This is a genomic window from Pseudomonas sp. AM14(2022), assembly GCF_036346455.1.
In the GTDB taxonomy this organism is placed as follows: Bacteria; Pseudomonadota; Gammaproteobacteria; order Pseudomonadales; family Pseudomonadaceae; genus Aquipseudomonas; species Aquipseudomonas putida_A.
In genome coordinates, this window is the sequence record NZ_JAOTNY010000021.1 from 1 (window position 1) to 57,671 (window position 57,671).

Here is a 57,671-nt window from a genome sequence, read left to right on the forward strand (position 1 = left end):
TTCTAAAATTCGCCGTCAACCCTTATTTCAAACTTTATTCAGCTTTCAGTGTGATTCGTGCAAATGCCTTCTTGCCCGCCTGGCAAACGTGGGTCGCGCCCAGCACATATATAAAGGAGCGATCAACCACCTCACCATCCACACGCACACCACCGGAAGCCAACAGATCACGCGCAGCCGCCGAGTTCTTCACCAGGCCTGCCTTATTAAGGACGGCCGCAATTGGCATATCTTCAGCAGAGGCCAGTTCAATCTCCGGCAGATCATCCGGCAGTTCGCCATCCTTCATACGGTTACCGGCAGCGCGATGAGCATTGGCCGCAGCCTCCTCACCATGGAAGCGCGCGACAATCTCTTCCGCCAACTTGATCTTGATGTCGCGCGGGTTAGCCCCCGCCTCGACATCTGCACGGAAGGCATTGATCTCATCCATCGAACGGAAGCTGAGCAGCTCAAAGTAACGCCACATCAGCGCATCCGGAATCGAAACCAGCTTGCCGTACATCACACCTGGCGCTTCCTGGATACCGACGTAGTTGCCCAACGACTTGGACATCTTCTTCACGCCATCCAGGCCCTCGAGCAACGGCATGGTCAGAATGCACTGAGCTTCCTGACCATAACCACGCTGCAGCTCACGCCCCATCAGCAAGTTGAACTTCTGATCGGTACCACCCAGCTCGACATCCGCGTGCAGAGCAACCGAGTCATAACCCTGAACCAGCGGATAGAGGAACTCATGAATAGCGATCGGCTGATTGGTGGTGTAACGCTTATCGAAGTCATCACGCTCAAGCATACGCGCGACAGTGTATTGCGAAGTCAGACGAATAAAGTCCGCCGGCCCCATCTGATCCATCCAGGTGGAGTTGAACGCAACTTCGGTCTTCGCCGGATCAAGAATCTTGAACACTTGAGTCTTGTACGTCTCGGCGTTTTCCAGAACCTGCTCGCGAGTCAAAGGAGGACGCGTAGCGCTCTTGCCGCTTGGATCACCGATCATCCCGGTGAAGTCACCAATCAGGAAGATCACCTGATGCCCCAATTCCTGGAACTGGCGCAGCTTATTAATAAGCACGGTGTGACCCAAGTGCAGATCCGGGGCGGTTGGATCGAAACCAGCCTTGATACGCAGCGGCTGGCCGCGCTTGAGCTTCTCGATCAGCTCGGACTCGACCAATAGTTCTTCCGCACCACGTTTAATCAGCGCTAGCTGCTCTTCAACCGACTTCATAACAGACCCGCAAGGCTCAGATTCAAAGGGAACCAACCATACAAGATCGTGCACCAATTACAAGTTTTGCCCGGCGCACGGACACCAATCTGCAGACAGGGTGTCTGTAGACTTGCTTCGGGGATGATTTGGTTATATTTTATACAGTTATTTCATCTTCATCATGTCATTCATCTTTTCCAATTCATCTTTTTTCAAAGTCAAAATTACTTATGACCACTGAACCGTCTAAAGCGCCACCGCTTTACCCGAAGACCCACCTGCTCGCCGCAAGTGGAATCGCCGCCCTTCTCAGCCTGGCGCTCCTGGTATTTCCTTCCAGTGATGTTGAAGCCAAAAAGACGACCCTGAGCCTGGAACTGGAAAGTCCTGCTGAACAACTGAGACAAGATCAAGACGCTGCTGACGCGATTCAAGCCACAAATGAGCCAGCAGCCTCACCTTTCGCCCAGATCGAAAACAGCACCGAAGAAACCCCGAAAACCGCTGAAGCCGCACCTGCCCCAGCTCCGGCTGCAGAGAAACCAAAAGCCCCGGGGCACCGCGAAGTCGTCGTCTCCAAGGGCGATACACTCTCTACACTGTTCGAGAAAGTCGGTCTGCCAGCCGCTGCTGTGCACGAAGTGCTGGCCAGCGACAAACAAGCCAAACAATTCAGCCAGCTCAAGCACGGCCAGAAGCTCGAGTTCGAACTGAACCCGGAAGGCCAACTGACCAGCCTGCACAGCAAGGTCAGCGATGTCGAAACCATTACCCTGACAAAGAATGACAAGGGCTACGCATTCAACCGCATTACAGCAAAGCCGACCGTTCGCACGGCTTACGTGCACGGCGTGATCAATAGCTCCCTGTCACAATCCGCGGCCCGCGCAGGCCTGTCTCATAGCCTGACCATGGATATGGCCAGCGTCTTCGGCTACGACGTCGACTTCGCTCAGGACATCCGTCAGGGCGACGAATTCGACGTGATCTACGAGCAGAAAGTGGTCAACGGCAAGGCAGTGGGCACCGGCCCGATCCTGTCTGCGCGCTTCACCAACCGCGGCAAGACCTACACCGCCGTGCGTTACACCAACAAACAAGGCAACAGCAGCTATTACACCGCTGATGGCAACAGCATGCGTAAGGCGTTCATCCGTACTCCGGTGGACTTCGCCCGCATCAGTTCGAAATTCTCCATGGGCCGCAAACACCCGATCCTCAACAAGATCCGCGCCCACAAAGGTGTCGATTACGCAGCGCCACGCGGTACGCCGATCAAGGCTGCCGGCGACGGTAAAGTGCTGCTGGCCGGTCGCCGCGGTGGCTACGGCAACACGGTGATCATCCAGCACGGCAACACCTACCGCACGCTGTATGGCCACATGCAGGGCTTCGCCAAAGGCGTGAAAACCGGCGGCAGCGTCAAGCAGGGCCAAGTGATCGGTTACATTGGTACCACCGGCCTGTCCACTGGACCGCACTTGCACTATGAGTTCCAGGTCAACGGTGTTCACGTCGACCCACTGGGCCAGAAGCTGCCGATGGCGGATCCGATCGCCAAGTCCGAGCGCGCACGCTTCCTAGCGCAGAGCCAGCCGTTGATGGCGCGCATGGATCAAGAGAAGGCCACCATGCTGGCTTCGAGCAAGCGCTAAGCCATGGCTCTTTATATCGGCGTGATGTCCGGCACCAGTCTCGATGGGCTGGACATCGCCCTGATCGAGCAGACCTCGGCGATCAAACTGATCGCCACGCATTACATCCCCATGCCTGAAACACTGCGCGCCGAGCTGCTTGGCTTGTGCGCCAGTGGCCCCGACGAGATCGCCCGCTCGGCGATCGCCCAACAGCACTGGGTCAAACTCGCCGCACACGGTATCCATACCCTCCTCGATCAGCAGCAACTGAAGCCTGAAGCCATTCGTGCAATCGGCAGCCATGGCCAGACTATTCGCCATGAGCCCGCTCGTGGCTTCACAGTGCAGATCGGCAATCCCGCACTACTGACCGAGCTGACCGGCATCACCGTGGTTAGCGACTTCCGCAGCCGCGACGTGGCTGCTGGCGGTCAGGGCGCCCCGCTGGTACCAGCCTTCCATGAGGCTTTGTTCGAAGAGCGTAACGGCAACCGCGCAGTCCTGAATGTCGGCGGTTTCAGCAATCTCAGTCTGATAGAACCGACCAGGCCTGTAGCCGGTTTCGACTGCGGCCCGGGGAATGTGCTGATGGATGCCTGGATTCATCAGCAACGCGGCGAGAACTATGATCGCAACGGCCAGTGGGCAGCCACCGGCACGGTCGAGCCAGTCTTGCTGAAAGCTCTGCTCGGCGACCCGTTCTTCGTGACCAAAGGCCCGAAGAGCACTGGCCGGGAAGTGTTCAACCTGCCGTGGCTGGAGCACCACCTCTCAAGTTTGCCGAGCTTCGCTGCTGAAAACGTTCAGGCAACGCTGCTCGAACTGACGGCGCAGACCATCGTCGAGTCGCTGCAAAGCGCTCAATCCGATACGCGGGAAATGTTGGTCTGCGGCGGCGGCGCTCACAACGCTACGCTGATGAAACGTCTTGCCGACCTGCTGCCTAACGCCACCGTCGCCAGCACCGCCACTCATGGCGTCGATCCGGACTGGGTCGAGGCAATGGCCTTCGCCTGGCTGGCCCATTGCTGCCTCGAAGGCATTGCCGCCAATCGCCCGAGCGTCACCGGCGCCAAAGGCCTGCGGGTACTCGGCGCCATCTACCCGAACTGAACAAAAGACAGGCAACAAAAAACGCCGCAGAACCGTAAGGCTTTGCGGCGTTTTATTGTGTGCAGCAAGGTGCGATCAGATCGAGAACGAAGAGCCGCAACCACAGGTCGTGGTAGCGTTCGGGTTCTTGATCACGAAGCGCGAACCTTCCAGACCTTCCTGGTAATCCACTTCGGCACCCGCCAGATACTGGAAGCTCATCGGATCAACCACCAGGCTCACGCCTTCGCGCTCGACGATGGTGTCGTCCTCGGCCACATCTTCATCGAAGGTGAAGCCGTACTGAAACCCCGAACAACCGCCGCCCGTAACGAATACGCGCAGCTTCAAGCGATCATTCCCCTCTTCATCGACCAGGCTCTTCACCTTGTGCGCAGCACCTTGGGTGAATTGCAAAGCCGTGGGGGTGAAGGATTCGACGCTCATGCTGACTATCTCCCGGCGTTACGCCGCCATAATGCGTGATGACGCGCATTATCCGCTTGTCCTAGAAAATCGGTCAACTATTGTTACGGTATATCAATAAACCCGACCAACTGCCCAGAATGCAAAAAGGCCCGTTTGACGGGCCTTTTTGCTGTGTTGCCGAACGTGTTACGGCAGCATACCGGCGTGGGAGAGGCCGAAGCGCTCATCCAGGCCGAACAGGATGTTCATGTTCTGCACCGCCTGACCCGACGCGCCTTTGACCAGGTTGTCGATCACCGACAGCACCACCACCAGATCACCATCCTGCGGACGATGTACAGCGATGCGGCAGACGTTTGCGCCACGCACGCTACGGGTTTCCGGATGGCTGCCGGCCGGCATCACGTCGACGAACGGCTCGTTGGCATAACGCTTTTCGAACAGTGCCTGCAGATCCACCGAACGATCAACCACGGTCGCGTAGAGCGTGGAATGAATGCCACGAATCATCGGGGTCAGGTGCGGGACGAAGGTCAGACCGACATCCTTACCGGCAGCGCGACGCAGACCCTGGCGAATTTCCGGCAGATGACGGTGACCTTTCACCGCATAAGCCTTCATGCTTTCCGACGTCTCGGAATACAGCGAGCCTACAGAAGCACCGCGACCAGCACCGCTGACGCCGGATTTGCAGTCGGCGATCAGACGCGAAGTATCAGCCAGACCCGCTTCAAGCAGCGGCAGGAAACCCAACTGTGTGGCGGTTGGATAGCAACCCGGTACGGCGATCAGACGCGCCTTCTTGATCTGCTCGCGATTGACTTCCGGCAGGCCGTAGACCGCCTCGTCCAGCAACGCCGGCGCACCGTGTGGCTGTCCGTACCATTTGGCCCATTCTTCAGCGTCCTGCAACCGGAAGTCCGCTGACAGGTCGATGACCTTGGTGCCCGCCGCCAACAGTTCACCGGCCAACGCATGGGCAACGCCGTGCGGGGTGGCGAAGAACACAACGTCGCACGCACCCAGGGTTTTGATGTCCGGCACGCTGAACGCCAGACCGTCGTAGTGGCCGCGCAGGTTCGGGTACATGTCAGCCACGGCCAGACCGGCCTCGGATCGGGAAGTGATCACCACCACTTCTGCCTGCGGATGCTGTGCCAACAGACGCAGCAGTTCGACACCGGTGTAACCCGTGCCGCCGACGATACCGACCTTGACCATAAACCTGCCCTCAACGAACCCACTGGAAAGCCGTCGATAATAGGGGCCGCGCGCCCCTGCGACAACCATCAAGGTGACGTGCGGACGCTCAAGCCTCTACTATCCCGGCTACCGTGAACCTGGGAATAACCAAAAATGCTCTATCTATGGATCAAAGCGTTTCACATCGTCAGCGTCGTCTGCTGGTTTGCCGGGCTGTTCTACTTGCCGCGGCTGTTCGTTTATCACGCGCAAAGTGAAGACGCGATCAGCAAGGAACGCTTCAGCCTCATGGAGCGCAAGCTGTATCGCGGCATCATGGGCCCGGCGATGATCGCCACGCTGATCTTCGGCGGCTGGCTGATCTACCTCAATCCGGGCATCTTCAGCATGGGCGGCTGGATTCACGCCAAGCTGACCCTGGTGGTGCTGCTGATCGGCTACCACCACATGTGCGGCGCGCAGGTAAAACGCTTCGCCCGTGGCGAGAACACCCGCAGCCATGTCTTTTATCGCTGGTTCAATGAAGTGCCGGTTCTGATATTGCTGGCTATCGTAATTCTGGTCGTGGTCAAGCCGTTCTAACTTCATAACAGCATCTCACCTCGGGGGATTTCCAATGTCGCTGCCCGCTTTGCTCGAACAACGTCTGCGCTTGCCGATAGTGGCGGCGCCGATGTTCCTGATCTCCAACCCGGAGCTGGTGCTCGCCTGCTGCCGTAACGGCGTGGTTGGCAGCTTCCCGGCGCTGAACCAGCGTGAAAGCAGCGGCTTCAAGGCCTGGCTGGAGGAGATTGAAGCGGGCCTGGCGACACTGGACAACCCGGCGCCGTATGCAGTGAACCTGATCGTGCACAACAGCAATCCGCGCCTGCAGGCGGATCTGAACATCTGCGTCGAGCACAAGGTGCCGATTGCCATCACCAGCCTCGGCGCAGTGAAGGAACTGGTCGATGCCGTGCACAGCTATGGTGGACTGGTGTTCCACGACGTGACCACGCGCCGGCATGCCGAGAAAGCCGCCGAAGCCGGAGTCGACGGGTTGATCGCGGTTGCGGCAGGCGCCGGCGGCCATGCCGGCACCTGGAGTCCGTTTGCACTGATCGCCGAGATCCGTGAGTTCTTCGATAAAACCCTGCTGCTTGCCGGGTGTCTGAACCACGGCCATGAGATTTTGGCCGCACAGCTGCTTGGCGCGGATTTGGCCTACTTCGGTACGCGATTTATCGGCACCACCGAAAGTCATGCGCCTGACGCCTATAAGGACATGCTGCTGACGGCCAAGGCGGCGGACATCATTCATACTCCTGCAGTCTCCGGGGTACCGGCCAGCTTCATGCGCCAAAGCCTGGAGGCGGCGGGTTTTGACATGGCCGCGCTGCAAGGCAAGGGCGAGGTCAATTTCGGTGACAAACTCAAACCGATCAACGACGAAGCCAAGGCCTGGAAGACCGTGTGGTCGGCCGGCCAGGGCGTAGGCCAGATCGACGACCTGCCGAGCGTCGACCAGTTGATCGCCCGGCTCGACGCGGAATATCGTCAGGCGCTGGAACGCGCGGCGCAGTTGCCCAAACGCTGGCCACGCTGAGAAAAATCAAGCCAGTCATCGACCGACTGGCCTTACACTTGCTGACCTTCAATTCATTCGCGACAAGGATGCCTCGGCCATGAGCGAACCTCGCTACAAGATCGTTTTCGACGGTGCTCTACAGCCCGGTGTCGATCTCACCACCGCCAAGCTCAATCTGGCGGCCCTGTTCAAAAGCGATGTTGCCGCCATCGAGCGCCTGTTCAACGGCAGCACCGTCGCTCTCAAACGCGACCTGACCCACAGCGATGCGCAGACTTATCTGCAAGCACTGAGCAAGACCGGGATCGACGCACGGATCGAAAGCGAAACGGCGATCGAACTGAGTCTGTCGGACGTGCATGAACAACCGGCGACTTTCAACGAACCCGCATCACCCTATGCGCCACCTCGGGCCAACGTCGGCGAAAACCTGCCAGCATTCGCAGTGCTCAAGCCCTTCAGCGTCGAAGGCCGGATCGGTCGTCTGCGGTTTCTGGCCTGGACGATGGTGCTGAGTCTGGTGACTCTGCCGATCGTGGGCATATTCGCCCTGCTCGCTCTCGGACTGGTCAGTGGCGACTCCACCACCGGCCTGATCATTGGCGGGATATTCGCGTTCTTCCTGTTCCTCGGTTTCATCATTGTCAGCATTCTGTTCAGCGTACAGCGCCTGCACGACATCGGCTGGTCCGGCTGGCTCTGGCTGCTGAACCTGGTGCCGTTCGTGGGCAGCTTCTTCCCGCTGGTGATCATGGTCGTGCCGGGTAACACCGGGGCCAACCGCTACGGCCCGCCGCCACCGCCCAACAGCACCGCGGTCAAAGTGCTGTGCTCGTTGTGGATCGTGTTCTTCGCCTTGGTATTTGCCGGTGGCATGCTCGGCGGCATCTCGGCCATTCAGCAGGAATACGAAAGCAACCTTGAGAGCAGCTACGAAAGCGGTTCGGTCACCACCGACGAAGTCGAGGTCGAGACTGAACCGGCGAATTCCGTGGACGATGCAGCCGAAGCGGCTCCGGCCCCTGTAGACTCTGCGAAAGAATGAACAACGCTCCCGCCGTGACACCTGCGTCGCTGGCGCGGAGCTGTTGCGATGGAGAATTGCATGACCCGTTACGCTCTGATCACCGGCGCCTCCAGCGGCATCGGCCTGGCCATGGCCGAAGCGCTGGCCCGGCGCGGTCGCAGCCTGATTCTGGTGGCCCGCCAGCGTGATCAGCTGGAAAGTATCGCGATCGAACTGACCCAGCGCTTTGGCGTGGAGGTGTTGTTCCGCGCCTGCGACCTGGGCGAGCCATTGCGCTTGTCCGGCTTCCTGCTGGAACTGGAAGAAGGCGACCGGCAGATCGATCTGCTGGTCAATTGCGCCGGCATCGGCACCTGCGGCCCATTCCTCGCCCAGGACTGGATGACCGAGCAGGACCTGATCGAAGTCAACATCCTCGCCCTCACCCGCCTGTGTCACGCCATTGGCAACAGCATGGCGCTGCAGGGCGGCGGGCAAATACTCAACGTCGCCTCGGTGGCGGCGTTCAATCCCGGCCCGTGGATGAGCACTTACTACGCCAGCAAGGCTTACGTATTGCACTTCTCCGAAGCGCTGCGGGTTGAACTGAAACAGAGCGCGGTCAAAGTCTCGGTACTTTGCCCCGGCCCGACCCGCACCGCATTCTTCCGCACTGCGCAGCTCAACAGCGACAAACTCAAGGACAGCAAACTGCTGATGAGCCCAGAGGAAGTCGCGCTGTATACAGTGCGTGCGCTGGAGAAAAACCGCGCCATCATCATTCCGGGACGACGCAACCGGTGGCTGGCCTTCCTGCCACGCCTCGGCTCGCGCTGGCTCAATCGCACCCTCGTCGGCATGGTCAACAAGGCTTACTGCCCGCGCTGAACTGTCCTACGGCAAAACACTGGGCGGGGTCATTTCCCATGAGTACACTCAGGCCAGCCCCCACAACGGAGAAAACAGCAGTGGATACTCTGTTCACCAAGATCATCAACCGGGAGATCCCGGCCAAGATCATTTACGAGGACGACCAGGTTCTGGCGTTCCACGACATCGCCCCTCAGGCACCGGTGCATTTTCTGGTGATCCCGAAGAAACCGGTGCGCACCCTCAACGACCTGACCGAAGACGACAAGGCACTGGCCGGGCACATCCTGTTCACTGCCCAGCGTCTGGCGCTGGAGCTGGGCTGCGAGGAAGGCTTCCGGGTGGTGATGAACTGCAATGAAAAAGGTGGCCAGACCGTTTATCACATTCATATGCACGTACTTGGTCAGCGCCAGATGAACTGGCCGCCGGGCTGATTCACTGCATCCGCCCCTGTAGGAGCGGGCTTGCTCGCGAAAGCGGAGTGTCTGACATTGATATTCTGAAGATGCCAACGCCTTCGCGAGCAAGCCCGCTCCCACCAAAAGCATGACCGCGTGGCAAATGACCCAGCGCAAACCTTCCCCGGCCGATTCGGTTAAACTGGCGGTCGAGATTTTTCCCGGAGGTCAGCATGACTACCCAACGTCACTACTCGCCGATTGACCGTCTTCTGCTGCAAGCCGATGCCGCGATGCGTACCCTGCTGCCTTTCAGCGGCCAGCCGTACCGTCCGTCGCCTGCCATCGTGCAGCCGGATGTGCAGATGAGCGATGAAGACACCCGCCACGTCGCCGGCCTGATGCGCATCAACCACACCGGTGAGGTCTGCGCCCAGGCGCTGTATCAGGGCCAGGCGCTGACCGCCAAGTTGCCGCAGGTGCGTGCAGCCATGGAGCACGCCGCCGAAGAGGAAATCGATCATCTGGTGTGGTGCGAACAGCGCATCCATCAACTGGGCAGCCATACCAGCGTGCTCAATCCGCTGTTCTACGGGATGTCGTTCGGTATTGGCGCCGTCGCCGGTCTGATCAGCGACAAGGTCAGCCTTGGTTTCGTCGCGGCCACCGAGCATCAGGTGTGCAAGCACCTGAACGAGCACCTTGAGCAATTGCCGGCCGAGGACGAGAAGTCCCGGGCGATTCTGGAACAGATGCGCATTGATGAAGAGCATCATGCGGAGAGCGCACTGGATGCGGGCGGTTTCCGTTTTCCGGCGCCGGTGAAGTTCGGGATGAGTCTGTTGGCAAAGGTGATGACCAAGAGTACTTATCGGATCTGAGATCGGTATTGCTGCTGAAGGCCCCTTCGCGAGCAGGCTCGCTCCCACAGGGGGCATGCGGCAGGCATTAAAAAAGGCGACCAAAGTCGCCTTTTTTGTGCCCGGGAATCTTACGCCGGCATGTTGCGCGCGTAGAAGATTTCCAGCATTTCGTGTTTCACACGCTCGGTCACCTGAGCACGCTGCTCGGAGGACAGGTTGCTGGTGGCGTCGCCGAACAGGTAGTTATCCAGCTCGAAGTTCTTCAGCAGCATTTTGGTGTGGAACAGGTTTTCCTGGTACACGTTCACGTCGGTCATCTGGTAAGCGTCGCGAGTGTCTTCGGAAAGGTAGTTCTGGATCGAGTTGATCTCGTGGTCGATGAAGTGCTTGTTGCCTTCAACGTCACGGGTGAAGCCGCGCACACGGTAGTCCACAGTCACGATGTCCGAATCGAACTGGTGAATGAGGAAGTTGAGCGCTTTAAGCGGTGAAATGACACCACAGGTCGACACGTCGATGTCCACACGGAACGTCGCAATACCGGCGTCCGGATGGATTTCCGGATAGGTATGCACCGTGATGTGACTCTTGTCGAGGTGGGCAAGGATGATTTCGGGCAATGGACCCGGGGACTCTTCGATCTGGCTGTCAGTCGGGGTCACCGGCTCTTCCGAGATCAGAATCGTGACGCTGGCACCCTGAGGCTCATAGTTCTGACTCGCGATGTTCAGAATGTTGGCACCAATGATTTCGACAACTTCCGTGAGGATCTGCGTCAGGCGTTCGGCGTTGTACTCTTGGTTGATGTACTCGACGTAAGCCTGCTGGTCTTGCGGGGTTTCCGCGTAGCAGATGTCATAGATGTTGAAGCTCAAGGTCTTTGTCAGGTTATTGAACCCGTGGAGCTTGAGTTTGCTTTTCACCGTTAAAAACTCTCTATGTATGCGGCGCAGCCGCGTGATCAAGCATGCCCGTCAAGTGCGAACAACGCACCTGCGTAGGACGGTTAACACCTCTTCGCGATGGCGATTTTGGTTATCTGTTCAGGCGGACGATCCGTCGGTTGACCGATCACTGCCCTGAAAAAAGTGGCGCATTATGCAGACGTCAGCGAGGGATCGCCAGAGTCTGCACTGCTTTTATGATAGTTGAATGTCGATTCAATCGAGCTCGACGATTTCATAATCGTGAGTGATCGCCACGCCGGCCGCGCCGAGCATGATCGAGGCCGAGCAATACTTCTCGGCAGACAGTTCGATGGCGCGCTTGACCTGGGCTTCTTTCAGGCCACGGCCCTTGACCACGAAGTGCATGTGGATCTTGGTGAACACCTTCGGATCTTCGGTCGCGCGCTCGGCTTCGAGGAACGCTTCGCAGCTTTCAACCGCCTGACGCGACTTCTTCAGGATGCTGACCACGTCGAAGTTGCTGCAACCGCCAACGCCCAGCAGGAGCATTTCCATCGGGCGAACACCCAGATTACGACCACCGGCGTCCGGCGGTCCGTCCATGACCACAACATGACCGCTACCGGATTCGCCGAGGAACATGGCTTCGCCAGCCCATTGGATGCGTGCCTTCATCGCCAAGACTCCACTGTAGAAAAAAGGGTCGCCAGCTTAGCACAGGCCTTTGCTCTGGCAGCGCCCGGCGTTCCTAGGAGGGATGCCTCAGCTGCGTAGGTAATTTCTCGAATTTTCGACGAAGTGTCTGGTAAGCTGGCGCCAATTCGCTGGCGCCAATTGTCAGCCTGTGTAGCGACCGCCTTCAGCGCCTCATAAAAAAATCAAACATCACCGTGCAGTCTTTTCGGGATACAACCATGGTTGCTATTACCCCCACACCCAAAATCAAGAACCTCGACAAGCTGTTGATGCATTGCCAGCGCCGTCGCCATGCGGCCAAGAGCAACATCATCTGCGCCGGCGATCGCTCGGACACGCTGTACTTCATCATCAAAGGTTCGGTCACCATCTTGATCGAAGATGACGACGGCCGCGAAATGATCATCGCCTACCTCAACGCCGGGGACTTCTTCGGCGAGCTGGGTCTGTTCGAACAGGCAGGCCAGGAACAGCAACGCAGCGCATGGGTGCGGGCCAAGGTCGAATGCGAAATCGCCGAAATCAGCTACGTGAAGTTCCGCGAACTGTCGCAGCAGGATCCAGACATTCTTTACGTCCTCAGCGGACAAATCGCCCAACGTCTGCGCAATACCACGCGCAAGGTCGGCGACCTGGCGTTCTTCGACGTTACCGGTCGCGTGGCCCGCTGCCTGCTGGAGCTGTGTAAGCAGCCCGACGCGATGACCCACCCGGACGGCATGCAGATCAAGGTGACCCGTCAGGAAATCGGCCGGATTGTCGGTTGTTCGCGGGAGATGGTCGGTCGTGTGCTCAAGGATCTCGAAGAACGCAACCTGGTCGATGTGAAAGGCAAGACCATGGTGGTCTTCGGTACGCGCTAAGCGCGCAAAATCAGGCGCTGTAGACCTGCGCCAGCATCAGACGAAACAGCTCATCCAGACGCGCCAAAGCCGTTGGCGCGACGAACTTCTCATGCAGGGCGATGTGGCTTTCGGCGCGCACCCGCTGCTCCAGACCGCAAGCCTCGTTGAAGCGATTGACCGCTGCAACCATCGACTCGCGCTCGTTATCCATCAGCATCGCCCCGTGCACCAGCCCCACCGGACGCTGCCCGCCCTGACTCTGGCGCCAGCGCTGAGCGGTGCCGACCATCTTGCGGCCGTCGAGATTGACGTTGAAACGACCGTCGCAGAACGCGCCGTCGATTTCGCCCAACGACGACACACCGCCCAACTCATCCAGCAACTCACAGATCGGATCGCACAGCCGCCGGTAGCCGGTTTCGATGCGGTTCAGATCCCCCTCGCTGCGGGGCGGGGCGTAGACCAAGGCGATGTTGATGGTTGAAGCGGATTGCGGGACCGGTTCACCGCCGGTTTCCCGCAGCAAGACTGGCCAACCGGCAGCAGCGGAGACTTCGCAGGCATGCTCGAAACCGGGCAGGCGATTGAGGCGGCGCGGCATGACCAGGGCGCGATCACTGGGTTGCCAGAACAGCAGACCGGATTCGGCGTTGCCGGCGCAGATCGAGGCCAACAAGTCTTGCTCGGCTTGCAGGCCGGCTTCGATGGTCAGTGAGGTGGGCAGCGACATGGAGGGCTCCGGCAGATCTGGAATCTTTAGGGATTTTGAGGGCCTCTTCGCGAGCAGGCTCACTCCTACAGGGGGAACGCATTCCAAGTGTAGGAGTGAGCCTGCTCGCGATGGCGTCTAGCCGGTCTGACTGAGTCAGTCGAGGGTCGAACCGCTGACCGGCACGCCACGCTCCGGGAAGAACAGGCGCTGCAGTTCGGTGCCCGGGCTTTCCGCGCGCATGAACGCTTCGCCCACCAGGAACGCATAAACGTCGCTGATTTCCATCAACTCGACATCTGCACGGTTGAGGATGCCGCTCTCGGTAATCACCATACGGTCGCGCGGAATACGCGGCAGCAGGTCGAGGGTGGTTTCCAGGCTGACGTCGAAGGTGTGCAGGTTGCGGTTGTTGACCCCGACCAGCGGCGTGTCGAGGGTTTTTAGCGCGCGTTCCAGCTCATCGCCGTCATGCACTTCCACCAGCACATCGAGACCGACGCCTTTGGCGACCGAGGCCAGCTCAGCCATTTTCACGTCGTCCAGTGCGGAGACGATCAACAGCACGCAGTCGGCGCCCAGCGCGCGGGCTTCGACGATCTGGTACGGATCGATCATGAAGTCCTTGCGAATTACAGGCAGTTTGCACGCGGCGCGGGCCTGTTGCAGGTAGGCATCGGCGCCCTGGAAGTAGTCGATATCGGTCAGTACGGACAGACAGGTCGCACCGCCCTTCTCGTAGCTCTTGGCGATGTCGGCAGGCACGAAGTTCTCGCGAATCACACCTTTGCTCGGCGAAGCCTTCTTGATTTCAGCAATCACCGCCGGTTGTTTCTTCTTGGCCTGCGCCAGCAATGCCTGGGCAAAACCACGGGGTGCATCGGCCGCCTTGGCCAGACTTTCCAGCTCGCTCAGGCTGACACGAGCGCTGCGCTCGGCGACTTCCTGGACTTTGCGCGCCAGAATGTTTTCCAGAACCGTCGGTACACTCATCCCTCATTCTCCACTTTGAATACCGCGGTAAAGGCACCCAACTCCTCGAGTTTTTCCCGAGCAAGACCGGTGTGCAATGCGTCGTGCGCAAGCGCCACGCCTTCTTTGAGACTGGTCGCCAGGTCAGCCGCGTACAGCGCCGCACCGGCATTGAGCACAATCATTTCGGCAGCCTTCTGGCCGTTTTCGGTCTTGCGCTTGCCCAGCGCATCGCGGATCAGTGCCAGCGAAGCTTCCGGGCCTTCGACCGACAGACCGTGCAGGCTCTGGCTCTTCATGCCCAGATCTTCCGGCTCGACCCAATATTCGGTGATTTCGTTGTTCTTCAGCTCAGCCACAAAAGTCGGCGCGGCAAGACTGAACTCGTCCAGACCGTCCTTCGAATGCACCACCAGTACGTGCTTGCTGCCCAGGCGCTGCAAGACTTCGGCCAACGGCCGGCACAGCGCAGGGGTAAACACACCCACCACCTGATGTTTGACACCGGCCGGATTCGTAAGCGGGCCGAGCATGTTGAACAGCGTACGCAGGCCGAGATCGCGACGCGGGCCAGCGGCGTACTTCATGGCTTTGTGATGAGTCTGGGCAAACATGAAACCGATGCCGACGTTGTCGATGCAACGGGCGACCTGTACCGGCGTCAGGTTCAGGTAGATGCCGGCTGCTTCGAGCAAGTCGGCGCTGCCGCTCTTGCCCGATACCGCGCGGTTGCCGTGCTTGGCCACGGTACAACCGGCTGCCGCGACGACAAACGCGGACGCCGTCGACACGTTGAAAATGTTCGCACCGTCACCGCCTGTGCCGACCACATCGACCACGCCGTCGAGGGTCTTGAGTTCGACCTGATCGGCCAGCTCACGCATCACCGAAACGGCGCCGACGATTTCATCGATGCTCTCGCTCTTCATGCGCATGGCCATCATGAATGCGCCGATCTGCGCCTCGGTGCATTGACCGGTCATGATTTCGCGCATCACGTCACGCATTTCTTCGGTGCTGAGGTCGAGGTGTTCGACGATACGGCTCAGGGCTGTCTTGATATTCATGGGAAGTCCTTAGCGCGTGCCGCCGGTTTGTTTGAGGAAGTTGGCAAACAGTTCATGGCCCTGCTCGGTCAGGATCGACTCAGGGTGGAACTGTACGCCCTCAATGTTCAGGGTCTTGTGCCGCAGGCCCATGATTTCGTCGACTGAACCATCATCGTGCTGCGTCCACGCGGTCAGTTCCAGGCACTCGGGCAAAGTATCGTGCTTGACGATCAGCGAGTGGTAGCGGGTAACCGTCAGCGGATGATTCAGACCGGCGAAAACGCCCTTGTCCTCATGGAATACCGGGCTAGTCTTACCGTGCATCACCTGACGGGCACGCACGACATCGCCGCCGAACGCTTGGCCAATCGATTGATGGCCGAGGCAGACGCCGAGGATCGGCAGTTTGCCGGCGAAATGCTTGATGGCTTCGATGGAAATGCCGGCTTCGGTCGGCGTGCACGGGCCTGGCGAGACCACGATGCGCTCGGGGTTGAGCGCTTCGATTTCGGCGACGGTCAGTTCGTCGTTGCGCACGACTTTGACCTCGGCACCCAGCTCGCCGAGGTACTGCACAACGTTGTAAGTAAAGGAGTCGTAGTTGTCGATCATCAGCAACATGGCGTTTCGAACCTCTTGAATTCTGACTTGAAGACAGCCTTCGAATGACTTGCCCGCAGGGCGCTGCACGATGTCGGACGCGCAGGTGGCGTCGGCACAGCGGCATTTCAAACGGGCAAGGAAGGCAAAGCGATACAGATCCGGCCGGGCCGGCAGAAAAGATTCAGGCGCGCCAACGCCAACGGGCGTGTGCCTTGATGACTTGATCCAGAAGTTTGCTGACGATCAACACGGGGAAGGTCTCGTTCATACGTTCCGGCACAGTAACTTAGCTGGACGGAGCGTGCAATATGGCGGGGCTGACGGGGGACAAAACTAAGGGAGGCTTCGCGACCGATGGCAAAACGCCGGGAGTTTTTGGTACTGTCGTTTCGTTCACCTACAACAATAAATAAACGGACTTGCTCATGATCAAACAGACGTTGTTTGTACCGCTCGCCGGTTGCCTGCTCGCCATGGCTTGCGCCCAGGCGTACGCAGCACCCGCGCCCTACTCCAACTTCATCGTCTTCGGCGATAGTTTGAACGACGCCGGAACCTTCAGGGACAGCGGCGGCCCGGCCGGCGCCACGCAGCGCTACACCAACCGCACCGGCCCGCTGTACAAGGACGGCACCGGAGAAAACCGTGACCTCAACGCCACCCAGATCATCGGCGGCAAACTCGGTTTCAGCCCCGACCAGACCGCCTCCTCGTCTTCGGCCGTGCGCGCCGGTGAAGGTCTGGCCGATGGCAACAACTGGGCGGTGGGCGGTTACCGTACCGACCAGATTCTCGACTCGATCACCACCCAGTCCGCCACCGGCGAACGCACCCGCAGCGGTTACCTGCCGTCGAACGGCTTCCGTGCCGACCCGAACGCGCTGTATTACCTGTCGGGGGGCGGCAACGATTTCCTTCAAGGCCGCGTACTCAGTCTCGATCAGGCCAGCGCCGCAGCCGATCGCCTGGCCGACAGCGCCCGCACGCTGCAAGGCGCCGGCGCCAAATACATCATGGTCTGGCTGCTGCCGGACATCGGCCTGACCCCGGCCATCAACGGCTCGCCGCTGCAGGGTTTCACCTCGCAGCTCAGCGCCCAGTTCAACACCGAGCTGGTCAGCCAGCTGCAGGGCATCAACGCCGAAATCATTCCACTGAACATTCCGGTGCTGCTCAAAGAAGCCTTCGCCAACCCGGCGCAGTTCGGCCTCGCGACCGACCAGAACCTGACGGCCACCTGTTTCAGCGGCAACAGCTGCACCGAGAACGCCCGATATGGCATCAACAGCGCCACACCGGATCCGACCAAGTTGATCTACAACGACTCGGTGCACCCCACCGAGGCCGGCCAGCGCTTGATTGCCGACTACGCCTATTCGCTGCTGGCTGCTCCTTGGGAACTGACCCTGCTGCCGGAAATGGCCCAAGGTTCGCTGCGCGCGCATCAGGATGAACTGCGTAATCAATGGCTGGCCGATTGGGAAAACTGGCAAGCCGTGGGCCAATGGCGCGCCATCGTTGCCGGTGGCGGGCAACATCAGGACTTCGACAGCCAGCACAGCGCCGCCAGTGCAGATGGCAACGGCTACAACCTGAACATCGGCGGCAGCTATCGCGTCAACGAAGCCTGGCGCGTCGGTTTGGCCGCAGGTTTCTATAACCAGAAACTCGAAGCCGGCGACGCCGATTCGGAATACAAGCTCAATTCCTACATGGGCACCGCGTTCGCCCAGTATCAACAAAACCGCTGGTGGGGCGATCTGGCGATGACTGCCGGCAAACTCGACTACGACAGCCTCAAGCGTAAATTCCAGCTTGGGGTCAACGAGCGCGGAGAGAAAGGCAATACCGACGGTTACGTGCTGGCGATCAGCGGCCGCCTCGGCTACGACATCGCGCAGCAGGCCAGCAGCCCGTGGCACCTGTCGCCGTTCGTCAGTGCCGACTTTGGCAAGACCGAAGTCGATGGCTACTCGGAAAAAGGCGCTGACTCCACGGCGCTGACTTTTGACGACCAGTCGCGCAACTCGCGGCGTCTGGGCGTGGGTATCCAGGGCAAGTACCAGATCACCGCGCAGACTGAAGTGTTCGGTGAGTTCGCTCACGAACGTGAGTACAACGATGACCGTCAGGATCTGACCATCAACCTCAACAGCTTGCCGGGCAACCGTTTCACGCTCGAAGGCTACGAGCCGCAGACCAACCTCAATCGCCTGAACCTGGGCGTGAGCCACAAGCTCACGCAGGATTTGGCGTTGCGCGCCAGCTACAACGTGCGCAAGGATGACGACTTTACCCAGCAGGGGGTGAACGTCGGGGTCAGCCTCGATTTCTGATCTGCTGGCATAAAAAACGCGGCGCCCTCACAGGCGCCGCGTTTTTTTATGGCTGATCACAACACAATGTGGGAGCGGGCTTGCTCGCGAAAGCGGTGTATCAGCCGACATCAATTTTGAATGCCAGCCCGTATTCGCGAGCAAGCCCGCTCCCACAGGGGGATTGTGTGGACTCAGCTTTCCGGGGTCTGCTCAGCCAGGGCCACGGCGCGGAACATCGCGCGACGCTTGTTCAGGGTTTCTTCCCACTCCAGCGCCGGCACCGAGTCGGCAACAATACCGCCACCGGCCTGCACGTGCAGTTCGCCGTTTTTGATCACCGCAGTGCGAATCGCAATCGCGGTGTCCATATTGCCGTTCCAGGCAAAGTAACCGACCGCACCGCCATACACGCCACGCTTGACTGGCTCCAGTTCGTCGATGATTTCCATCGCACGGATCTTCGGTGCGCCGGACAAGGTGCCCGCCGGCAGAATCGCCCGCAGCGCGTCCATCGCGGTCAGCCCGGCCTTCAACTGGCCGGTGACGTTGGAGACGATGTGCATCACGTTGGAATAACGCTCGATGACCATTTTCTCGGTGAGCTTCACCGAACCGATTTCCGAAACCCGGCCAGTGTCGTTACGACCCAGATCGATCAGCATCAAGTGCTCGGCGATCTCCTTGTCGTCCGAAAGCAGGTCTTCTTCCAGCGCCAGATCCACTTCTTCGGTGGCTCCGCGTGGACGAGTGCCGGCAATCGGGCGCACGGTGATCAGGTTGTCTTCGACCCGCACCAGCACTTCCGGCGAACTGCCGACGACGTGGAAGTCGCCGAAGTTGAAGAAGTACATGTACGGCGTCGGGTTGAAGCAACGCAGGGCGCGATACAGATCGATTGGCGCAGCCTTGAAGTCGATCGACATGCGCTGCGACGGCACCACTTGCATGCAGTCACCGGCAAGGATGTATTCCTTGATGGTGTCGACGGCTTTTTCGTAATCGTCCTGAGTAAAACTGGATCGGAATACCGGGTCAGCCGCTTGTTGCTTGCTGAAATCCAGGCCACGGCGCGGGGTGATCGGCTGGCGCAGTTTCTCCAGCAGTTCCTGCAATTGCGCCTGCCCCTGCTCGTAAGCATCGGCTTGCGCCGGGTCAGCGAGGACAATCGCGTGCATCTTGCCGGCGAGGTTGTCGAACACCACTACCGCATCGGACACCATCAGCAGAATGTCCGGCACGCCCAGCGGATCCGGGTTCGGGCATTTGCCCAGACGTTTCTCGACATAACGCACACAGTCATAACCGAAGTAACCGACCAGGCCACCGTTGAAACGCGGCAGACCGGCAATGGTCGGCACGTTGTAGCGGGCCTTGAAGGTTTCGACGAAGGCCAGCGGGTCTTCGACGTCATGGCTTTCGGTCTCGACGCCATCGACGGTGATGCTCACGTGATGGTCGTGCACCCGCAGCACGGTGCGGCACGGCAGGCCGATGATCGAGTAACGGCCCCATTTCTCGCCACCCTGCACCGATTCGAGCAGGTAGGAGTTAGGCTGGTCGGCCAGTTTCAGGTAGATCGACAGCGGGGTGTCGAAGTCGGCCAGGGTTTCGCAGGCCAACGGAATGCGGTTGTAGCCGTCAGCGGCCAGGCGCAGGAATTCTTCGCGGATCATGGGGTGCCTCGTGGTGTGAGGGGCAAATCAGTCAGGTGTGCAAACGCGCCGGCAAGCCGGCCAGGCATCAGTCAGGCGCGCCAACGCCAGCGGGCCAGGGCCTTGATGACTTTCATCCAGAGTTTGCGGGTGACCACCACGATGGCGTTTCCAGAATGGGATTGAGCAGCGTCGGGCAACGTTATCTCAGCGGCTGTACCGAGGCAACCGGGAATTAGCTTGCGCAGATCGTCGATCACCAGTGCCGGGGATTCCTCGGCAATCGGTCGACCGTGGTTGTAGCCGTAGCTCAGCGCCACGCACTTGACCCCCGCCGCTTTCGCCGCCAGCACGTCGCTGCGCGAATCGCCGACGAACAGCGATTGCGAGGCAGGAATGTTGGCCATTTTCATCACGAAGAACAGTGCCGCCGGGTCGGGTTTCTTTTGCGGCAGGGTGTCGCCACCGATGATCCACTTGAAGTAGCGGCCGATCTTCATCTGATCCAGCAGCGGCGCGACAAAACGCTCCGGCTTGTTGGTGATCAATGCCATGGCCACGCCCTGTTTGTGCAGCCATTTGAGAGTGTCGCGTACGCCGGGATAGACCACGGTCAACTCGTGGCTCGCGCCATAGGCTTCCATGAATACTTCCAGCGCGTGCTCGGCCTCGACGTCATCCACCGCCGAATGATCGATGCCACCGGCCAGCGCCCGGCGCACCAGCACCGGTGCGCCATTGCCGACCCACTCGCGCACCGCCTCGATGCCGGCAGGCTTGCGGCCGAGGGAGAGCAGCATGGTGTCCACCGCCGCCGCCAGGTCGGGAACCGAGTCGATCAACGTGCCATCCAGATCGAACATCACCAACCGTGGCAGTTGCCCCGGGAACAGCTGCTCAAAACCGCTCATGGGCGCGCCAGCGCCAATTCGGAACGCATCTTGTCGATGACTTCCTGATAGTTCGGTGCATTGAAGATCGCCGAACCGGCCACAAAGGTGTCAGCGCCAGCGGCCGCGATTTCGCGGATGTTGTTGACGTTGACGCCGCCGTCGATTTCCAGACGGATGTCGCGCCCCGAAGCATCAATGATCGCCCGTGCTTCGCGCAGTTTGTCGAGGGTGCCAGGAATGAACTTCTGCCCGCCGAAGCCCGGGTTGACGCTCATCAGCAAGACCATGTCGACCTTGTCGATCACGTACTTGAGCACGTCCAGCGGGGTCGCCGGGTTGAACACCAGGCCGGATTTGCAGCCGCCTTCACGAATCAGTTGCAGCGAACGATCGACGTGCAGCGTGGCTTCCGGGTGGAAAGTGATGTAGGTCGCGCCCGCCTCGATGAAGTCGCCAACGATGCGATCCACCGGGCTGACCATCAGGTGCGCGTCGATCGGCGCGGTGATGCCGTACTTGCGCAGTGCCGCGCAAACCATCGGGCCGATGGTCAGGTTCGGCACGTAGTGGTTGTCCATGACATCGAAGTGGACGAAGTCGGCACCGGCGGCCAGAACATTGTCCACTTCCTCGCCGAGGCGGGCGAAGTCGGCGGAGAGAATCGACGGAGCAATTACGAAGGGCTGCATGACGCACCTTTTCTGAGCTAAATCACGATGGCGCGCATTGTATACCTCAAGTTTCCGTGCGCGCACCGTGACCGCGATGATCAGTACGCCGCTCGGTAGATCTTCTCGATATCCGCAGCGCTGAGCTTGCGGGGGTTGTTGCGCATCAAACGCTCGATTCCCGCGGCCTCCACGGCCATGGCCGGGATCGCCTCTTCCGGCACACCGAAACTGCGCAGCCCGGCCGGAATTTCCACCGCCGCGCACAGTTCGGTCATTGCCTGCACGGCTTTGTCCGCCGCCTCGGTGGCGCTCAGATGAACGGTCTTCACCCCCATGGCCTCGGCGATATCCTGCATGCGCTCGACGCAGGCCATCTTGTTCCAGGTCATGACATACGGCAGCAACAACGCGTTACTGACGCCATGGGCGATGTTGAAACGCCCGCCCAACGGATAGGCCAACGCATGCACCGCGCCGACCCCGGCATTGCCGAACGCCATCCCGGCCATCAGGCTGGCGGTGGCCATGTCCTCACGGGCCTGCAGATTGGCGCCATTGGCATAGGCCTTGGGCAGCGACCTGGCAATCAACCTGATTGCGCCGAGCGCCAGCGAATCGGTGATCGGCGAAGCGTTGACCGACAGATAGGATTCAATGGCATGCACCAGCGCATCGACGCCACTGGCGGCGGTGACGCTGCGCGGGCAGGTCAGGGTCATCTGCGGACTGACCAGCGCCACGTCCGGCAACAGATAATCGCTGACGATGCCTTTCTTCAGTTGCGCGACCTTGTCGGAGAGGATGGCGACGTTGGTCACTTCCGAGCCGGTGCCGGCGGTGGTCGGGATGGCGATCAGCGGCGGGCCTTTGCGCGGCACCTGATCGACGCCGAACAGGTCTTCCAGCGCGCCGTGGTATCCGGCATACGCGGCGACACTCTTGGCGATGTCGATGGCACTGCCGCCACCGAGACCGATCAAGCCGTCATGGCCGCCCTCGCGATACACGCGCATGCAATCTTCGACGATGGCGATTTCCGGGTCCGGTAGCACCCGGTCAAAAATCTCGTACTCGCGCCCGCCCAATTGGCACAGCGCCAGCTCCACGGTGCCGGACTTGACCAGCGCGGCGTCGGTGACGATCAGCGGGTTGTCGATGTCGAGGCGGGTGAGTTCGGCGGCCAGTTGCTCGATGGCCCCGGCGCCGGTAATCAGTTTGTGAGCGATTTTGAACTGGGACAGACTCATCGTGCGCAGCCTCTTATAGATGTGGGAGCTGAGCACAAGGTTAGCTGGGGTTTTGAGGTTGTCTGGCATTCACCCCATGAATGACACAAAACTTCGCATACAACACAAATCCTTGTGGGAGGGGGCTTGCTCCCGAAAGTGGTGTGTCAGTCGACATCAACTTCAACTGATCCACCGCTTTCGGGAGCAAGCCCCCTCCTACAGTTTTGACCGTGTACGGCGTCAGACCTGCGCGGTACGCAGTTTCTCGCTACGACCGCGCAGCCATTCAAGGGTTAACAGCAGGATGACAGAGAAGGCGATCAGCAAGGTTGCCGCCGCCGCAATCGTCGGACTGAGGTTCTCGCGAATGCCGCTGAACATCTGCCGTGGCAAGGTCGCTTGCTCGGGGCCGGCGAGGAACAGCGTCACCACCACTTCATCGAACGAAGTGGCAAAGGCAAACAGCGCCCCGGAAATCACCCCCGGCGCAATCAACGGCAGAGTCACCCGGCGGAACGTGGTCAATGGCGAAGCGCCAAGGCTGGCCGCCGCCCGTACCAGATTGTGGTTGAACCCCTGCAACGTTGCCGACACGGTGATGATCACGAACGGCACACCCAGCACCGCGTGCACCACGATCAACGAGAAGAAGCTGTTGCCCAGTCCCAGCGGTGCGAAGAACAGATAACTCGCCACACCAATGATCACCACCGGCACCACCATCGGCGAAATCACCAGCGCCATCACCAGCGCCTTGCCGGGGAAGTCGCCACGGGTCAGGCCGATCGCGGCCAGGGTTCCGAAGACCATCGCCAGCACGGTCGCCGCGGGGGCGACGATGATGCTGTTCTTCAGCGAACGCATCCATTCCGCCGAGGCGAAGAAGTCCTGATACCAGTGCAGGGAAAAGCCCTGTAGCGGATACACCAGGAAACTGCCCGAGTTGAACGACAGCGGCACGATGACCAGCACCGGCAGAATCAGGAACAGCAGGATCAGGCCGCAGAGAATCCGCAAGCTGTAGAACCACACCCGTTCGATGGGCGACATGTAAGGACTCAGCATTTCAAATTCCCCTTAGCTCAGGCGCAGGCGACTGGCGCCCACCAGCCAGCTGTAGATCAGATAAAGCACCACGGTCGCCAGCAGCAACAGGCCGCCCAGCGCAGTGGCCATGCCCCAGTTGATGCTGGTGTTGGTGTAGAACGCGACGAAGTAGCTGACCATCTGATCGTTCGGGCTGCCGAGCAGCGCCGGGGTGATGTAGTAGCCGATGGCGAGGATGAACACCAACAGGCAACCGGCACCGACGCCGGCATAAGTCTGCGGGAAGTACACCCGCCAGAAACTGGCGAACGGATGGCAGCCCAGCGAGATGGCGGCGCGCATGTAGGTCGGCGAGATGCCTTTCATCACGCTGTAGATCGGCAGGATCATGAACGGCAGCAGGATGTGCACCATCGAGATGTAGACCCCGGTGCGGTTGAACACCAGTTCCAGCGGCTTATCAATGATGCCCATGGCCAGCAGCGCGCTGTTGATCAGCCCGCCCGATTGCAGCAACACGATCCACGCCGCGACCCGTACCAGAATCGAGGTCCAGAACGGCAACAGCACCAGAATCATCAGCAGGTTGCTCTGCCGCGATGGCAGGTTCGCCAGCAGATAAGCCAGGGGATAGGCGAGAAACAGGCAGATCACGGTGATGATCAGGCCCATCCAGAACGTGCGGGCGAAGATGTCGAGGTAGATCGCCTGATCCGGGGTGGCCGGGGCCAGTTCGCCGAGATCATCGATACGGTGATCGACCGCCGCCAGCAGATAGAACGGGGTGATGCTGCTGGTGTTGCGTTTGACCGCTTGCCAGTAGGCCGGATCGCCCCAGCGCTCATCGAGGCCTTCGAGTGCTTCTTTGTAGGAGGCCGGTTCGCTGGCGAAGGGCAGCGCCCGGGCGGTTTTGGTCAGCAGGCTGCGATAGCCGGCCAACTCCATGTTCAAGCGCTTGGACAGATCGCCCAGCGTCTGGTTTTTGCGGGCTTCGGCGAGGTCTTCGCCGGCCGCTTTGTACACGGGTTCAGCGGGCAGGCCACGGCCGTCCCAACTGGCGATGGCCGCCACGGTGCGCGGCATGCCGCCGACCACTTCCGGGTTGCCGACGCTTTTGTAGAGCAGCGCCACTATCGGCACCAGAAACACCAGCAACAGAAACAGCACCAGCGGCGCAATCAACGCCTGGGCCTTCCAGCGGTTGACCCGCTCGGCGCGCTTGAGCTTCTGCTTCAAGGTGGGGCTGGCGCCCTCGTTCAGGGGAACGGCGATGGCCATGACGTACTCCGCAAATCTTTGATCGTTACAGAGGTGGCGAACCACCTCGATCGATTGATGCACACAAATCCAGATGTGGGAGCGGGCTTGCTCGCGAAGGCGGCGCATCAGTCGACATCAATGTTGAATGTGCTGATGCTTTCGCGAGCAAGCCCGCTCCCACAGGAGAGCAAGCTCTCGGATTACTTCGCAGCCCAGGAATTGAAGCGCTGCTCCAGTTGCTCGCCGTTGTCAGCCCAGAAGCTGACGTCGATCTGCACCTGGTTGGCGATGTTTTCCGGGGTGGTCGGCATGTCTTTCAGGACGTCCTTGCTCAGCAGCGGTACGGCTTGGGTGTTGGCCGGGCCGTAGGCGATGTTTTCCGAGTAGGTCTTCTGTTGCTGCGGCTGAACCGAGTAGGCGATGAATTTCTTCGCCGCTTCGGCGCGCTTGGCGTCCAGACCTTTCGGGATGGCCCACGCATCGAAGTCGTAGATGCCGCCGTTCCACACCACTTTCAGGTTGGATTCTTTCTGCACGGCGGCGATGCGACCGTTGTAGGCCGAGCTCATGACCACGTCACCGGAAGCAAGGTATTGCGGTGGTTGCGCGCCGGCTTCCCACCACTGAATGCTCGGCTTGAGTTCATCGAGTTTCTTGAACGCGCGATCCTGCCCTCCCTTGCTCGCCAGCTCTTTATAAACGTCCTTCGGTGCAACACCGTCGGCCATCAGCGCGAATTCCAGGGTGTACTTGGCGCCTTTGCGCAGGCCACGCTTGCCCGGGAATTTCTTGGTGTCCCAGAAATCGGCCCAACTGGTTGGCGCGGTTTTCAGCTTGTCGGCGTTGTACGCGAGCACGGTCGACCAGACGAAGAAGCCCACGCCGCAAGGCTGAATCGCACCTTTGACGTAGTCTTCGGTCTTGCCGAACAGGGCCGGGTCGAGTTGTTCGAACATGTCTTCATCGCAACCACGGGACAGCTCTGGCGATTCAACTTCCACCAGATCCCACGACACGCTCTTGGTGTCGACCATAGCTTTGACCTTGGCCATTTCGCCGTTGTACTCACCGGCAACGATCTTGCCGTTGCCCGCCGCTTCCCACGGTGCGTAGAAGGCTTTGACTTGCGCCGCCTTGTTCGCCCCGCCAAACGACACCACAGTCAGATCGGGACCGGCGGCCATAGCGCTGGCCGCACCCATCAGGCCCAGGGTCAGGGCGGTGAACTTCAGGGATCTCAACATTTATTGTTCTCTCCACGTGCAGGGTTGGTGTTGGTATTGCCGGGGCGCTTAGTGCGCCTCTAGAAGAGGATCGAGTGCGCGAACGTGCTCGACCTGCCAGCCAAGCGGAACCACGTCGCCGACCGCGAGCGCTGGATCGAGCTCGGCAATCGGCTGTTTCACGAAGAAGTCGGTCTTGCCGCAGACTTCCAGGCGCACCCGGACGTGGTCGCCCAGATAGATGAATTCCGCCACCCTCCCTGAGAAGCGGTTGACGCATTGGTCGCTCGAACCGTTGAGGCTGACGCGCTCCGGGCGGATCGACAGGGTCACCGGTTCGCCGGTCTGGCCGACGTTGACCGCCAGTGCCTCGACCTTCTCGCCGCGACCCAACTCGACCACGCAACGCTCGCCGCTCTGGCTGAGCAGACGGCCGTTGAGACGGTTGTTCTCGCCGATGAAGTTGGCGACGAAGGTGTTTTTCGGCTCTTCGTAGAGCGTGCGCGGTGGCGCGATCTGCTGGATCTCGCCCTGATGAAACACGGCGACGCGGTCAGACATGGTCAGGGCTTCACCCTGGTCGTGGGTCACGTAGACCACGGTCACGCCGAGACGCTGGTGCAGGTGCTTGATCTCCATCTGCATGTGTTCGCGCAGTTGCTTGTCGAGTGCGCCCAGCGGTTCGTCCATCAGCACCAGTTGCGGTTCGAACACCAGCGCCCGGGCCAGCGCCACACGCTGTTGCTGACCGCCGGAGAGTTGTGCCGGATAGCGCGAAGCGAACGCGTCGAGCTGGACCATGCTCAGGACCTTCTTGACCTTGTCGCTGACGTCGCTCTTGTTCAGGCCACGTACGGTCAGCGGGAAGGCCAGATTCTCGGCCACGGTCATGTGCGGGAACAGCGCGTAGTTCTGGAACACCATGCCGATGTCGCGCTTGTGCGGCGGCACGTTGTTGATTGCACGGCCGGCCAGGAGGATTTCGCCAGCGGTCGGGGTTTCGAACCCGGCGAGCATCATCAGACTGGTGGTCTTGCCCGAGCCGGACGGCCCGAGCAGGGTCAGGAACTCGCCTTTGCGAATGTCCAGGTTGAGGTCTTTGACGATCAGGTTCTCGCCGTCGTAGCTCTTCTGCACTCCACGAAAGCTGACCAGCACGTCACTGGCCCCTGCGCTTGAATCGACCTGGCTCATACCCACACCTTTGTTATTGGTAACTGCTGTGGATTAAGCCTAGTGGCTGGCGCCAGCCACGCAAATCGGGGCGCAGGAGAGAATCGCCTCAGCCGGATGGAAGGTTGGGGGTAGGGATTGCCCTACAAGGATGGCGCGTTTTGGCAAACGAGCTACGAGCACCAAGCGGAAAGCCACGAGAACAAGCAAAAGCGGTTGTCGCTAATGGATATGCTCGCAATTTCGGGCGCTATGAAGATCCCCTGTAGGAGTGAGCCTGCTCGCGATAGCGGTGGCTCAGTCACTGAAGTATTGCCTGACAGACCGCTATCGCGAGCAGGCTCACTCCTACAGTTTTAACTGCGGTGATCTTTAGAGAAGTTTGTGCTCCATCGCGTATTTGACCAGCTCGGCCAGCGAGGTGATGTTGAGCTTCTGCATCAGCCGCGCCTTGTGGGTGCTGATGGTCTTGCTGCTCAGCGCCAGTTGCTGGGCGATGTCGTTGACGTTGGCGCCCTGGGCCAGGCGTTCGAACACCGAGAACTCACGCTCGGACAGCAGCGAATGCAACGGACGCGTGTCGGTCAGGCCGACTTCGAAGACCATGCGGTCGGCCAGTTCCGGGTCGATGTAACGTCCGCCGGCCGCCACTTTGCGAATCGCCGTCAACAACAAAGCCGGATCGCTGTCCTTGGTGGCATAGCCCGCGGCGCCGACCTTCAGCGCACGGGCGGCCATTTGCGCCTCGTCGTGCATCGACAGCACCAGAATCGCCGGTGGATTGTTCAGCGCGCGAATCCGCGGAATCGCCTCCAACCCATTGACGCCAGGCATCGAGATGTCCAGCAACACCACTTCACACGGCACGCTGCGTAGGGTTTCGAGGAGCTGCTCGCCATTGCTCGCCTCCCCCACCACTTGCAGGTCCTTGGCCAGGCCGATCAATTGCTTGATGCCTTCACGGACGATGGTGTGGTCTTCGGCTACCAATACACGGATCACGTTCTTCTCCATTATTCTTATTCAGCGCCAAGGTCATTCGCGAGCAGGCTCGCTCCCACAGGGAAGTGCATTCCAATGTGGGAGCGAGCCTGCTCGCGATAGCGTCAGCTCAAACACCACAACCTTCAAACCTCATTCACCGGCACCCACACATTCAGACTGGTGCCCTCCCCCGGCTCACTCTCAAGCAACAAGCGTCCGCCCATGATCAGCACCCGCTCGCGCATACCGACCAAACCAAAGGACGTCGGCCGATCCGCCGCAGCGACAAAGCCTACGCCATCGTCGCTGACCGTCAGACACAACTCGTCGCCTTCCAGCGCCAGTGTCAGCTCCACAGTATGCGCCTGAGCATGGCGCATGACGTTGGTCAGCGCCTCCTGCAGGATTCGGAACAGCCCGATCGCCTTGGCATCGCTGAGCGCCGGCAGATTGTCCGGCACCTGCACCAGACACGGAATCTGCGTACGCGCCTCGAAGCGCCGCGCCTGCCACTCGATCGCTGAAGCAATCCCGGCATCGAGAATCGGCGGGCGCAACGCCGTCGCCACATCACGCACCAGCTGGAACAACTGGGCGATCAGGCGCTTCATGCTGTTCAAGCGCTCGTGCAGCCCCGGGTCGAGCTGCGCATAGGCCAGCTCGCACATCGAGGTTTCCAGTTTCAGCACCGTGAGCATCTGCCCCAGTTCATCGTGCACTTCCCGGGCGATCCGCGCCTTTTCTTCTTCGCGCACGCTTTCCAGGTGCGCCGACAATTCGCGCAGTTGTTCACGGGAGGCGGCGAGCTCCAGCTCGATGCGCTTGCTTTCGCTGATGTCCCAGACGATGCCGTCCCAGACATAGGCGCCATCCTCCAGCTGTCGGGTGATTGCCTTGATCTCGGCCCAGCGCTGCTCGCCCTGACGAGTGAGAATCCGTCCTTGCCACGACCAGTCACTGTCGGTGTCCAGCGCTTGATCCTGAGTCTGGTGGTAACTGGCCCTGTCGTCCGGGTGCACCAGACTGCGCAAGCCCATGTCGCGATGGGCGATGGCGGCCGGCGCATAGCCGACCAGACTCTCGCTGCCCTCGCTGATGTAGGCGAAATCGATCTGCCCGGTCACCGGCGCCCGCTCCAGGCGGAACACCAGCCCTGGAACGTTGGCGGCGATGCCTTGCAGGCGCGCTTCACTTTCCTGCAACGCGGCCAGGGCGCGGCGGCGCTCGGTGACGTCGGTGAGATAAACCACCAGATACTCGCTGTCGCGAAAACGCAGAAAACTCAGCGAGACGTCCGCCGGCAGGATGCTGCCATCGGCGCGCACGCAACTGGTTTCAAAACTCAGCGGCCCTTCTTCACTGGCCCGCGCGCGTTTCCACAGGTTGAGCCAGCGATCCATGTGCAGGCCGGGTTCGAAGTCGATCAGCGGCCGTTCGATCAGCGCGCCCTGTGGATAACCGAGCATGTGCTCCGCAGCGCGGTTGGCGTAGCGCACATGGCTATCCCAGTTGACCCAGAGAATGCCGACGGTGCTTTGGTCGATGGAAAACTGGGTCAGGCGCAAGGCTTCTTCGCTGGCCGCGCGCAGGGCGATGTCTTCACGTGCAGCCAGCAGACGCTGTTCGAGGCTGTGTTGCTGGCGTCGTTGCCAGACAACGATGGCCAGGCAACTGAGCAACAACACCGCAAACAACAGGCTGAGGTTCTGCCAGAACCCCGGCGATTCAGTCAGCCGTGGGTACTTGGGTTGCAGCCATTGGTTGTGCAGGCGCTCCAGATCCTTGGCCGGGATCGCTCGCAAGGCGCTTTCGATGATCCCGGCCAATTGCGGCCAGTCGCGCCGCGTGGCAACCCGCAACAGCTGCGGCAAGCCGATATCGCCGACCACCACCAACCCGGCGAACTCCGGCTCGGCGGACAAGCGCCCGAGTTGCGCTTCATCTATCACGGCGTAGGACGCTTGTTGGGTCAGCAACAGTTGCAGTGCCTGACGCTCCAGCGGCACGCCTTGCAGATTCAGATGGGGATAGGTGCTGCGCAAATAATCCGCGGTGACGCTGGGCATGCGCACCGCGACGCGGGACAGGCTGTCGAGCTTTTCCAGCTCGACCACGCCGCCGCTCTTCTGGTCGCTGACCACCAGTTGCGGCACACGCATGTAGGGATCGGAAAACAGCCACAGGCGCAGCGCACCCGGGGTCTGGGTCAGGCCCGGGGCGATGTCGATTTCACCTTCGCGGGCGGCGTCTTCCAGTTGCGCCAGATCCTGAAAATTGCGCCAGCTCAGCTCGACGTTCAGGGTCTTGGCCAGTGCCTTCATCAATTCGACATTGGCCCCGGACAAGCGCTGCAAGCGCCGGTCGTATTGCGCGTACGGTGCCTGCAATACCAGACCGACGCGCAACTCACGGTGCTGCGCCAGCCATTGCTGCTCGCCGGGCGTCAACAGCGCTGCATGTGCCGCCGGCGCAGACGCCGCCCAGCCCATCAAGGGAAAACACAACCAGCCGATAACCCACAGGCAGCAAAAACGCATCATTGAAGTCTCTTGCACTGACAAATTCTGACCAACCCATTAGGCTGCCGGGATACTTTTCTGGCCTGGAATAACCGATGCCCTCTGTCTACCGCCTGGCAATGCCAGCATTGTGCCTGTCGCTGATCCTGCCTTGTGCGTTTTCCGTCGAAGCCGCCGATCCGGCGCCCGCCTCCACCGCCGAGCAACCGGCCGCCGAAAAACCGGCCGAACGCCAGCCACTGCTTGAGCGTAGTCAGGAAGAAGCCGCAGCACTGGAACGCAAAGTCCCGGCACAAGAACAGCAGCAATTGCAGGCCGGCGCCGATACTTTCCTCGCCCTGTGGAAACCGGCCAACACTGCCGAGCCCAAAGGTGCGGTGATTATCGTCCCCGGCGCCGGCGAAACCGCTGACTGGCCGCAAGTGATCGGCCCACTGCGCAGCAAATTGCCCGATGTCGAGTGGAGCAGCCTGAGTATCACCCTGCCGGATCTGCAAAGCGATGTCATCGCACCGCGGGTGATTGCGCCCGCCGCCGCGCCGAAAGCCCCGGAAAGTGGCAGCAAGGATTCCACCACTGCGCAACCGATCGAACAGGCGGCGGGCGGTGAAGCGGAAGTGGCGGATCAGGTGGTCGCCGAAACGACTGAAGAACAATCCAAGGCTGATGCCGAACGGATCTTTGCGCGGATCGATGCGGCGATCGCCTACGCCGAGCAGCAAAGCGCACGCCGGGTCGTGGTCCTCGGTCACGGTACGGGCGCGTACTGGGCAGCGCGCTTTCTCAGCGAGCGGCAGAGTTCGCAGGTCGAGAAACTGGTGATGGTCGATGCGCAAACGCCGAGCAAGGCCAAGCCACAATTGGCCGAGCTGACACCGACCCTGAAGTTGCCGACCGCCGACATTTTCTACATGGACAAGGCGCTGGATCGCAACGCGGCGCTGGAGCGCATGCAGGCCAGCAAGCGCTTGAAGACTTCGACCTTCAGCCAGGTGGCGCTCAAGGCGTTACCGGATAAAAAGGCTGAGCAGGAACAGCTGTTCCGGCGGGTGCGTGGCTGGTTGAATCCGCAGAAGACGGACTGACTGGAAGACCGAGTCGCCCCATTCGCGAGCAGGCTCGCTCCCACCCTGATCGCATTCCTACAGAAGGAATGCATTCAAATGTGGGAGCGAGCCTGCTCGCGAAGAGGCCATTTCAGCCAACCCATATTTAACGGCAACGATCAGCGAAAATCCCGCCGCGCCCGAATCAGGGTAAACGCGTTGTGCAGCTCGCGGGTTTTCTCGGTCGCGTCACGCACCTGCTCCGGCGTCGCGCCGCTGCCGGCGATCTTGTCCGGGTGATGACGACTGAGCAGCCGGCGATAGGCGCGCTTGATCTGCGCCGGCTCGCTGGTCGCCGACACCCCGAGCAGGCGCATCGCTTCCTGATAACTCACCGCGGCACTGACAATCGGCCGTTTATTGGGCTCGTAATCATTGGCCAGCGCCTGAATCTGGTGGGTTGTCCAACCCAGCCACTTGCCCCACTGCGCCAACAATTCACGCTCACTGACGCCCGCACGACCGTCGGCCCAGACCATCCGCCAGCAGGCGCGCAACACGCCTTCGGCGGCATGCGGCTGAGCACTCAGGCGGCGCAGATAACCGCGCAGGCGGTCGCCGCCGGACTTGCCGCGATTAAACGCAGCAATCGCCCGCCGCCGTGCCGGCTCGCTCATTTCCAGGGCGTTCATTTCATGGCGCGCCTGCTGGATATGGCCGTCCGTCACTCGCCCGTCACTTTTGGCCAGACGCCCGAGCAACACGAACAGCAATTCGTCGTTACGCAACATCGGCCGTCCGCCGAGTTTTTCCCGCAAGTGCCCCCAGCTTTGCAGGTGCAGGCGCCGATCCAGCGCCTGTCCCAACAATGCCCCAAGCATGGCCCCCGGAATGCTGGCGATCGCAAAACCCGCTCCGGCTCCAATCAGAGTCCCTGGCCACAACATATCAACGACTCGCTTCTATCAATGCTTCAGCTTCGGCCAGACGCTCATGCGTACCGACATCCACCCAGTGACCTTTCAGACGCTCACCGCTGACCTGTCCGTCAGCCATGGCTTTGCGCAGCAGTGGTGCGAGCTTGAATGCGCCGTCCGCGCAGCCATCGAACAACTGCGGATGGAGCACGGCGATGCCGCTGTAGGTCAGGGTTTGCGCGCCTTGCTGGCCATCCTGTACCCGGCCGTCAGTCAGGGTGAAATCGCCCGTCGGATGATGAGCCGGGTTGTCCGCCAGTACGAGATGCGCCAGACCGTTGATCGGTTGATGCAGCACGCTGAAGTCGTAATCGGTCCAGATATCGCCGTTGACCACCAGGAACGCATCGTCACCGAGTAACGGCAAGGCGCGGAAAATGCCGCCGCCGGTTTCCAGCGGCTCACCTTCCGGCGAGTACTGGATGCTCACACCGAACTGCGAACCGTCGCCCAGGTAATCTTCAATCTGCTGACCGAGCCAGGCATGGTTGATCACGATCTCGCTGAAACCAGCCGCCGCCAGCGCGCGCAGGTGATATTCGATCAACGGCACGCCGCCGGCACGCACCAGCGGCTTGGGGGTGGTCAGGGTCAGCGGGCGCATGCGCTCGCCCTTGCCTGCCGCCAGAATCATCGCCTTCATGCGCTCACTCCGCCACGCAGACTGGCGAGCAATGCCTGCAGGTCAACCAGTTCAGGACGGCGCGCGATCACCGCTTCTATATAGGCGAAGAAACGCGGCACGTCGGCCAGGTAGCGCGGCTTGCCATCGCGATGGCAGATCCGCGCAAAAATGCCGATGACTTTCAGGTGGCGTTGTACGCCCATCAAGTCGCTGGCGCGCAGGAAGTCTTCGAAGTCGGCCTGCACCGGGATGTCCAGCGCCGAGGCTTGCTGCCAGTAGCTTTCCAGCCAGCCACGCACGCGCTCTTCAGGCCAACTGAGGAAGGCGTCCTTGAACAGGCAGGTCACGTCGTAGGTGACCGGGCCGTAGACCGCATCCTGAAAGTCCAGTACGCCGGGATTCGGCTCGCTGAGCATCAGATTGCGCGGCATGTAGTCGCGGTGCACCAGCACTTTCGGCTGGGCCAGGGCGCTGTCGATCAGCAGATCGCTGACGGCTTGCCATTGTTGCTGCTGTGCCGCGTCGAACTCGATGCCGAGTTCGCGCTTTACGTACCACTCGGGGAACAGTTCCAGCTCGCGGCGCAGCAGTGCCACGTCGTAACTCGGCAGCGGTGCGACCATCGGCAATTGCTGAAAAGCCAACAGCGCCTGCAGGGCATCGCTGAACAAAGCGTCGGCATTTTCGCTGTCGATTACGTCCAGATAGGTCTTGTTGCCCAGATCATTGAGCAAAAGAAATCCGCGTTCGAGGTCTTCTGCATAAATTTTCGGCACGTTAATTCCGGATTTCGCCAGCAAAAAGGCGATATCCACGAACGGTTTGCAGTTTTCCTGGGGCGGTGGCGCGTCCATCACGACGAAACTGCGACCCGCGCCTTCCCAACGGAAATACCGGCGGAAACTCGCGTCGCTGCTGGCCGCGGTCAACGTGGCCGGGGGCACGGCGCCCCAGCCCTGGTCTGCAAACAGGATTGCCAACTGCTCATCGAGCCAAACTTTCAGGTGTTGCAAGCGTACATCTTGGTCAGGCATTGCAAGGGTCTCCGACGGCGCTAGCCGTCAAGCGGGTCATGCTTTATTATCCAGCATCTTTTTCAGACCATCGAGAGGCGTGCGGCCCACACCGCGGGCAGATGGCACGCAGGAAGCCCGGACTAATAAGATGGCATTGAAATCCCCCGCGTTTCGTAAAAAATTTCCGTTGTTGGTAACCGGCAGTCTGCTGGCTATGCAACCTCTGGCCAGTCAATTCGTTGTTGCCGCCGAGCAGTATGACTGCGCCGTCTCGGCAACGGGTGGCTGGGCGTGTGCGCCCAAGACGCCGGCAGCTGCATTGCCGCCGCGTCCGGTGCATGACGGCAGCGCTGTCAGCGCCGCCGGCGAAGCCCCGACCCAGAACGGTTCCACATCCGACACCGGCGCCAAGCCTGTGCTGGTCACCGAAGCCAAGGGCCGCGGCCTGAAATCCCGTAGCGAAGACTACAGTCACCTCGACTGGGTTCCGCGCGAGAAGCTCACCGCCGCCCAATTGGCCGAGACCGGTCCTTACTGCTCTGGTTCCTATATCGAACCGATTCGTCCTGGCATGAATGACAAGACGAATAAAAGTGACGCACCGACCTTTATCGGCGCCAAGGCCTCGCGCTACAACACCGAAGATCAGGTGGGTACGCTGGCCGGCGACGTGGTCCTGCGTCAGGGCAGCATGCAGGTCGAGTCCGACGAGGCCAGCCTGTATCAGGCCGAGAGCCGCGCCGAACTCAACGGCGACGTGCGCATCCGCGACAACGGCGCACTGATCGTCGGCGACCACGCCGATGTGCAGCTCGACACCGGTGAAGCCAAGGTCGACAACGCCGAATACGTGATGCACAAATCGCGCATCCGCGGTAACGCGCTGTACGCCAAGCGTGCCGAAAACGCGATCATCCGCTTGAAGGACGGCACGTACACCACGTGCGAACCGAACAGCAACGCCTGGCAGCTCAAGGGCAACAACATCACCCTGAACCCTGCCACCGGCTTCGGTACCGCGACCAACGTGACACTGCGGGTCAAGGACATTCCGATCCTGTACACGCCGTACATCTACTTCCCGATCGACGACCGTCGTCAATCGGGCTTCCTGCCGCCGACCATCGGCACCGGCAGCGATACCGGCTTCATGCTGGTCACTCCGTACTACTTCAACCTGGCGCCGAACTACGATGCCACGTTGTACCCGCGCTACATGAGCAAGCGCGGCATGCTGGTCGAAGGCGAGTTCCGTTACCTGACCAAGTCCAGCGAAGGCCAGTTTGGTGCGGCGTATCTGAACGACGAAGATACCGATCGCAGCAAGCAGTCCGACTACGAAAAGAATCGCTACATGTACAACTGGCAGCACAAGGGTGGTCTCGACTCCCGCGTGATGACTCAGGTTGACTACACCAAGATCAGCGATCCGTACTACTTCCAGGATCTGACCACCGATCAGATCGGTGTGAAGAGCGCTGACTTCGTGAACCAGCAGGGTTCGGTGACTTACCGAGGCGACAGCTATACCGCGCGCCTGAACGCTCAGCAGTACCAACTGGCTACTGTTTCGAACATCACGCCATACGGCCGTCTGCCACAGATCACCTTCGACGGTCAGCTGCCGTATCACCCGGAAGGTTTGAACTTCGATTACGAGACCGAGATTGTTCGGTTCGATCGCGACCTGCAAAACGGCAACTTTACCAATGAAGACGGCACCATCTCGCCTCGCCTGGATACAAACGTTCAGGGCTTGGCGCGCGCCAACGGCGATCGTCTGAACCTGAAGCCGGGCGTCAGCCTGCCGATGAACTGGACCTATGGTTTCCTGAAGCCATCGCTCAAGTACCAGTACACCCAGTATCAACTGGATCTGGACGGCACCGGCAAGTCCCAGATTGCTGCGCAAACCGCCGAGCAGAACAAACTCAACGGTACCTTCGACAGCAATCAGAGCCGTGGCGTTCCGATCGCCAGCGTCGACAGCGGCCTGTACTTCGACCGCAACACGTCGTACTTCGGCAAGAACTATCGCCAGACTCTGGAACCGCGTCTGTTCTACCTGTATGTACCCAAGGTTGATCAGGAAGACATTCCGGTATTCGACACCAGCGAATACACCTTCAACTACGCGTCGCTGTTCCGTGACAACCGCTTCTCCGGCTCCGACCGTGTCGGCGACGAGAACAAGCTGTCGCTGGGTGTGACCAGCCGCTGGATCGAAGACGACGGTTTCGAGCGTCAACGCATCAGCGTCGGCCAGGCTTACTACTTCAAGGATCGTGAAGTCCAACTGCCAGGCATCGCGTTCAACGATCGTAAAGATGCCCAGTCCGACGTATCACCGTACGCTCTGGAATACGAATATCGCTGGAACCGTGACTGGCGCACCACGGCCGACTACAACTGGGACCCGGACAGCCGCAGCCCGCGTTCCGGCAGCGCGATGTTCCATTACCAGCCTGAAGACAACCCGAACAAGGTGGTCAACGTCGGTTATCGCTATCGCAACGACCAGGTTCGTTACGATCAGAACACCGGTAAATGGTCGGTGGGTGGTGGCGACTACGGCACGCCGGGCCAGCCTGGCTACGTGAAGGACTACTACAAGATCCAGCAGCATGACTTCTCGGTCATCTGGCCGATCGTTCCGCAGTGGAGCGCGATCAGCCGCTGGCAGTACGACTACAACCGCAACCGTACGCTGGAAGCCTTCGGTGGTTTCGAATACGACAACTGCTGCTGGAAACTGCGCCTGATCAATCGTTACTGGGTCAGCTATGACGAATTCAGTCAGAACGCCCCGGAAAACGAAAAAGGCGACCACGGCGTCTTCCTCCAAATTGTTCTGAAGGGACTCGGCGGCCTGACTGGCGCCAAGGTAGAGAGCTTCCTCGACAAAGGCATCCAAGGTTATCGTCAACGTGAAGACCAAGCTTTCTGATTCTCTGCGCCCGCTGCTGCTGGGCGCGCTGTTCCTGGGTACTGCGGCCAACGCCGCAGTACAGTCCATCGATAAAGTGGTCGCGATCGTTGATAACGACGTGGTCATGCAGAGCCAACTGGACCAGCGCGTCCACGAAGTTCAGCAGACCATCGCCAAGCGTGGCGGCGGCATGCCGCCTCCAGGCGTGCTGGATCAGCAGGTGCTCGAGCGCCTGATCGTCGAAAACCTGCAACTGCAGATCGGCGAGCGTTCCGGCATCCGCATTACCGATGAAGAGCTGAACCAGGCGGTCGGCACCATTGCCCAGCGCAACAACATGACCGTGGATCAATTCCGCGCCGCCCTGGCACACGACGGTTTGTCCTATGACGACGCCCGTGACCAGATCAAGCGCGAGATGATCATCAGCCGTGTGCGTCAGCGCCGTGTGGCAGAGCGCATCCAGGTCTCCGAGCAGGAAGTGAAGAACTTCCTCGCCTCCGACCTGGGCAAGATGCAACTGTCCGAAGAACTGCACCTGGCCAACATCCTGATTCCTACACCGGAAAGCGCCAACTCTGATGCGATTCAGAGCGCTTACCGTCAGGCGATGGACGTTTACCAGAAGCTCAAGCAAGGCGCCGACTTCGGTCAGATGGCCGTTGCCAAATCCGGCAGCGACAACGCCCTGGAAGGCGGCGACATGGGCTGGCGTAAAGCTGCGCAACTGCCACCGCCGTTCGACCGCGAGTTGAGCAGCATGGCGGTTGGCGACATCACTCAGCCTGCACGCACTCCGGGTGGTTTCATCATCCTCAAGTTGCTGGCCAAACGTGGTGGCGAAGCGCAGATGCGTGATGAGGTGCATGTGCGCCACATCCTGGTCAAGCCAAGCCCGATCCGTGACGAAGCCAAGACCAAGGCCCTGGTACAGTCGCTGTATGATCGCATCCTGGCCGGTGAAGACTTCGCTGAACTGGCGAAGAACTACTCCGAAGACCCGGGTTCGGCGCTCAACGGTGGCGACCTGAACTGGATCGATCCAAACGCACTGGTACCGGAATTCCGCGAAGTGATGGCCAAGACCCCACAAGGTCAGCTGTCCAAGCCGTTCCAGACTCAGTACGGCTGGCACGTACTGGAAGTCCTTGGGCGCCGCGCTACCGACAGCACCGAGTCGGCTCGCGAGCAACAGGCAATGAATGTTCTGCGTAACAAAAAATACGATGAAGAGCTGCAAAACTGGCTGCGTCAGATTCGTGAAGAAGCCTACGTAGAAATCAAACTCCCTGGTGCAGACCAGGCAGCGCAGTGAAACCCAAGCGTTTCGCGCTGACACCCGGCGAACCAGCCGGCATCGGTCCCGACCTGTGCCTGCTGCTCGCCTCGCAAGCCCAGCCACACCCCCTGATTGCCATCACCAGCCGCGACCTGCTTACCGAGCGGGCCGCGCAGTTGGGGCTGGCCATCACTTTGCTGGAAGTGGCACCCGGTCAATGGCCGGATGCGCCAGCAGCGGCCGGCAGCCTGTACGTCTGGGACACTCCACTCAGCGCTCCCGTGGTCGCTGGACAACTGAACAAGGCTAACGCCGCCTTCGTCCTCGAAACCCTGACCCGTGCCGGCAACGGCTGCCTGAACGGCGACTTCGCCGGGATGATCACAGCACCGGTACACAAGGGCGTGATCAACGAATCCGGCATCCCATTCTCCGGACACACGGAATTTCTCGCCGACCTGACCCACACCGCCCAAGTGGTGATGATGCTCGCTACTCGCGGTTTGCGCGTGGCACTGGTCACCACCCACCTGCCCCTGCGCGAGATTGCCGATGCAATTACGCCGGAACGGCTGGAGCGGGTCACGCGGATTCTGCACGCCGACCTGCAAGACAAATTCGGCATCGCCCGGCCACGCATCCTGGTCTGTGGGCTCAACCCGCACGCCGGTGAAGGCGGACACCTGGGCCATGAAGAAATCGACATCATCGAACCTACCTTAGAGCGCCTGCGCGGCGAGGGCATGGACCTCCGTGGCCCGCTGCCTGCCGACACTCTGTTTACCCCCAAATATCTGGAGCACTGCGACGCAGTGCTGGCGATGTACCACGACCAGGGCCTGCCCGTGCTGAAGTACAAAGGCTTCGGCGCCGCGGTCAACATTACCCTTGGCCTGCCGATCATCCGCACCTCGGTCGATCACGGCACCGCCCTGGATCTGGCCGGCAGCGGCAAGATCGACACCGGCAGCCTGCAGGTCGCCCTGGAAACCGCCTACCAGATGGCCGAGACCCGTTTATGACCGAGCAATACCAACACAAGGCGCGCAAACGCTTTGGCCAGAACTTCTTGCACGACGCCGGCGTCATCGACCGCATCCTGCGCTCCATCAGTGCCAAATCCGGTGACCGCATGCTGGAAATCGGCCCGGGCCAGGGCGCGCTGACCGCTGGCCTGCTCAACTCCGGTGCGCAGCTCGACGTGGTGGAACTGGACAAGGACCTGATCCCGATCCTCAACCAGCAGTTTGCCGGCAAGAGCAACTTCAACCTGCATCAGGGCGATGCGCTGAAGTTCGACTTCAACACCCTCAACGCTGAGCCGAACAGCCTGCGCGTGGTCGGCAACCTGCCGTACAACATCTCAACGCCGCTGATTTTCCACCTGCTGAACAACGCCGGCATCATTCGCGACATGCACTTCATGTTGCAGAAGGAAGTGGTCGAGCGCCTGGCGGCTGGCCCGGGTGGCGGCGACTGGGGTCGTCTGTCGATCATGGTTCAGTATCACTGCCGTGTGGAACACCTGTTCAACGTCGGCCCGGGCGCGTTCAACCCACCGCCAAAGGTCGACTCGGCCATCGTCCGCCTGGTGCCGCATGCGGTACTGCCGCACCCGGCCAAGGATCATCGCCTGCTCGAGCGTGTCGTTCGCGAAGCCTTCAACCAGCGTCGCAAGACCCTGCGCAACACCCTCAAGCAATTGATGACCGCTGCCGAGATCGAAGCCGCCGGTGTCGATGGCAGCCTGCGCCCCGAGCAACTGGACCTGGCCGCATTCGTGCGCCTGGCCGACAAGCTCGCCGAGCAGGTTCCTGCCGCCCCCACCGCCGACTGACCGGCGATGAACGCTATCGGGCAGGCCGCCACTCTGGTTTACTGCCCGATACTTGCCTAGACTGATTCCCCATCAGCTACGCCTCGCGTCCCGCTTCGTTTAAGGCCTCCTGCATGTCCGATTCCCGTTACCAGGTCGATGTCAGTGTCGTCACCCGCTATCTGGCAGACCAATCGCAACCCGAGCACGACCGCTTCGCCTTCGCCTACACCATCACCGTGCAGAACAATGGCAAGTGCCCTGCCCAGCTGATGTCACGACACTGGGTGATTACCGACGGTGACGGGCATGTCGAAGAGGTTCGCGGCGCCGGCGTTGTCGGCCAGCAACCGCTGATTGAGGTTGGCAAAAGCCACACCTACAGCAGCGGCACGGTGATGACCACCAAGGTCGGCACCATGGAGGGCACTTACGAAATGGTCGCCGATGACGGCAAGCATTTCGACGCGATCATCAAACCTTTCCGCCTCGCCGTCCCCGGAGCCCTGCACTGATGACGACGTACGCCGTCGGCGACCTGCAAGGCTGCCTCGATCCGCTCAAGTGCTTGCTCAAGCAAGTGGCGTTCGACCCGAAGCTTGATCGGCTGTGGCTGGTCGGTGATCTGGTCAACCGTGGCCCTCAGTCGCTGGAGACCCTGCGCTTTCTCTATGGCATGCGCGAGTCGCTGGTCTGCGTACTCGGCAACCACGACCTGCATTTGCTGGCCGCCGCCAACAATATCGAACGCCTGAAGAAATCCGACACCCTGCGCGAGATTCTCGAAACACCTGATGCCGCCGAGTTGCTCGAATGGCTGCGCCAGCAAAAGCTCATGCATTACGACGAACAACGCGAAGTGGCCATGGTGCACGCGGGCATACCACCGCAGTGGTCCCTGCGCAAGGCCTTGAAGTACGCCGCCGAGGCCGAAGCCGCGCTGCGTGACGACAACCTGTTTCCGCTGTACCTCGATGGCATGTACGGCAATGAGCCGGCGAAATGGGACAGCGAGCTCACGGGCGTGACCCGCCTGCGCGTCATCACCAACTATTTCACCCGCATGCGCTTCTGCACCGCCGAGGGCAAGCTCGACCTCAAGAGCAAGGAAGGTCTCGACACTGCCCCGCCCGGCTATAAGCCATGGTTCCAGCACAAAGAGCGCAAGACCCGTGGTCTGCGCATCATTTTCGGCCACTGGGCCGCGCTGGAAGGCGATGTCCGTGAACCGGGCATCTCGGCACTGGACACCGGTTGTGTCTGGGGCGGCAGTCTGACCCTGATGAACGTCGACAGCGGCGAGCGTGTGTCGTGCAAATGCGATGAACACGGCGGGCTTGCGCCATCAGTCGCACCACTTATCCCCGAAACTTCGCCAGTCAGCGCGCCGCGTTAGACTGCGCATTCTGCCGAGCAACAGGAACCCGCCATGAGCGAATTCAAACGAATCCCCCCGGAACAGGCCCAGGCCCTGCGCGAGCAAGGTGCCGTGGTGGTCGATATCCGCGACCCGCAAACCTATGCCGCGTTGCACATCGCTGGATCGACCCATCTGGATAACCACTCCATTGCCGACTTCATCCGCAATGCCGATCTCGACGCGCCCTTGGTAGTGGTCTGTTACCACGGCAACTCCAGCCAGAACGCAGCGGCGTACCTGATCAGTCAGGGTTTCTCCGACGTCTACAGCATGGACGGTGGCTTTGAGTTGTGGCGTACGACTTATCCGTCGGAAACCGCGCAAGGCACCGCCGAATAATTTTTTTGTCACGTGCAGGCCCCGGCTGCCGTGGGCCTGCGCGGGGCAGACGAACGGTCTGCCACAACTAATTACGTATCTCGCCTTTACCTCCCGAATTCCCAACTATCCTTAAGCCCAGGCCATCCAAAACAGGGGAGAGCCGGTACACCGGCGCACGGGTCATCGGGAGTGACTTTCAAGGTTGTCGACCGCGAAAGTGTTCTGGGGGGTAAACAGGCAGCCACCACGGCTGCTTGCCAGCATCGACTGAGTGATCCGGCGTCGGCTCCACGTATCGAGCGAGGTGACGTCATGAGTATCTTTAGCCACTTCCAACAACGCTTCGAGTCCACACGCCAGGAAGAACTCTCGCTGCAGGAGTACCTGGAGCTGTGCAAAAAGGACCGCAGCGCTTACGTTTCCGCCGCCGAGCGTCTATTGATGGCCATCGGCGAACCCGAGCTGCTCGACACGTCGACCAACTCGCGGCTGTCGCGGATCTTCTCCAACAAAGTGATTCGTCGCTATCCGGCCTTTGAAGACTTCCACGGGATGGAAGAATGCATCGACCAGATCGTCTCGTATTTCCGCCATGCCGCCCAAGGCCTGGAAGAGAAGAAACAGATCCTCTACCTGCTCGGCCCCGTCGGTGGCGGTAAATCGTCCTTGGCCGAGAAGCTGAAACAGTTGATGGAAAAAGTGCCCTTCTATGCGATCAAGGGCTCGCCGGTATTCGAATCGCCTCTGGGTCTGTTCAACGCCACCGAAGATGGCGCGATCCTCGAGGAAGACTTCGGCATCCCGCGGCGCTACCTGAACACCATCATGTCGCCGTGGGCGACCAAACGCCTGGCCGAATTCGGTGGCGACATCAGCCAGTTCCGTGTGGTCAAACTGTATCCGTCGATCCTCAACCAGATCGCCGTGGCCAAGACCGAACCGGGCGACGAAAACAACCAGGACATCTCGGCGCTGGTGGGCAAGGTCGACATCCGCAAACTCGAGGAATACCCACAGAACGACGCCGACGCCTACAGCTACTCCGGTGCGCTGTGCCGGGCCAACCAGGGCCTGATGGAATTCGTCGAAATGTTCAAGGCACCGATCAAGGTGCTGCACCCATTGCTGACCGCCACGCAGGAAGGCAACTACAACAGTACCGAAGGGCTGGGGGCGATTCCGTTCACCGGGATCCTGCTCGCGCACTCCAACGAATCGGAGTGGCACACCTTCCGCAACAACAAGAACAACGAAGCGTTCATCGACCGGATCTATATCGTCAAAGTGCCGTACTGCCTACGGGTCAGCGACGAGGTGAAGATTTACGACAAATTGTTGTTCAACAGTTCGCTGGCCAAGGCCCACTGCGCCCCCGACACTCTGAAGATGCTGGCGCAGTTCACCGTGCTGTCGCGCCTCAAGGAGCCGGAAAACTCCAACATCTATTCGAAGATGCGCGTCTATGACGGGGAAAACCTCAAGGACACCGATCCAAAGGCCAAGTCGATCCAGGAATACCGCGATTCGGCGGGCGTCGACGAAGGCATGAACGGTCTCTCGACCCGTTTCGCGTTCAAGATTCTGTCCAAGGTGTTCAACTTCGATCCGCATGAAATCGCCGCCAACCCGGTGCACCTGTTGTATGTGCTGGAACAACAGATCGAGCAGGAACAGTTCCAGGCCGAGACCCGCGAGCGCTATCTGCGCTACCTCAAGGAGTACCTGGCGCCGCGTTATATCGAATTCATCGGCAAAGAGATCCAGACCGCGTACCTGGAGTCTTACAGCGAGTACGGTCAGAACATCTTCGACCGCTACGTGCTGTATGCGGACTTCTGGATCCAGGATCAGGAATACCGCGATCCGGAGACCGGCGAGATTCTCAACCGTGTCGCCCTGAACGAAGAGCTGGAGAAAATCGAGAAACCGGCGGGCATCAGCAATCCGAAGGATTTCCGCAACGAGATCGTCAACTTCGTATTGCGCGCTCGGGCCAACAATAACGGCAAGAACCCGACCTGGCTCAGCTACGAGAAACTGCGGGTGGTCATCGAGAAGAAAATGTTCTCGAACACCGAAGACCTGCTGCCAGTCATCAGCTTCAATGCCAAGGCGAGCAAAGAGGATCAACAGAAACACAACGACTTCGTTACTCGAATGGTCGAACGCGGCTACACCGACAAACAGGTAAGACTTCTGTCCGAATGGTACCTACGGGTCCGGAAATCGCAGTAAAACAGCTACAAGCTTCAAGCTACGAGCTGCAAGAAAAAAGCATGTGAACGCTGTGCTTCTTCTTGCGGCTCGCAGCTCACAACTTGAAGCTGCCCGGAGGGCCACGTATGAGCTATGTGATCGACCGACGTCTCAATGGCAAGAACAAGAGCACGGTTAACCGCCAGCGCTTCCTGCGGCGTTACCGTGATCACATCAAGAAGGCTGTCGAAGAGGCAGTCAGCCGCCGTTCCATCACTGACATGGAGCACGGCGAACAGATCAGCATTCCCGGTCGCGATATCGACGAACCGGTGCTTCACCACGGTCGCGGCGGCAAGCAGACCGTGGTTCATCCCGGCAACAAGGAATTCACTGCCGGCGAACACATCGCCAGGCCTCCGGGGGGCGGCGGTGGACGCGGTCCCGGCAAGGCTGGCAATTCCGGCGAGGGCATGGACGAATTCGTCTTCCAGATCACCCAGGAGGAATTCCTCGAGTTCATGTTCGAGGACCTTGAACTGCCGAATCTGGTGAAACGCAACCTGAGCGGCACCGACACTTTCAAGACCGTGCGCGCGGGGATCAGTAACGAAGGCAACCCGTCGCGGATCAATATCATCCGCACCCTGCGCTCGGCCCACGCCCGGCGCATTGCGCTGTCCGGCAGCAGCCGTGCCAAACTGCGCGAGGCCAAAGAGGAACTGGCGCGATTAAAGCGCGAAGAGCCGGACAACTTCGGCGATATTCAGGAACTCGAAGCGGAAATCGAGAAACTCAGCGCGCGCATTCACCGCGTGCCGTTCCTCGATACTTTCGACTTGAAATACAACCTGCTGATCAAGCAACCCAACCCCAGCTCGAAAGCGGTGATGTTCTGCCTGATGGACGTGTCCGGCTCGATGACCCAGGCGACCAAGGACATCGCCAAACGCTTTTTCATCCTGCTGTACCTGTTCCTCAAGCGGAACTACGACAAGATCGACGTAGTGTTCATCCGCCATCACACCAGCGCCCGGGAAGTGGACGAGGAAGAGTTCTTCTACTCGCGGGAAACCGGCGGCACCATCGTCTCCAGCGCCCTGAAGCTGATGCAGGAGATCATGGCCGAGCGCTACCCGAGCAACGAATGGAACATCTACGCCGCGCAGGCTTCCGATGGCGACAACTGGAACGATGACTCGCCGATCTGCCGCGACATCCTGATCAATCAGATCATGCCGTTTGTGCAGTACTACACTTATGTGGAGATCACCCCGCGCGAACACCAGGCCCTCTGGTACGAATACGAACGCATCGCCGAAGCCTTTTCCGACACGTTTGCCCAGCAGCAACTGGTCTCGGCCGGGGATATCTATCCGGTCTTCCGTGAACTCTTCCAGCGCAGGTTAGTGACATGACCGCCAAAGAGCAGAAACGCCAACCCATTTCCACCGGCTCCGAATGGACGTTCGAGCTGATCCAGGCCTATGACCGCGAAATCGCCCGGATTGCGGCCGGCTATGCCCTGGACACCTATCCCAACCAGATCGAAGTGATCACCGCCGAACAGATGATGGACGCCTATGCCTCGGTCGGCATGCCACTGGGCTATCACCACTGGTCCTACGGCAAACACTTCCTCAGCACCGAGAAATCCTACAGCCGCGGCCAGATGGGGCTGGCCTACGAGATCGTGATCAACTCGGATCCGTGCATTGCCTATCTGATGGAAGAAAACACCATCTGCATGCAGGCGCTGGTGGTGGCACACGCGTGCTATGGCCATAACAGTTTCTTCAAGGGCAATTACCTGTTCCGCACCTGGACCGATGCCAGTTCGATCATCGATTACCTGGTGTTCGCCAAGCAGTACATCATGCAATGCGAGGAGCGCCACGGTATCGATGCGGTGGAGGACCTTCTTGATTCCTGCCATGCGTTGATGAACTACGGGGTCGACCGCTACAAACGTCCCTACCCGATATCCGCCGAGGAAGAACGCCGGCGGCAGAAGGATCGTGAAGAACACATGCAAAAGCAGATCAACGATCTGTGGCGCACCATCCCCAAAGGCGCGGACAAGTACAGCGACAAGGACAACGCCCGGTTCCCGGCCGAACCGCAGGAAAACATCCTGTATTTCATCGAGAAGCACGCGCCGTTGCTGGAGCCGTGGCAACGGGAGATCGTGCGGATCGTGCGCAAGATCGCCCAGTATTTTTATCCACAGCGTCAGACGCAGGTGATGAACGAAGGCTGGGCCACCTTCTGGCACTACACCCTGATGAACGACCTGTACGACGAGGGCCTGGTGACTGACGGGTTCATGATGGAATTCCTCACCTCGCACACCAGCGTGGTGTTCCAGCCAGGCTTCGACAGCCCTTACTACAACGGGATCAACCCTTACGCACTGGGTTTCGCGATGTATCGCGACATCCGCCGCATGTGCGAAAACCCCACCGAGGAAGACCGGCGCTGGTTCCCGGACATCGCCGGTTCCGACTGGCTGTCGAGCATCAAGTTCGCCATGAGCAGCTTCAAGGATGAGAGCTTCATCCTCCAGTACCTTTCACCCAAGGTGATCCGTGACCTGAAGCTGTTCAGCATCCTCGATGACGACCAGAAGGACGATTTGCTGGTGCCGGCGATCCACGACGAAACCGGTTACCGGATCATCCGCGAAACCCTGGCCGCGCAGTACAACCTCGGCAACCGCGAACCGAACGTGCAGATCTACAGCATCGACCGACGCGGCGACCGCTCGCTGACCCTGCGTCACCAACAACATGACCGCAAACCCTTGGGCGACTCCACCGACGAGGTACTGAAACATCTGCACCGGTTGTGGGGCTTCGACATTCACCTGGAAACCCTTCAGGGCGACCAGATCATGAAAACTCATCACGTACCGCCGCGAAGTGAACACAGCGAGGGTGATTACGGTCGACTCGACCTGGCCGTGATTCATCTCTAGATGCGGTTCTGACCTCCGAAAGTCCGACACAAGGGTTATCCTGTCGGGCTAACGGAGGTTTTTTATGCAGATTTTCAAGGTTGGCGGTGCGGTACGCGATCGCTTGCTGGGTATACCGGTCACCGACGTTGATCGGGTGGTGGTGGGCGCGACCACTGAGGAAATGCTCGCCCAGGGCTTTCGCCCCGTGGGTGCGGATTTTCCGGTATTCCTTCACCCGAAAACCGGCGAGGAATACGCCCTTGCCCGTACCGAACGCAAAAGCGGTCGCGGTTATGGCGGGTTCACTTTTCACGCAAGCCCCGAAGTCACTCTGGAAGAAGACCTGATCCGCCGCGACCTGACCATCAATGCAATGGCCGAGGACGACCAGCAAAACCTCACCGATCCCTATCATGGGCAACGCGATCTCGAAGCGCGGATCCTGCGCCACGTTTCCCCCGCATTCGCCGAAGATCCGCTCCGCGTGCTGCGCGTTGCGCGCTTTGCTGCCCGTTATGCCAGTCTTGGCTTCACTGTCGCACCAGAAACACTGGAACTGATGCGCCAGCTCAGCGAGTCCGGCGAACTGCAGGCGCTGACCGCCGAACGCAGCTGGAAAGAAATCTCCCGCGCACTGATGGAAGATCAGCCGCAGGTATTCATCCAGGTGCTGCGCGATTGCGGCGCACTGAAAGAACTGATGCCGGAAGTCGACGCGCTGTTTGGCGTGCCACAACCGGAAGTGCATCACCCGGAAATCGACACCGGCCTGCACACTCTCAGCGTTCTGGAGCAATCAGCGCTGCACAAACAACCGCTGACAGTACGCTGGGCTTGCCTGCTGCATGACCTCGGCAAAGGCCTGACGCCGGAAGAAGAGTGGCCACGACATATCGCCCATGAACACACTGGGTTGAAGCTGATCAAAGCAGTCAACGAACGCTTCAAGGCACCGAAGGATTGTCAGGAGTTGGCCTTGCTTGTCGGCAAGTACCACACCCACTGTCACCGGGCGCTGGAATTGAAAGCCTCAACATTGCTGGAGCTGTTGCAGAGCTTTGATGTGTATCGACGACCGCAGCGGTTTGAAGAGTTTATCGGCGCATGCGAAATGGACGCCCGAGGCCGTAAAGGGCTGGAGCAGAGAAGTTATCCACAGGCCGATTATTTACGCGGCGCTGCCCAGGCTGCGCGGGAAGTCGCGGTGCAGCCGTTGCTGGAGAAGGGATTCAAAGGCCCGGAACTGGGCGAAGCGCTGAAGCGAGAACGACTGAAGGCGCTAAAAGCCTACAAAGACAAGGCGTCAGCCTGAAAAGCTTCGCGAGCAAGCCCGCTCCCACAAGGGGAATGCATTCCAAATGTGTGGGCTTGCTCGCGAAAGCGGCCGTTAATTCAACGTAAATCCGAAGACGTCAGTTGCTGCCCACGCCACTCAAAGGCCACCGGCGCCAACACCTGATCAATCTGCGCCTCGGCCCACAACGTCGCGAAGCATTTTCCCACACCCGGATGCACTCGATCCGGCGCAATCAGCGACAGCGGCCACAACACAAAGGCGTTTTTCAGGATTTCGGCACGCGGCAGGATCAAGCCGTCGAAGTTACCGGTCAGATCGCCGTATAACAGCACGTCGATATCCAGCGGCAACCCCTTGCGATCAGGGGCATAACGACCATTATCTGCCTCGATGAATTTCAGGCGTCGGTCCAGTTCCATCAACGGTAGATCGGTCAGTGCCGAGACCACGAAGTTGTAGAACGGCCCGCTCTTGATCCCCACCGGCTGACTCTCGAACACCGCCGAACAGCGGATATCCACCAGAAACGTCGCCAAAGCGTCGAGCCCGGCGCGCAAATGGGTTTCGCGCTCGATATTGCTACCGAGCCCGAGGTACACCTGAGTCAGCGACATCCGCGCTCGATCTCCACACCCACGCCACCCTTGGCCGCCGGCACGGCGCCCGGCTTGGTCAGTTTCAGACGAACCCAGGTGATCTTGAATTCGGCCATCAGCACTTCGACCAGGCGCTCGGCAAAGGTCTCGACCAGTTGATATTGGGATTGCTCGGCAAAGGCCTGGATGCGCGTGGAAACGCTGGCGTAATCGAGCGCCAGGGTCAGGTCGTCACCGGCGGCGGCCGGGCGATTGTCCCAGGCGAAGCTCAGATCAAGACGCAGGCACTGTCGAATGCCCCGCTCCCAGTCGTAAGCACCGATCACGGTGTCGACTTCCAGGCCCTCGATAAACACTCTGTCCAAGCACTTTTCTCCGCTGCACGACAAGGGCGCAATGCGCCGTTAGAATCAGGGCGTCCTCGCCCGGAATAGTTAGCATGTTTTGGTTACTGGCGACTCTCGCCTACCTGCTCGGCTCTCTGTCCTTCGCCATTTTGCTCAGCCGCCTGACCGGAAACCCGGATCCGCGAATGAGTGGCTCGGGTAATGCCGGCGCCACCAACATGCTGCGCCTGGCCGGTCGCAAACTGGCGATCCTGACCCTGCTCGGTGATCTATGCAAAGGCCTGGTACCGGTGCTGATCGCAGCGGCCGCTGGCCTTTCGTTGCAGGATCAGGCCTGGATCGGCGTGTGCGCCGTGATCGGTCACCTGTTCCCGCTGTATTTCCGTTTTCGCGGCGGCAAAGGCGTCGCCACGGCCGCCGGCATGCTGTTGGGCCTGTATCCACCCGCCGCGCTGCTGGCGGTGTGCGCCTGGCTGCTGACGTTCTACCTGACCCGTACCAGCTCGCTGGCGGCGTTGATCGCCACGCCCCTGACCTTGCCCTTACTCGCGTGGCAAGAACCGGAAGCGCTACTGCCGATGAGCGCGTTGACATTGCTGATCGTATGGCGCCACCGCGGCAATCTACGCGACCTGTTTGCCGGGCGCGAACGGCATTTTTAAATACCGCTCAGCCACACCGCCAATCACAGTGCCGACAACTGCTCCATCGGCCAGCGCGCCTGCACGCTGATCGCCAGACTTTCCTGCTGACCGGCCTGCAAACGCTGACAACCGGCAAACGCGATCATCGCGCCATTGTCGGTGCAGAACTCCGGGCGGGCGTAGAACACATCGCCCTGCATGTCGCCGAGCATCTTTTCCAGCGAAGCGCGCAAGGCCTTGTTGGCGCTGACGCCGCCAGCGATCACCAGACGCTTCATGCCCGCGTGTTTCAGGGCGCGCTTGCACTTGATGGTCAAAGTCTCCACCACGGCCTGCTGGAACGCCAGCGCGATGTCGCAACGGGCTTGCTCGCTGTCGTCCCCGGCGTTGAAGCATTGCTGCCAGGTATTGAGAGCAAAGGTCTTCAAGCCGCTGAAGCTGAAATCCAGGCCCGGGCGATCACACATCGGACGCGGGAAGGTGAAACGTCCTGCGACGCCCTTCTCGGCCAGCTTGGCGATTTCCGGCCCGCCCGGATAATTGAGGCCCATCATTTTCGCGGTTTTGTCGAACGCTTCGCCGGCGGCATCGTCGAGGGTCTCGCCGAGCAGGCTGTATTGGCCAATGCCATCGACCTGAACCAGCTGCGTATGCCCACCGGAAACCAACAAAGCGACGAACGGGAATTCCGGCGGCTTTGGCTCCAGCATCGGCGCCAGCAAGTGGCCCTCCATGTGGTGCACACCAAGTGCGGGAATGCCCCAGGCAAACGCCAGCGCCTGAGCGCACGAGGCACCCACCAGCAGCGCCCCGACCAGGCCCGGGCCCGCGGTGTAGGCGATCGCATCAATCTCGGTCGGCACGCAGTCAGCCTCGGCCAACACCTGACGAATCAAGGGCAGCATGCGTTTGACATGGTCACGCGAGGCCAGCTCCGGCACCACGCCGCCATAGACGCGGTGCAGGTCGATCTGGCTGAACAGCGCGTCGGCCAGCAGGCCGCGTTCACTGTCGTATAATGCGACGCCGGTTTCGTCGCAGGAGGTTTCTAATCCCAGTACTAGCATGGGTTTGCGCCTTGTTTAGGCTGAATTCGAAGGCGCGCATAATAGTCGCCATGCGATGCCCCGACTAGCGGTTTTCGATCAGAGGCTTTGCATTCCGAGCGATGAGGGGTTAACATCCGCAACCCTTAAAAACCGACGTCTTCAAGTGCTCTTTTGCCGCGAGGATGTTGACCCCGGTAATGAATGAAGGTAGCTCTGGATGCCAGCCGTCAAAGTTAAAGAGAACGAACCCTTCGACGTAGCTCTGCGTCGTTTCAAGCGCTCCTGCGAAAAAGCCGGTGTACTGGCTGAAGTTCGTAGCCGCGAATTTTACGAGAAGCCAACTTCTGAGCGTAAGCGCAAAGCAGCAGCCGCTGTTAAGCGTCACGCCAAGAAAGTTCAGCGCGAACAGCGCCGCGCCGTTCGTCTGTACTAATACACAGACGATCGTAGCAAGCTTCTTGCCTAAGCCCGGCCCTCAGCCGGGCTAATGGCATTTGCGTAAAACGCTTGATGCTTCACCGTCGAAGCCGCACACGCGACCGAGACAAATCTGCTTCACGCGTCAGACCTGGCTCTTTTGCCAGCGGTGCACGTCTTTTCTGACGAGCCTTTCAAGGCTACTGACGAGCACACCCACTGATTCCTCTTACGACGATCAGCCCAAGGCACCTGCATGCGTGCCCGTTTTATTGAGCTATCCGGGGCCATTTATCGGCCGTCAGCGGATTCAGCGCAACACTTTCAAATAGTCGAAAACTGATGAGTACTAACGTCAGTGGTTTTTCGGCAGATACACTTCCCGACAGCGATCACGCAACCGAACCCGGTCGAGCCGCCCACTTTGTGCGCCTCACTCAAGACCTGCGTCCGGCCGCCCTTCGCATCGGACTCATTACAGCGCAGACGAGAACGCCATGGCCGGGCTGATTCCCCAGAGCTTTATTGACGACCTCCTGAACCGCACCGACATCGTCGACGTGGTCAGCTCGCGTGTGCAACTGAAAAAGGCCGGCAAGAACTACACCGCCTGCTGCCCGTTCCATAAAGAGAAAACCCCATCGTTCAGCGTCAGCCCGGACAAGCAGTTCTATTACTGCTTCGGTTGCGGCGCCGGTGGCAACGCCCTCGGCTTTCTCATGGACCACGACAACCTGGATTTTCCCCAGGCGGTTGAGGACCTGGCCAAAGCCGCCGGCATGGAAATCCCCCGCGAAGAAAGTGGCCGCCCGCACAAACCGCGGCAGCCAACCGATTCGCCGCTGTACCCGCTGCTCACCGCCGCCGCCGATTTCTACCGCCAGGCGCTCAAGAGTCATCCGGCGCGCAAGGCTGCGGTGGATTATCTCAAGGGCCGCGGACTGACCGGCGAGATCGCCCGGGACTTCGGTCTCGGCTTCGCGCCGCCGGGCTGGGACAACCTGTTCAAACATTTGAGCAGCGACACTTTGCAGCAGAAGGCCATGATCGACGCCGGACTGCTGATCGAGAACGCCGAAACCGGCAAACGCTATGACCGCTTCCGCGATCGCGTGATGTTCCCGATTCGCGATACCCGCGGCCGCATCATCGCTTTCGGTGGCCGGGTACTCGGCGACGACAAGCCGAAATACCTGAACTCGCCGGAAACCCCGGTCTTTCATAAAGGCCAGGAGCTCTACGGCCTCTATGAAGCACGCAAGAACAACCGCAACCTCGACGAAATCATCGTCGTCGAGGGTTACATGGACGTCATCGCCCTCGCCCAGCAAGGTTTGCGCAATGCCGTCGCGACCCTGGGCACTGCAACCAGCGAAGAACACCTCAAGCGTCTGTTTCGGGTAGTGCCGAACGTCTTGTTCTGTTTCGACGGCGACCAAGCCGGCCGCAACGCCGCATGGCGCGCACTGGAAGCAACATTGCCGTGCCTGCAGGACGGGCGCCGCGCGCGCTTTCTGTTTTTGCCCGAAGGCGAAGACCCGGACACCCTGGTTCGCGCCGAAGGCACTGATGCCTTCAAGGCCCGAATCAACCAACATGCGCAACCGCTGGCCGATTATTTCTTCCAGCAACTGACCGAGGAAGCCGATCCGCGCTCGCTCGAAGGCAAGGCCCATATGGCCACCCTCGCCGCGCCGCTGATCGACAAAGTGCCGGGCGCCAACCTGCGCATCCTGATGCGCCAGCGCTTGACCGAAATTACCGGTCTGAGCAGCGAAACCGTCAGCCAGCTGGCGCAAAGCGCGCCGCAGGAAGCGCCTCCCGCCTACGATCCGGGCATCGATTACGACGCAATGCCGGATTACAGCGACTACCATCAGCCGCAGGCACAAGACATGTATGTGCCGCAGCAGGAGTGGACGCCGAAGAAACCCGGCGCCGGCGGCAAGAAATGGGACAAGAAACCCTGGGACAAGAACGGCAAGCGTGGCGGCGATCGCGATCAACAACGCCCGCGCACGCCGATTGGCGTCGAATCACCGACCCTGACCGCCCTGCGAACATTGCTGCATCACCCGCAACTGGCCGAGCGCGTCGAGGACGCCGGGCACATTGCGGACGAAAATCAGACCAACGCACAGTTGCTTGTGTCGCTGCTCGAAGCCGTACAGAAGAATCCCAAGCTAAACTCATTTCAGTTGATCGCGCGATGGCACGGCACTGAACAGGGTCGCTTGTTGAAAGCGCTGGCGGAAAAGGAGTGGCTGATTGACGGAGAAAACCTTGAACAACAGTTTTTCGACACCATTACTAGCTTGTCAGCCCGCCAACGCGAGCGAAATCTGGAACAGTTGCTCAGGAAAGCGCGTCAAAGCGAACTGAGCGCCGAAGAGAAAAATCAACTGCGCGACCTTTTAAGTCGCAATGTTTCCGCATCAAACCCGACCTCAACTGGCGCGTGAGGTCATAGCTCAGGTATAATCCTCGGCTTGTTTTTTGCCCGCCAAGACCTTCAGTGGATAGGGTGTTATGTCCGGAAAAGCGCAACAGCAGTCTCGTATTATTGAGTTGATCAAACTGGGTCGTGAGCAGAAGTATCTGACTTACGCCGAGGTCAACGACCACCTGCCCGAGGATATTTCAGATCCGGAGCAGGTGGAAGACATCATCCGCATGATTAACGACATGGGGATCCCCGTACACGAGAGTGCTCCGGATGCGGACGCCCTTATGTTGGCCGACGCCGATACCGACGAGGCCGCTGCGGAAGAAGCAGCCGCTGCGTTGGCAGCGGTGGAGACCGATATCGGTCGCACCACTGACCCGGTGCGCATGTACATGCGTGAAATGGGTACGGTCGAGCTTCTGACTCGTGAAGGCGAAATCGAAATCGCCAAACGTATCGAAGAAGGCATCCGTGAAGTGATGAGCGCGATCGCGCACTTCCCTGGCACGGTTGACCACATTCTCTCCGAGTACACTCGCGTCACCACCGAGGGTGGTCGCCTGTCCGACGTGTTGAGCGGTTACATCGATCCGGACGACGGCATTGCGCCGCCGGCTGCCGAAGTGCCACCGCCGATCGACGCGAAAGCCGCCAAGGCTGACGACGATACCGACGACGATGACGCCGAATCTTCGGATGACGAAGAAGAAGCCGAAAGCGGTCCGGATCCGGTCATCGCGGCCCAGCGTTTTGGCGCTGTGTCCGATCAGATGGAAATCACCCGCAAGGCCCTGAAAAAGCACGGTCGTCACAACAAGGCAGCGATTGCCGAGTTGCTGGCCCTGGCCGAGCTGTTCATGCCGATCAAACTGGTGCCGAAGCAATTCGAAGCCCTGGTCGAGCGTGTTCGCAGCGCCCTGGATCGTCTGCGTCAGCAAGAGCGCGCGATCATGCAACTGTGTGTACGTGATGCACGTATGCCTCGCGCCGATTTCCTGCGTCAGTTCCCGGGCAATGAAGTCGACGAAAGCTGGTCCGACGCCCTGGCCAAAGGCAAGAGCAAATACGCCGAAGCCATTGGTCGCGTACAGCCGGACATCATCCGTTGCCAGCAGAAACTGATCGCGCTGGAAACCGAGACCGGCCTGACCATCGCTGAAATCAAGGACATCAACCGTCGCATGTCGATCGGTGAGGCCAAGGCCCGCCGCGCGAAGAAAGAGATGGTTGAAGCCAACTTGCGTCTGGTGATCTCGATCGCCAAGAAGTACACCAACCGCGGCCTGCAATTCCTCGATCTGATCCAGGAAGGCAACATCGGTCTGATGAAAGCGGTGGACAAGTTCGAATACCGTCGTGGTTACAAGTTCTCGACTTATGCCACCTGGTGGATCCGTCAGGCGATCACTCGCTCGATCGCCGACCAGGCCCGCACCATCCGTATTCCGGTGCACATGATCGAGACGATCAACAAGCTCAACCGCATTTCCCGCCAGATGCTGCAGGAAATGGGTCGCGAACCGACCCCGGAAGAGCTGGGCGAACGCATGGAAATGCCTGAGGACAAGATCCGCAAGGTATTGAAGATCGCTAAAGAGCCGATCTCCATGGAAACCCCGATCGGTGATGACGAAGACTCTCATCTGGGTGACTTCATCGAAGACTCGACCATGCAGTCGCCAATCGATGTTGCAACCGTTGAAAGCCTGAAAGAAGCGACCCGCGAAGTGCTGTCCGGCCTCACTGCCCGTGAAGCCAAGGTACTGCGCATGCGCTTCGGTATCGACATGAACACCGACCACACACTCGAAGAAGTGGGCAAACAGTTTGACGTAACGCGTGAGCGGATCCGTCAGATCGAAGCCAAGGCGCTGCGCAAGCTGCGCCACCCGACGCGAAGCGAGCATCTGCGCTCCTTCCTCGACGAGTGATACCAGAACCCCCGGCCCAGGCCGGGGGTTTTGTTTATGCGGCAGATTAAATCCCTCGCACCGCCCCTCCCCGGCATACCCCGTCTACACTCGAAACAATGAATCCCGTGCCATAACGAGACGGTTATGCCCAGACTGGCGCCCGTGCTTTTCTTGCTGTCACTGATGATCTGGACCGCAACGGCTGACGCGCTGACTCTGAACGATGAAGAACGTAGCTGGCTGGCGGCTCACCCGGACTTGCGCCTGGGTGTCGATGCATCGTGGCCGCCGTTCGAGTTCCGCGATGAACAGAATCGCTATCAAGGCCTGGCCGCCGACTATATCGACGTGATCCGCCAGCGACTGTCGATCAAACTCAATCCGATCGAACCATCGAGCTGGACCGAAGTGCTGGCGCAGGTGAAGACCGGCAAGATCGACCTGCTACCGGGGATCATGTCCACGCCGGAGCGCCAGAACTATCTGTCGTTTACCCGTCCCTACCTCGATTTCCCGATCGTGATCCTCGCCCACATCGGCGGCGCTCAGCCGCGCAAAATCGAGGACCTGTACGGTCTGAAGATCGCGGTGGTGGAAAACTACGCCCCCCACGAACTCCTGCGCACCCACCATCCCGACCTGAATCTGGTGGCCATGCCCAACGTCAGTTCGGCCTTGCAGGCACTGGCCACCGATGAAGTAGACGCCGTGGTCGGCGATCTCGCCTCCAGCGTCTGGAGCCTGCGCCAGCTCAAGCTCGACGGTTTATACGTCAGCGGTGAAACGCCGTATCGCTATCAGTTGGCAATGGGCGTACCCCGCGACAACAAAATGCTGGTGGGTATTCTGGACAAAGTCCTCGCGGACATGAGCCCCGAGGAAATCAGCAGCATTCAGGAACATTGGGTCGGCAATGTTCTGGACCATCGGACATTCTGGTCGGATCTTCTGATCTATGGCCTTCCGGGCCTGTTGCTGCTGGTCAGCATTCTGGCGGTGGTCATTCGCATCAATCGCCGCTTGAGTTCGGAAATCGCCCGCCGCGTCGACCTCGAACAGGAATTGCGCAGCAGCGAATATCATTACCGCGGATTGGTGGAGAGCCTTTCGGCCATCGCCTGGGAAGCGCGCATGAGCGACTTCACCTACAGCTATGTGTCGCCCCATGCCGAAGATCTGCTCGGTTATCCACAGGCGCACTGGCTGATTCCGGGCTTCTGGCGCAACATCATTCACCCCGCCGACCTGACCCGCGCCCAGGCCATTTGCGATGAGGCGGTACGCGACGGACGCGATCACACCCTCGACTATCGGGTGATCACCGCTGACGGGCGCTGCCTGTG

The 57,671-nt window shown here is 60.0% G+C and carries 52 protein-coding genes (1 of these 52 running past the window's edge); 27 read left to right on the top strand and 25 right to left on the bottom strand.

The window, feature by feature from the left end; translation table 11 throughout:
* Positions 1-34 precede the first annotated feature (34 nt).
* Positions 35-1,234, bottom strand: a complete 1,200-nt coding sequence (gene tyrS / locus V3W27_RS25960) for a tyrosine--tRNA ligase (protein ID WP_330207876.1) — start codon at positions 1,232-1,234, stop codon at positions 35-37.
* 212 nt (positions 1,235-1,446) lie between these two features.
* Between tyrS and V3W27_RS25965 the strand changes: the two genes are divergently transcribed.
* The gene (locus V3W27_RS25965) at positions 1,447-2,871 is read left to right on the top strand and encodes a peptidoglycan DD-metalloendopeptidase family protein (protein WP_330207877.1); all 1,425 of its coding nucleotides are present in this window, start codon (positions 1,447-1,449) and stop codon (positions 2,869-2,871) included.
* A gap of 3 nt (positions 2,872-2,874) precedes the next feature.
* Positions 2,875-3,966, top strand: a complete 1,092-nt coding sequence (locus V3W27_RS25970; RefSeq protein WP_330207878.1) for an anhydro-N-acetylmuramic acid kinase — start codon at positions 2,875-2,877, stop codon at positions 3,964-3,966.
* Positions 3,967-4,041: 75 nt separating this feature from the next.
* On the opposite strand, the gene erpA is transcribed toward V3W27_RS25970, so the two are convergent.
* Positions 4,042-4,392 carry an iron-sulfur cluster insertion protein ErpA gene (gene erpA / locus V3W27_RS25975; RefSeq protein ID WP_003228776.1) on the bottom strand — a complete coding sequence of 117 codons (351 nt, stop codon included), beginning with the start codon at positions 4,390-4,392 and terminating at the stop codon, positions 4,042-4,044.
* 168 nt (positions 4,393-4,560) lie between these two features.
* The gene (argC, locus tag V3W27_RS25980; protein WP_007966420.1) at positions 4,561-5,595 is read right to left on the bottom strand and encodes an N-acetyl-gamma-glutamyl-phosphate reductase; all 1,035 of its coding nucleotides are present in this window, start codon (positions 5,593-5,595) and stop codon (positions 4,561-4,563) included.
* 135 nt (positions 5,596-5,730) lie between these two features.
* Between argC and hemJ the strand changes: the two genes are divergently transcribed.
* From hemJ to coq7, 6 genes are all read left to right on the top strand, one after another.
* Positions 5,731-6,159 carry a protoporphyrinogen oxidase HemJ gene (gene hemJ / locus V3W27_RS25985; protein ID WP_027610742.1) on the top strand — a complete coding sequence of 143 codons (429 nt, stop codon included), beginning with the start codon at positions 5,731-5,733 and terminating at the stop codon, positions 6,157-6,159.
* A gap of 34 nt (positions 6,160-6,193) precedes the next feature.
* Positions 6,194-7,162 (top strand): NAD(P)H-dependent flavin oxidoreductase, encoded by a 969-nt coding sequence (locus V3W27_RS25990; protein WP_330207879.1) that lies wholly within the window; start codon positions 6,194-6,196, stop codon positions 7,160-7,162.
* Positions 7,163-7,241: 79 nt separating this feature from the next.
* On the top strand, positions 7,242-8,189 hold the full coding sequence (locus V3W27_RS25995) for a DUF805 domain-containing protein (RefSeq protein ID WP_103368672.1): 948 nt from the start codon (positions 7,242-7,244) through the stop codon (positions 8,187-8,189).
* 60 nt (positions 8,190-8,249) lie between these two features.
* A complete protein-coding gene (locus V3W27_RS26000) occupies positions 8,250-9,038 on the top strand; it encodes an SDR family NAD(P)-dependent oxidoreductase (protein ID WP_041070136.1) in 789 nt (262 codons plus the stop codon).
* A gap of 80 nt (positions 9,039-9,118) precedes the next feature.
* Positions 9,119-9,457, top strand: a complete 339-nt coding sequence (locus V3W27_RS26005; RefSeq protein ID WP_003228789.1) for a histidine triad nucleotide-binding protein — start codon at positions 9,119-9,121, stop codon at positions 9,455-9,457.
* A 197-nt stretch (positions 9,458-9,654) separates the two neighbouring features.
* Positions 9,655-10,302, top strand: coding sequence for a 2-polyprenyl-3-methyl-6-methoxy-1,4-benzoquinone monooxygenase (gene coq7, locus V3W27_RS26010; protein WP_027610738.1), 648 nt, complete (start codon positions 9,655-9,657; stop codon positions 10,300-10,302).
* Between the two features lie 110 nt (positions 10,303-10,412).
* Here coq7 and speD read toward each other — a convergent pair whose 3' ends face one another.
* The gene (speD, locus tag V3W27_RS26015) at positions 10,413-11,207 is read right to left on the bottom strand and encodes an adenosylmethionine decarboxylase (RefSeq protein ID WP_027610737.1); all 795 of its coding nucleotides are present in this window, start codon (positions 11,205-11,207) and stop codon (positions 10,413-10,415) included.
* A gap of 237 nt (positions 11,208-11,444) precedes the next feature.
* Positions 11,445-11,867 (bottom strand): OsmC family protein, encoded by a 423-nt coding sequence (locus tag V3W27_RS26020; RefSeq protein WP_330207880.1) that lies wholly within the window; start codon positions 11,865-11,867, stop codon positions 11,445-11,447.
* Between the two features lie 239 nt (positions 11,868-12,106).
* Between V3W27_RS26020 and crp the strand changes: the two genes are divergently transcribed.
* A complete protein-coding gene (gene crp, locus V3W27_RS26025; protein WP_007966430.1) occupies positions 12,107-12,751 on the top strand; it encodes a cAMP-activated global transcriptional regulator CRP in 645 nt (214 codons plus the stop codon).
* 10 nt (positions 12,752-12,761) lie between these two features.
* Here crp and V3W27_RS26030 read toward each other — a convergent pair whose 3' ends face one another.
* The 4 genes from V3W27_RS26030 to V3W27_RS26045 all read right to left on the bottom strand — a co-directional run bounded on the left by V3W27_RS26030 (position 12,762) and on the right by V3W27_RS26045 (position 16,084).
* Complete coding sequence (locus V3W27_RS26030; RefSeq protein WP_330207881.1) at positions 12,762-13,463, bottom strand: lipoate--protein ligase family protein; 702 nt, start codon at positions 13,461-13,463, stop codon at positions 12,762-12,764.
* Positions 13,464-13,598: 135 nt separating this feature from the next.
* Complete coding sequence (trpC, locus tag V3W27_RS26035) at positions 13,599-14,435, bottom strand: indole-3-glycerol phosphate synthase TrpC (RefSeq protein ID WP_097089157.1); 837 nt, start codon at positions 14,433-14,435, stop codon at positions 13,599-13,601.
* Positions 14,432-15,481 (bottom strand): anthranilate phosphoribosyltransferase, encoded by a 1,050-nt coding sequence (gene trpD / locus V3W27_RS26040; RefSeq protein ID WP_003228800.1) that lies wholly within the window; start codon positions 15,479-15,481, stop codon positions 14,432-14,434. Before trpD ends, trpC begins: the two co-directional genes overlap by 4 nt.
* Positions 15,482-15,490: 9 nt before the next feature.
* Complete coding sequence (locus V3W27_RS26045; protein ID WP_047596412.1) at positions 15,491-16,084, bottom strand: aminodeoxychorismate/anthranilate synthase component II; 594 nt, start codon at positions 16,082-16,084, stop codon at positions 15,491-15,493.
* A 407-nt stretch (positions 16,085-16,491) separates the two neighbouring features.
* On the opposite strand from V3W27_RS26045, the gene estP reads away from it, so the two are divergent.
* Positions 16,492-18,402, top strand: a complete 1,911-nt coding sequence (estP, locus tag V3W27_RS26050; protein WP_330207882.1) for an esterase EstP — start codon at positions 16,492-16,494, stop codon at positions 18,400-18,402.
* A gap of 173 nt (positions 18,403-18,575) precedes the next feature.
* Here the strand turns inward: estP and trpE are convergent, their stop codons facing one another.
* The 10 genes from trpE to V3W27_RS26100 all read right to left on the bottom strand — a co-directional run bounded on the left by trpE (position 18,576) and on the right by V3W27_RS26100 (position 31,056).
* The gene (gene trpE, locus V3W27_RS26055) at positions 18,576-20,057 is read right to left on the bottom strand and encodes an anthranilate synthase component I (protein WP_330207883.1); all 1,482 of its coding nucleotides are present in this window, start codon (positions 20,055-20,057) and stop codon (positions 18,576-18,578) included.
* 71 nt (positions 20,058-20,128) lie between these two features.
* Positions 20,129-20,947: a phosphoglycolate phosphatase gene (locus V3W27_RS26060; RefSeq protein WP_095137402.1), complete on the bottom strand. Its 819-nt coding sequence runs from the start codon at positions 20,945-20,947 to the stop codon at positions 20,129-20,131.
* On the bottom strand, positions 20,944-21,618 hold the full coding sequence (gene rpe, locus V3W27_RS26065) for a ribulose-phosphate 3-epimerase (protein ID WP_003228808.1): 675 nt from the start codon (positions 21,616-21,618) through the stop codon (positions 20,944-20,946). The genes V3W27_RS26060 and rpe overlap by 4 nt, the downstream gene beginning before the upstream one ends.
* Positions 21,619-21,698: 80 nt before the next feature.
* A complete protein-coding gene (locus V3W27_RS26070; RefSeq protein WP_247269628.1) occupies positions 21,699-22,847 on the bottom strand; it encodes an iron-containing alcohol dehydrogenase in 1,149 nt (382 codons plus the stop codon).
* 222 nt (positions 22,848-23,069) lie between these two features.
* Positions 23,070-23,894 carry an ABC transporter permease gene (locus tag V3W27_RS26075; protein WP_041070101.1) on the bottom strand — a complete coding sequence of 275 codons (825 nt, stop codon included), beginning with the start codon at positions 23,892-23,894 and terminating at the stop codon, positions 23,070-23,072.
* A gap of 12 nt (positions 23,895-23,906) precedes the next feature.
* Positions 23,907-25,154 carry an ABC transporter permease gene (locus V3W27_RS26080; RefSeq protein ID WP_330207884.1) on the bottom strand — a complete coding sequence of 416 codons (1,248 nt, stop codon included), beginning with the start codon at positions 25,152-25,154 and terminating at the stop codon, positions 23,907-23,909.
* A 182-nt stretch (positions 25,155-25,336) separates the two neighbouring features.
* Positions 25,337-26,380: an ABC transporter substrate-binding protein gene (locus V3W27_RS26085; protein WP_027610727.1), complete on the bottom strand. Its 1,044-nt coding sequence runs from the start codon at positions 26,378-26,380 to the stop codon at positions 25,337-25,339.
* 48 nt (positions 26,381-26,428) lie between these two features.
* Positions 26,429-27,553 (bottom strand): ABC transporter ATP-binding protein, encoded by a 1,125-nt coding sequence (locus tag V3W27_RS26090; protein ID WP_041070094.1) that lies wholly within the window; start codon positions 27,551-27,553, stop codon positions 26,429-26,431.
* Positions 27,554-27,904: 351 nt separating this feature from the next.
* Entirely contained in the window at positions 27,905-28,534 is a 630-nt protein-coding gene (locus V3W27_RS26095) for a response regulator (RefSeq protein WP_003228820.1), read from the bottom strand.
* A 125-nt stretch (positions 28,535-28,659) separates the two neighbouring features.
* A complete protein-coding gene (locus tag V3W27_RS26100) occupies positions 28,660-31,056 on the bottom strand; it encodes a PAS domain-containing sensor histidine kinase (RefSeq protein ID WP_330207885.1) in 2,397 nt (798 codons plus the stop codon).
* 74 nt (positions 31,057-31,130) lie between these two features.
* On the opposite strand from V3W27_RS26100, the gene V3W27_RS26105 reads away from it, so the two are divergent.
* On the top strand, positions 31,131-32,120 hold the full coding sequence (locus tag V3W27_RS26105; RefSeq protein WP_330207886.1) for an alpha/beta hydrolase family protein: 990 nt from the start codon (positions 31,131-31,133) through the stop codon (positions 32,118-32,120).
* A 140-nt stretch (positions 32,121-32,260) separates the two neighbouring features.
* Here V3W27_RS26105 and V3W27_RS26110 read toward each other — a convergent pair whose 3' ends face one another.
* Genes V3W27_RS26110 through V3W27_RS26120 form a run of 3 tightly spaced genes read right to left on the bottom strand, consistent with a single transcriptional unit; the run spans position 32,261 to position 34,717 of the window.
* A complete protein-coding gene (locus tag V3W27_RS26110) occupies positions 32,261-33,028 on the bottom strand; it encodes a TerB family tellurite resistance protein (RefSeq protein WP_027610724.1) in 768 nt (255 codons plus the stop codon).
* Position 33,029: 1 nt separating this feature from the next.
* On the bottom strand, positions 33,030-33,701 hold the full coding sequence (gene murU, locus V3W27_RS26115) for an N-acetylmuramate alpha-1-phosphate uridylyltransferase MurU (protein WP_027610723.1): 672 nt from the start codon (positions 33,699-33,701) through the stop codon (positions 33,030-33,032).
* A complete protein-coding gene (locus V3W27_RS26120) occupies positions 33,698-34,717 on the bottom strand; it encodes an aminoglycoside phosphotransferase family protein (RefSeq protein ID WP_330207887.1) in 1,020 nt (339 codons plus the stop codon). Before V3W27_RS26120 ends, murU begins: the two co-directional genes overlap by 4 nt.
* Before the next feature lie 130 nt (positions 34,718-34,847).
* On the opposite strand from V3W27_RS26120, the gene V3W27_RS26125 reads away from it, so the two are divergent.
* From V3W27_RS26125 to V3W27_RS26175, 11 genes are all read left to right on the top strand, one after another.
* A complete protein-coding gene (locus tag V3W27_RS26125; protein WP_247269634.1) occupies positions 34,848-37,646 on the top strand; it encodes an LPS-assembly protein LptD in 2,799 nt (932 codons plus the stop codon).
* The gene (gene surA, locus V3W27_RS26130) at positions 37,627-38,943 is read left to right on the top strand and encodes a peptidylprolyl isomerase SurA (protein ID WP_183785569.1); all 1,317 of its coding nucleotides are present in this window, start codon (positions 37,627-37,629) and stop codon (positions 38,941-38,943) included. Before V3W27_RS26125 ends, surA begins: the two co-directional genes overlap by 20 nt.
* Positions 38,940-39,929: a 4-hydroxythreonine-4-phosphate dehydrogenase PdxA gene (gene pdxA / locus V3W27_RS26135; RefSeq protein ID WP_330207888.1), complete on the top strand. Its 990-nt coding sequence runs from the start codon at positions 38,940-38,942 to the stop codon at positions 39,927-39,929. The genes surA and pdxA overlap by 4 nt, the downstream gene beginning before the upstream one ends.
* The gene (gene rsmA, locus V3W27_RS26140) at positions 39,926-40,744 is read left to right on the top strand and encodes a 16S rRNA (adenine(1518)-N(6)/adenine(1519)-N(6))-dimethyltransferase RsmA (protein WP_330207889.1); all 819 of its coding nucleotides are present in this window, start codon (positions 39,926-39,928) and stop codon (positions 40,742-40,744) included. The genes pdxA and rsmA overlap by 4 nt, the downstream gene beginning before the upstream one ends.
* Before the next feature lie 113 nt (positions 40,745-40,857).
* The gene (gene apaG, locus V3W27_RS26145; protein ID WP_330207890.1) at positions 40,858-41,238 is read left to right on the top strand and encodes a Co2+/Mg2+ efflux protein ApaG; all 381 of its coding nucleotides are present in this window, start codon (positions 40,858-40,860) and stop codon (positions 41,236-41,238) included.
* Positions 41,238-42,119 carry a symmetrical bis(5'-nucleosyl)-tetraphosphatase gene (locus V3W27_RS26150; RefSeq protein ID WP_330207891.1) on the top strand — a complete coding sequence of 294 codons (882 nt, stop codon included), beginning with the start codon at positions 41,238-41,240 and terminating at the stop codon, positions 42,117-42,119. Before apaG ends, V3W27_RS26150 begins: the two co-directional genes overlap by 1 nt.
* 33 nt (positions 42,120-42,152) lie before the next feature.
* Positions 42,153-42,482, top strand: a complete 330-nt coding sequence (gene glpE / locus V3W27_RS26155; protein ID WP_330207892.1) for a thiosulfate sulfurtransferase GlpE — start codon at positions 42,153-42,155, stop codon at positions 42,480-42,482.
* A gap of 294 nt (positions 42,483-42,776) precedes the next feature.
* On the top strand, positions 42,777-44,699 hold the full coding sequence (locus V3W27_RS26160; protein ID WP_003228848.1) for a PrkA family serine protein kinase: 1,923 nt from the start codon (positions 42,777-42,779) through the stop codon (positions 44,697-44,699).
* A 107-nt stretch (positions 44,700-44,806) separates the two neighbouring features.
* The gene (locus V3W27_RS26165; protein WP_003228849.1) at positions 44,807-46,078 is read left to right on the top strand and encodes a YeaH/YhbH family protein; all 1,272 of its coding nucleotides are present in this window, start codon (positions 44,807-44,809) and stop codon (positions 46,076-46,078) included.
* Positions 46,075-47,637, top strand: a complete 1,563-nt coding sequence (locus V3W27_RS26170) for a SpoVR family protein (protein WP_003228850.1) — start codon at positions 46,075-46,077, stop codon at positions 47,635-47,637. Before V3W27_RS26165 ends, V3W27_RS26170 begins: the two co-directional genes overlap by 4 nt.
* A 64-nt stretch (positions 47,638-47,701) precedes the next feature.
* Positions 47,702-48,931, top strand: coding sequence for a multifunctional CCA addition/repair protein (locus tag V3W27_RS26175; protein WP_285372965.1), 1,230 nt, complete (start codon positions 47,702-47,704; stop codon positions 48,929-48,931).
* Positions 48,932-49,011: 80 nt separating this feature from the next.
* Here the strand turns inward: V3W27_RS26175 and folK are convergent, their stop codons facing one another.
* Both folK and folB read right to left on the bottom strand, forming a co-directional pair.
* The gene (folK, locus tag V3W27_RS26180) at positions 49,012-49,530 is read right to left on the bottom strand and encodes a 2-amino-4-hydroxy-6-hydroxymethyldihydropteridine diphosphokinase (protein ID WP_330207893.1); all 519 of its coding nucleotides are present in this window, start codon (positions 49,528-49,530) and stop codon (positions 49,012-49,014) included.
* A complete protein-coding gene (gene folB / locus V3W27_RS26185; protein WP_003228857.1) occupies positions 49,521-49,877 on the bottom strand; it encodes a dihydroneopterin aldolase in 357 nt (118 codons plus the stop codon). The genes folK and folB overlap by 10 nt, the downstream gene beginning before the upstream one ends.
* A 74-nt stretch (positions 49,878-49,951) precedes the next feature.
* Between folB and plsY the strand changes: the two genes are divergently transcribed.
* Entirely contained in the window at positions 49,952-50,521 is a 570-nt protein-coding gene (gene plsY / locus V3W27_RS26190) for a glycerol-3-phosphate 1-O-acyltransferase PlsY (protein ID WP_097089123.1), read from the top strand.
* 23 nt (positions 50,522-50,544) lie between these two features.
* Here plsY and tsaD read toward each other — a convergent pair whose 3' ends face one another.
* Positions 50,545-51,570 (bottom strand): tRNA (adenosine(37)-N6)-threonylcarbamoyltransferase complex transferase subunit TsaD, encoded by a 1,026-nt coding sequence (gene tsaD / locus V3W27_RS26195; RefSeq protein WP_247269641.1) that lies wholly within the window; start codon positions 51,568-51,570, stop codon positions 50,545-50,547.
* A gap of 199 nt (positions 51,571-51,769) precedes the next feature.
* Here tsaD and rpsU point away from each other — a divergent pair, with 199 nt between their 5' ends.
* The 4 genes from rpsU to V3W27_RS26215 form a co-directional block, all read left to right on the top strand.
* On the top strand, positions 51,770-51,985 hold the full coding sequence (rpsU, locus tag V3W27_RS26200; RefSeq protein ID WP_002551877.1) for a 30S ribosomal protein S21: 216 nt from the start codon (positions 51,770-51,772) through the stop codon (positions 51,983-51,985).
* 481 nt (positions 51,986-52,466) lie between these two features.
* Complete coding sequence (dnaG, locus tag V3W27_RS26205; RefSeq protein WP_247269642.1) at positions 52,467-54,431, top strand: DNA primase; 1,965 nt, start codon at positions 52,467-52,469, stop codon at positions 54,429-54,431.
* 67 nt (positions 54,432-54,498) lie between these two features.
* Positions 54,499-56,346: an RNA polymerase sigma factor RpoD gene (rpoD, locus tag V3W27_RS26210; protein WP_027610709.1), complete on the top strand. Its 1,848-nt coding sequence runs from the start codon at positions 54,499-54,501 to the stop codon at positions 56,344-56,346.
* A 126-nt stretch (positions 56,347-56,472) separates the two neighbouring features.
* A protein-coding gene (locus V3W27_RS26215) for a bifunctional diguanylate cyclase/phosphodiesterase (protein ID WP_330207894.1) crosses the window boundary here: on the top strand, positions 56,473-57,671 show its start. 2,548 nt of this gene lie beyond the right edge of the window; only the first 1,199 of its 3,747 coding nucleotides appear in the window; it begins with the start codon at positions 56,473-56,475; its stop codon lies off the right edge, out of view.

Excerpts from the sequence above, each read along its gene's own strand:
- plsY (WP_097089123.1), top strand. The coding sequence starts at position 49,952 with ATGTTTTGGTTACTGGCGACTCTCGCCTACCTGCTCGGCTCTCTGTCC.
- V3W27_RS26125 (WP_247269634.1), top strand. The coding sequence starts at position 34,848 with ATGGCATTGAAATCCCCCGCGTTTCGTAAAAAATTTCCGTTGTTGGTA.
- trpD (WP_003228800.1), bottom strand. The coding sequence starts at position 15,481 with ATGAATATCAAGACAGCCCTGAGCCGTATCGTCGAACACCTCGACCTC.
- V3W27_RS26150 (WP_330207891.1), top strand. The coding sequence starts at position 41,238 with ATGACGACGTACGCCGTCGGCGACCTGCAAGGCTGCCTCGATCCGCTC.
- V3W27_RS26120 (WP_330207887.1), bottom strand. The coding sequence starts at position 34,717 with ATGCCTGACCAAGATGTACGCTTGCAACACCTGAAAGTTTGGCTCGAT.
- erpA (WP_003228776.1), bottom strand. The coding sequence starts at position 4,392 with ATGAGCGTCGAATCCTTCACCCCCACGGCTTTGCAATTCACCCAAGGT.
- trpC (WP_097089157.1), bottom strand. The coding sequence starts at position 14,435 with ATGAGTGTACCGACGGTTCTGGAAAACATTCTGGCGCGCAAAGTCCAG.
- V3W27_RS26105 (WP_330207886.1), top strand. The coding sequence starts at position 31,131 with ATGCCCTCTGTCTACCGCCTGGCAATGCCAGCATTGTGCCTGTCGCTG.
- V3W27_RS25995 (WP_103368672.1), top strand. The coding sequence starts at position 7,242 with ATGAGCGAACCTCGCTACAAGATCGTTTTCGACGGTGCTCTACAGCCC.
- apaG (WP_330207890.1), top strand. The coding sequence starts at position 40,858 with ATGTCCGATTCCCGTTACCAGGTCGATGTCAGTGTCGTCACCCGCTAT.
- estP (WP_330207882.1), top strand. The coding sequence starts at position 16,492 with ATGATCAAACAGACGTTGTTTGTACCGCTCGCCGGTTGCCTGCTCGCC.
- rpe (WP_003228808.1), bottom strand. The coding sequence starts at position 21,618 with ATGCAGCCCTTCGTAATTGCTCCGTCGATTCTCTCCGCCGACTTCGCC.
- dnaG (WP_247269642.1), top strand. The coding sequence starts at position 52,467 with ATGGCCGGGCTGATTCCCCAGAGCTTTATTGACGACCTCCTGAACCGC.
- V3W27_RS26170 (WP_003228850.1), top strand. The coding sequence starts at position 46,075 with ATGACCGCCAAAGAGCAGAAACGCCAACCCATTTCCACCGGCTCCGAA.
- V3W27_RS25970 (WP_330207878.1), top strand. The coding sequence starts at position 2,875 with ATGGCTCTTTATATCGGCGTGATGTCCGGCACCAGTCTCGATGGGCTG.
- V3W27_RS26100 (WP_330207885.1), bottom strand. The coding sequence starts at position 31,056 with ATGATGCGTTTTTGCTGCCTGTGGGTTATCGGCTGGTTGTGTTTTCCC.
- V3W27_RS26000 (WP_041070136.1), top strand. The coding sequence starts at position 8,250 with ATGACCCGTTACGCTCTGATCACCGGCGCCTCCAGCGGCATCGGCCTG.
- rsmA (WP_330207889.1), top strand. The coding sequence starts at position 39,926 with ATGACCGAGCAATACCAACACAAGGCGCGCAAACGCTTTGGCCAGAAC.
- V3W27_RS26020 (WP_330207880.1), bottom strand. The coding sequence starts at position 11,867 with ATGAAGGCACGCATCCAATGGGCTGGCGAAGCCATGTTCCTCGGCGAA.
- V3W27_RS26175 (WP_285372965.1), top strand. The coding sequence starts at position 47,702 with ATGCAGATTTTCAAGGTTGGCGGTGCGGTACGCGATCGCTTGCTGGGT.
- V3W27_RS26030 (WP_330207881.1), bottom strand. The coding sequence starts at position 13,463 with ATGTCGCTGCCCACCTCACTGACCATCGAAGCCGGCCTGCAAGCCGAG.
- V3W27_RS25965 (WP_330207877.1), top strand. The coding sequence starts at position 1,447 with ATGACCACTGAACCGTCTAAAGCGCCACCGCTTTACCCGAAGACCCAC.
- V3W27_RS26110 (WP_027610724.1), bottom strand. The coding sequence starts at position 33,028 with ATGTTGTGGCCAGGGACTCTGATTGGAGCCGGAGCGGGTTTTGCGATC.
- argC (WP_007966420.1), bottom strand. The coding sequence starts at position 5,595 with ATGGTCAAGGTCGGTATCGTCGGCGGCACGGGTTACACCGGTGTCGAA.
- trpE (WP_330207883.1), bottom strand. The coding sequence starts at position 20,057 with ATGATCCGCGAAGAATTCCTGCGCCTGGCCGCTGACGGCTACAACCGC.
- hemJ (WP_027610742.1), top strand. The coding sequence starts at position 5,731 with ATGCTCTATCTATGGATCAAAGCGTTTCACATCGTCAGCGTCGTCTGC.
- rpoD (WP_027610709.1), top strand. The coding sequence starts at position 54,499 with ATGTCCGGAAAAGCGCAACAGCAGTCTCGTATTATTGAGTTGATCAAA.
- tsaD (WP_247269641.1), bottom strand. The coding sequence starts at position 51,570 with ATGCTAGTACTGGGATTAGAAACCTCCTGCGACGAAACCGGCGTCGCA.
- V3W27_RS26045 (WP_047596412.1), bottom strand. The coding sequence starts at position 16,084 with ATGTTGCTGATGATCGACAACTACGACTCCTTTACTTACAACGTTGTG.
- V3W27_RS26070 (WP_247269628.1), bottom strand. The coding sequence starts at position 22,847 with ATGAGTCTGTCCCAGTTCAAAATCGCTCACAAACTGATTACCGGCGCC.
- V3W27_RS26160 (WP_003228848.1), top strand. The coding sequence starts at position 42,777 with ATGAGTATCTTTAGCCACTTCCAACAACGCTTCGAGTCCACACGCCAG.
- V3W27_RS26165 (WP_003228849.1), top strand. The coding sequence starts at position 44,807 with ATGAGCTATGTGATCGACCGACGTCTCAATGGCAAGAACAAGAGCACG.
- V3W27_RS26080 (WP_330207884.1), bottom strand. The coding sequence starts at position 25,154 with ATGGCCATCGCCGTTCCCCTGAACGAGGGCGCCAGCCCCACCTTGAAG.
- murU (WP_027610723.1), bottom strand. The coding sequence starts at position 33,701 with ATGAAGGCGATGATTCTGGCGGCAGGCAAGGGCGAGCGCATGCGCCCG.
- V3W27_RS26060 (WP_095137402.1), bottom strand. The coding sequence starts at position 20,947 with ATGAGCGGTTTTGAGCAGCTGTTCCCGGGGCAACTGCCACGGTTGGTG.
- coq7 (WP_027610738.1), top strand. The coding sequence starts at position 9,655 with ATGACTACCCAACGTCACTACTCGCCGATTGACCGTCTTCTGCTGCAA.
- V3W27_RS25990 (WP_330207879.1), top strand. The coding sequence starts at position 6,194 with ATGTCGCTGCCCGCTTTGCTCGAACAACGTCTGCGCTTGCCGATAGTG.
- rpsU (WP_002551877.1), top strand. The coding sequence starts at position 51,770 with ATGCCAGCCGTCAAAGTTAAAGAGAACGAACCCTTCGACGTAGCTCTG.
- tyrS (WP_330207876.1), bottom strand. The coding sequence starts at position 1,234 with ATGAAGTCGGTTGAAGAGCAGCTAGCGCTGATTAAACGTGGTGCGGAA.
- crp (WP_007966430.1), top strand. The coding sequence starts at position 12,107 with ATGGTTGCTATTACCCCCACACCCAAAATCAAGAACCTCGACAAGCTG.
- folK (WP_330207893.1), bottom strand. The coding sequence starts at position 49,530 with ATGTCGCTGACTCAGGTGTACCTCGGGCTCGGTAGCAATATCGAGCGC.
- V3W27_RS26085 (WP_027610727.1), bottom strand. The coding sequence starts at position 26,380 with ATGTTGAGATCCCTGAAGTTCACCGCCCTGACCCTGGGCCTGATGGGT.
- V3W27_RS26075 (WP_041070101.1), bottom strand. The coding sequence starts at position 23,894 with ATGCTGAGTCCTTACATGTCGCCCATCGAACGGGTGTGGTTCTACAGC.
- glpE (WP_330207892.1), top strand. The coding sequence starts at position 42,153 with ATGAGCGAATTCAAACGAATCCCCCCGGAACAGGCCCAGGCCCTGCGC.
- V3W27_RS26090 (WP_041070094.1), bottom strand. The coding sequence starts at position 27,553 with ATGAGCCAGGTCGATTCAAGCGCAGGGGCCAGTGACGTGCTGGTCAGC.